Here is a 57,671-nt window from a genome sequence, read left to right as displayed (position 1 = left end):
ACGACCGGCCGGCCAACAGCTTCATCGCAGGCTTCCTCGGCGCGCCGCGCATCAACCTCATCCCCGCCAGAGTTTCGGCCGTCGAAGGCGGCGCCCTGACCCTGGACGGTCCCGGCGGCATCCCGCTGCACGCCATGGCGAGCGATGGCGCGGCGAGCGTCGGAGACATGGTGACGATCGGGCTGCGGCCGGAAAACCTCATGCCGTCGGAAGCCGGCAGCCTGACCGGCACGGTCGACGTGGTGGAGCAACTCGGTTCCCTGCAGCTGGTCTACGCGACCCTTGCGGACGGCACCGCCATCGTCGCGGAACAGCGCGGCGGCAAGGCGCCCGCGATCGGGGCCGCGATCCGCTTTGCCATCGGCTCCGGCATCCGCCATGTGTTCGACGGCCACGGCCGTGCCATCACCGCGGGAACGCCGCTTGCGCGGGAGGGGCGACATGACGACGCCTAGAACGCCGGCACGCCGGAAGGAGGCGCTGACCGCACTCCTCTTTCTGGCTCCGTTCCTCGTGGCCTACGGCATTCTGCTGGTCTATCCCTTTTTCAAGGGCCTCTGGATGAGCCTCCACGACTGGGAACTTGCGGGTAATTTCCGCGAATTCGTGGGCGTCCTCAATTATGAGGATCTCTGGGCAGACCCGATTTTCTGGAAGGCCGTCGGCAACACGCTGCTCTTCGTGGTCATGACGGTCCCCAGCATGACGCTGCTGGCGCTGTTGCTGGCGCTGGCCGTCAATGGGCGCGGTCGTCTCAAGGGGATCCTGCGATCCATCTTCTTCATGTCGAGCGTCTTCTCGGTCTCGGTCGTGACGCTCATCTGGTCCATGGTTCTCAATGCCGATAACGGGCTGCTGGTTCCGCTCTTCCGATGGTTCGGCGCGACGCCGATCAACTTCCTCGGCAACGCGACATTCGCCATGCCCGCCCTCACGGTGACCACCCTCTGGTGGGGCGTCGGACTGCCGATGGCCCTGTTCCTTGCCGCCCTCAGCCAGATCCCGCCGGAGCTTTACGAAGCGGCCGAGCTCGACCATGCCGGCCGCCTGACCACCCTGTTCCGCATCACGCTGCCGTCCATCCGCAACACGCTTCTGCTCGTCCTGGTGCTGCAGATCGTCGGCCAGTTCCAGATCTTCGGGCAGCCGCATCTGATGACGCAAGGGGGCCCGGCCAACCGAACGAAAATGCTGGTGCAATATATCTACGAGACGAGTTTCCGCGACTGGCAGGTGGGATACGCCTCCGCGATGGCCTTTGCACTGTTCCTGCTGATGCTTGGCTTCGCCATGGCGCAGCTGTGGCTCGGGCGACGGGAGGACGCGTGATGGCAGACATGTCAACCGGCCGCCGCCGCCGCACCACCGATCTCGTGATCCTCGGCCTGACGGCGGGTTTCGCCCTCCTCTGGCTCCTTCCCATCCTGTGGGTCGTGGTGATGTCGCTGAAGCCCAATGCGGAGCTGATGCGATCCACGGCCGGGTTTGTCCCGCTGCCGTTTACGCTCGACAACTACATCAACCTCATGAAGATGGAGACGGTGCCGCGCTGGCTGCTGCACAGCCTCGTCGTCGCCGTGGTGATGACGGCGCTGGTGCTGGTCGTGTCGTCCATGGCGGGCTACGCTTTCGCCCGGCTTCGGTTCCCCTTCAAGAAGACCCTGTTCCTGCTGGTCATGGCCGGCCTGATGGTTCCCGAACAGTCGATCTTCATCCCGTTGCACACGATGATCTCCGGCTGGGGACTGCACAACACCCATTTCGCCCTGATCATGCCGCGCGTGGCCGTGCCGATCGGCGTCTTCCTGATGACGCAGTTTTTCCGCTCCATTCCGAAGGAGCTGGAGGAAGCGGCGGAAATCGATCACGCATCCCGGCTGACCGTGTTCCTGAAAATCATGCTGCCGCTCTCGGTCCCGGCGCTGACGACGCTCGGGCTCTTCACGTTCATCTTCGCCTGGAACGACTTCCTGTGGCCGCTGGTCTCCGCCACGCGTGCGGACATGTACACGGTGACCGTCGGGCTCGCCTCGATCCAGAGCAACTTCGCATTTTCAGAGGGTCTCGGCTCGGTGATGGCGTCCGCCGTCTTCGCCAGCCTGCCGATCATGCTGCTGTTCCTGATCTTCCAGCGCTTCATCGTGGCCGGCGTGGCCATGAACGCTGGAAAATAACGTTCATGCGGCGGGAGGCCGCACGGACGACATCTGCATCGACAAGGAGGATATGATGCGCAACCTGAAGACATTCCGAGCCCTCGCGCTCGCCACACTGCTCGCCACGACGGCCTCGGCCGGCTCCGCAGGGGCGGTGGACATCTCGCTTCTTCGCTTCTTTGGCGAGTGCAACACGGAATACGGCACCGTCACCGACATTTCCAAGGCGAACGGCGAGTGCGGGATCATCACGGTGTTGACCAACAAGTTCAACGCGGAAAACAAGCTGGGTGCCAAGGTGGTGACCCAGACGGTCGAATGGGGCGCATATTACGACCAGCTGACCGCGACCTATTCGACGGGCAACATTCCCGACGTGGCGGTCATGCATGCCTCGGTCATGCCCAACTTTTCCGGCCGCGACCTCCTGACCCCCCTGTCGGGCCCGCTGAAGGAGCTCGGCATTCCGTCCGACGATTTCGTTCCCGCGGCATTGAAGAACGCGACCGCGAACGGCGAGATCTACGCCCTGCCGTTCGATCTCCATGCCCTGTTGTTCCACGTCAACATGGATCTCATGAAGCAGGCGAACATGGTCAATCCCGATGGCTCGCCCATGCTGCCCAAGTCGGCGGACGAGCTGATCGCCCAGGGCAAGAAGTTCAAGGAAGCGACCGGCAAGACGTTTATCGCGTCGGAATCCCAGAGCGCCGAAGGCATGATGGTGCGCTTCTTCGACACCCTGATGTGGCAGCAGGGCGTGGACGTCGTCTCGGCCGACGGCAAGGCCGCCAGCATCGACACGCCCGAGGGGCTCAACGCGGCCAAGCTGATCTCCGCGATCTATTCCGAGGGACTGGCCAATCCGGCATTGGACTATCCAGGCTCGGAACAGGCCTTCCTCAACGGCGAGGCCGGCATTCTTCTCAACGGAACCTGGGGCGTCGACAACTACGACAGCCAGGCCAAGAGCGGCAAGGCGGCGCTCAAGTCCTATCGCGTCGCCAATGTGCCGCAGCTTTTTGCCAATCAGAAGGTCTGGGCCGACAGCCATATGTGGGTGATCCCGAAGGACGACAACCGCAGCGCGGAAAAGACCAAGGCCGCGGAAGCCTTCCTGAAGTTCCTCTATGACAACAACTACGAATGGTCGCGCACCGGCCATCTCTCGGTCCGCCAGTCCGTCCTGGACTCCGCGGCGTTCAAGGCATTGCCGCACCGCAATGAATTCGCAGCGACGGCGACCAACGCCACGGCTCTCCCCCAGGTCCAGAACCAGCGGGCGGTCTACAACGCGATGATCACCGACCTCAATGCCATGTGGCTGACCGGCACCGAACCGCAAGCCGCACTGTCGGCCATGCAGGCCGGCGTCGAGCGCGTTCTTCGTCGCAATCGCTGATCGCAGAGCCTCGGGCTTTGCCGCGCGCGCCTCCCCGGAGTGGAGGGGCGTCGCGGAGCCTTGCCCTCCTCTTCATGTTTTCGCCTCTCCGAAGGCCCCATCACCAGGGAACCGTCATGTCCTCTTCGTTCGCCAAGCCCGCTTTGCCGCATGTCCCAACCCGCCGGGCGCTCTCGCTCGACGGCGTCTGGTCCTTCCGCCATGACAGCGACGGCATCTGGCGCGAGGCGCGCGTGCCCGCACCCTGGCAGGCCTGCTTCGAGGATCTGGCGGTGAGCTTCGGCACGGCCACCTACCGCCGATCCTTCTCGATCCCTGCCGACTGGTCCGGATCCGAGATCGCCGTCTGCTTCGGCGCGGTCGGAGAGATCTGCTCGGTGGCCCTGAACGGGACGGAGATCGGCCGTCACGAAGGTGGCTATCTCCCGTTCGAGATCGTCCTGCCGCCCCATCTTGTCCGGGACGAGAACGAGCTGCAGGTCATCGCAACGTTGCCCGACGCCGCCCGGCATGGGGACACGCCCGATTTTGCCGAAATTCCCCATGGCAAGCAGAGCTGGTACGGGCCGCAGGCAGGCATCTGGCAGTCCGTCCACCTCGAGGCACGACCCGCCCTGCACATCAGCAGCCTGCGCCTCGATCCGCACTGGCCGGAGGGCCGGCTGGACATCCGGGCCACTTTGTCGCAGCCGGTCGCCGCCGCATTGACCTTGACGGTCACCGATCCTGCCGGCGCCCTCGTCGCCACGGAAACGGTGCAGGCGACCGCCGGTGTCGCTGCACACACGCTTCAGATCCAGACGCCGGCGGTCTGGTCTCCGGACGCGCCGAACCTCTACCGTGCGCAACTGTCGCTGCAGCCGGAGGGCGCCTCGCCCGATGCTGCCGCCGACGAACGGGTCTCGACCTTCGGCTTTCGAAGCTTCGTCGCGCGCGACGGCTATCTCTGGCTGAACGATCAGCCGCTCTATCTGCGCGGCGCGCTCGATCAGGACTACTACCCCGACGGCTTCGGGACTCCGCCCTCGCTCGAGATGCTCGAAGACCAGCTCCGCAAGTCGAAGGCCATGGGGCTGAACTGCCTGCGATGCCACATCAAGGTGCCGGATCCGCGCTATTACGAGGTCGCAGACCGGCTCGGCATGCTGATCTGGACGGAGATCCCGAACATCGAGACCTTCTCGCCGGCGGCTGCACGGCGCCTGCAGGAGACGATGGTCGGCATTCTCGCGCGGGACCGCAACCACCCGTCGATCGTCATATGGACCCTGATCAACGAGGACTGGGGAACGCGCCTGCGCGAATCCGCCGAACAGCGCCGCTGGATTTCGGAGATGGTCGATTGGCTGCGGGCGGAAGATCCGATGCGGCTCGTCGTCGACAACTCGGCCTGCTTCCCGAACTACCACGTGAAGACCGACATCAACGACTACCACTTCTACCGGACGGCAACCGACAGGCGGGACGAATGGGACCTGCTCTGCAAGGAATTCGCCGGGAACGCGGACTGGACCTTCTCGACCGACGACGAAGCGGTCCGGACCGGCAAGGAACCCCTGATCCTGTCCGAGTTCGGCGTCTGGGGCCTGCCCGACCCGGCACGCCTGCGCGGAGACGACGGGCGCGACCCCTGGTGGGCGAGCTACGGTGCGACATGGGCGGACGGGACAGCCCTGCCCCAGGGCGTCGAGGCCCGCTATCGCGAACTGGGCCTGTCGCAGGTGTTCGGCCCGTTCCCGGCCTTCATCGAGCAGGTGCAGTGGCACCAGTACATGAACCTCAAATACGAGATCGAGGTCATCCGGCGACACCCTGAGATCGGCGGCTACGTGGTCACCGAGCTGACCGACGTGCATTGGGAAGGCAACGGCCTGATGGACATGGCGCGCAATCCGCGCGTGTTCGCCACCGCGCTTCCGGAGGTCAACGGCGACGTCGTGATTGCGCCCGGCACCGTCACCCATGCGGTCGCCTCCGGCGGGACCGCCCGGTTCGAGCTCGCGCTGTCGGCAGGCGGTTCGCTCGTCCCGGCCGGAAGCCGGCTCGAATGGGCGCTCGCAGACCAGAGGGGCGTTGTCGATGTTCCCGAGATCCGGCCGATGCAGGTTTACGAGACCTCGCTCGACATCGCCGTGGGGGCGGTGGCCACGTCATTGCGCGCGCCGGTCGCCTTTCGCCTGCTTGCCCCGAACGGTGCGCCGCTCGCGACCAACACCGAAACCCTGTCGCTCTACGGCGAACGCGAGATCACCGGAAGCCCCGCCTTCGCGACGGATCGTGAGGACGTCGAACAGCGTCTGACGGGTCTCGGCTACGGCGCGCGGGGACCCCAGGAGGCGGAGGTCTTCGTGACCGACCGGCTGACCCCCGAGATGATCGAGAGGATCCATGGCGGCCTCCACGTCCTGCAGATCGTCTCGAAGGCGCCGGGCCGGCTGCGCGACGACACGCCGCCGCGGGACGGACCGACGTCGATCGAAATCGATCCGGGGGCCGGCGGCCTGATTTCCGGTGCCTATTTCACCTTCCCCGGCTATTCGCTGGTGGACCGGCACAAGTCGCTCTGGAGGGGTGACTGGGTCGGCAATTTCTCCTGGCTGAGGCGCGACGGGCCGTTCTCGCACGTGCCGGGCGGTCCGCTTCTCGACCTGTCCTTCAACGACGTCGTGCCGCATCAGGTCATGACCGGATTTCGACCCTGGGAGTTTCACGGCCGCGTTCACGCCGGCGTCGTGATCGGTTGGGTCCACAAGCCGGCAGCCTTTCTCATCGAAAAGCGGCTCGGCCGTGGCAAGCTCGTGGCGACAACGTTCCGGCTTCTGGGCAGCCATCTGACGGATGATCCCGTCAGCACCGCGCTGCTCGACGGCCTGATGCGCCTGACGGAATCTCCCTGATCAAGACCGTTCACGCCACGGCGTGATGGGGCGACGACCCGCGACCCCGCAGCGGCAACGACCGCGCGGGGCGGGCCTTAGACAGCGCGCAGGGTTCGCGCGTGCGCCTGCAGCGTTGGTGGAGAGAGCTGCTTCGACTGGGATCCCTTTGCCGCGCTCCTCGGCGACGACATCGAAATGGTGCGCCAGGACGTGAAGAGCATGCTGGACGCCGTGTTCTCGATCATCGAACAGGGCAAGGCAAAGGAAGCGCTGATCGAGATTCCGCCGATCTTCCGCGAGAACATCGCATTCTAAGCGCGTTGCGGAAAAAAGGATTCACGCAACGCGCTTGAAGGTTTTGTTGTGATGCATGTCGTTTCCCGAAACCGCTGCACACGTTCGGGCGACATGCATGAGCCCGACCTTACCGCCGACACCGTTTCGCGAAACCACGCGCTCTCCGCAACAGGACGTGCCGGGCCGCGCGCACGGCAGAGACGCGCTTTAGGCAAGCGGAATGACGGGGGACGCGGGTGGCGCCTCTCTCATTCTCACGCACCCTGTCTTCGCTGCGGCATCGTCATGGCGATGACGCTCGCCACCACGAACACCAGGCCGAGCAACGCGTTCGGACTCGGCGTTTCCCCCAGGAGGAGGACCCCGATACCGACGCCGATCGGCACGCGAAGATAGGCCTGGGCTGTGGTGCCGACAGAGCCGAGCCTTTGCAGCAGCGTGAAATAGAGGACAAAGGCCAAGGCCGTCGAAAAGACGGACAGGGCGACGAGAGCCGCGATCGACGACGGGGCCGGCGCCAGCGTCCAGGGCTGATCGATGACGAGACTGACGGGCAGAAGGATCGCGCCGCCCCAGATCAGGGATCCCGCGGCCGGCATCATCGGGTCGAGATCGCGGAAAGTCCGCCCGAACGTGACGGCGCCGCCATAGGCGACCGCGGCAAGGACGATGGCAAGCTGCGCGACGACATCCGTGCCGACGCCGGTCAGGGCCGCCGGACCGACCACGAGGCAGATGCCGCCGATCCCAAGGGCGACGCCGAACAGCTTCAGGCCGGTCACGGCTTCATGACGCGTGACGATGGCGTTGATCAGAAAGGCGAAGACCGGCGTCAGGGCGTTGAGGATGACGGCCAGCCCCGCATCCACATGCTGCTCCGCCCAGGCAATGAGCGTGAAGGGCAGGACGGCGTTCAGCGCCGCCTGGATGAGGAAACGGCGGGTGTTGCGCCGGTCCGTCGGCAGGCTCAGCCCGCGCAGGCGCAGAACCACAAACAGCAGACTGCCCGCAAGGATCGTCCGTGCGGCGATCAGCGTGATTGGCGGGATCGTGGTAACGCCGATCTTGATGAAGGTATAGGAGCCGCCCCAGAGTGTTGCGAGCGCCAGAAGCATCAAGAGGCTGACGGCAAGGCGGGGCTGCGGTACGGGCATGTCGTGTCCAGATCGTTGATGGCAATGGACGAACCCTTACAGGTTTTCAGGCCCGGACGCTTCGGTGATCGCCGAAACGTCCGGGCCTGACACGTGGCCGGCAAAGCGGTAATCTTCCGCCATGATCGACCATCCCACCGGCAACATGATCGCGCAATCGGCCCATCTCATGGGTGACCCGGCGCGCGCCAGCATGCTCGCCGCGCTGATCGGCGGAGATGTCTTGACCGCCGGCGAACTGGCCTCCCAGGCCGGCATCACGCCGCAGACGGCGAGCGGGCATCTTGCCAAGCTGCTCGACGGCCGGCTGGTGGTTGCCGAGCGACAGGGGCGCCACCGCTATTTCCGGCTGGCCTCCGCCGCCGTCGCACAGGCCCTGGAAGGGCTCATGGCGCTTTCGCCGCCTCCGCCCGCCTTTCCGGCCCGGCGCCACGGCCCGCGCGACGCCGCCATGCGGCAGGCCAGGACATGTTACGACCACATGGCCGGCCGTCTTGCCGTCGACCTCACCGCCGCCCTTCAGCAGCGCGGTTTTCTGCACCGGTCCGACGGCGTGGGCGTTGTCTCGGACGCGGGCCACCGCTTCTTCTGCGACTTCGGCATCGATCTTGCTCCGACCAGCCGATCGACGCGTCCGCTCTGCCGCCTCTGCCTCGACTGGAGCGAGCGCCGGCCGCATCTCGCGGGCCAGATCGGCGCGGCCCTTCTGGCGCGCACCCTCGCCCTTGGCTGGGTGGTGCGGACGCCGAACAGCCGGACGCTGACGATCACCCCCGCCGGCGCCCGCGGCTTCTCCGACATGATGGGCCGGGCGGTCGACGGACGGAACGGATAACTGCATGAAAGGCCGGGCGCGTCCCCTCGGACCCGCCCGGCCGGACGACACGCCGCATCAGCCGCCCTCGCCCCGGGGTGGCGCACAGGAGGTGCCGAGGACGAGCTTCGGGATGGCGATGTGCGTGCGAGGCGGCAGCCCCGCGCAGCCCCGCAGCTTCATGCGCTCCGTCAGGAAGGTTGCAGCCCTTTGGGCGAGTTCTTCGACCGGCTGAGCCGCTATTGTCAGGCGCGGCCTGACGACGTTTCCCCAAGGCACATCGTCGACGCCGGTCAGCGATACGTCGCCCGGACAGTCGAGACCGAGGTCATGGATAGCCTGCAGTGCACCGAGCGCCATAAGATTGCTCGCGGCAATCAGCGCGGTCGGACGTTGCGGCCGGGACATCAAGCGGACGACATGGTCATACGCCTTTTCACCGCTGAAATCGGCGACGACCTCCAAGGCGGGATCGACCGGCAGGCCCGCCGCTGCCATTGTTTCGCGAAAGCCTTTGAGTCTGAGAGCGGCCGTCCCCTGCACGGGGTCGCCGCCGATGAAGGCGATCCGCCGATGACCGAGGCGCCGAAGATACTCCGTCAGGATCATTGTCGCCAGCGCATTGTCCGAGCTGACGAAATCCCGGTCAGCGCCCTCGACGTTCTGATCGATCAAGACCACTGGAATATCGAGCCGACGCAGGAAAAGGGCGAAGGCCGGATCATTCATCATCGGCGCCATCAGGATGCCGCCGACGCGGTGTCGCCGGAGCTGTTCGATCGTGTTGCGTTCGCGTTCCGGGTGTGCCGCCGTCTCCGCTACGATCACCATGTGATCCGTCTCCGACAGCGCAGTCTCCAGCGCCCGGAGCAACCGGCTGAAGAAGGGATTGCCGATGTCGCCGAGAACAAGGCCGACGAGCTTGCTGTGTCCGCGCTTGAGACTTTGCGCCAGACCATTCGGCGTATAGCCGATAGCCGCGCTTGCATCCTGAACGCGCTTCAACGTTTCGGCGCTGACGGGGCCGGTTCCATTCATCGCGAGCGAGACGGTCGAGATCGCCACGCCGGCCTTCTTTGCCACATCGCGTATGGTTGCCATCATCATCTCCGTCGAACCGTTGCGTCTGCTCTTTATCCCGGGGGATGTCCCGGCGATCGACGATGCGAACGGCCTGGCCCTCTGTTTTATCTGTTTGAGCGATGTTCGATGCTTGCACGCTAATTTAAGACATGCATAATTCCTAATCGAAACGGTTTGATTTACCAAGCGTACCGTTCGCATCGGCCCTGGAGATGGTGATATGACCCCTTTGAAACATGGCCTTCGGCGATACGGTCTTCGTCTGCTTGCCTTGGCGGCGAGCGTCATCGTTCCTGCTCTGATCGGCGCCCTGCCTGCGGCCCAGGCCGAAGAGATCACGCTCAAGATGTGGACACTGGACAACACCGGTTATCCCGCCTTCATTGCCCAGGCGGCCGAAGCCTTCAGGAAAATCCATCCGAACGTCACGATCGACCATCAGACGTTTCCGGGCGACGCCTACAAGACCAGCCTGCCCGTGGCGCTCGTCGGCTCCGACGCGCCGGACGTCTTCTTCAACTGGTCTGGGGATGCCGCCAAACGCCTGGTGCGCGACGGACTGGCGCTGGACGTCACGGAGTCCGCGATGGCCCAGGGCGGTTTTGGCACGGAGCTCGGCGAAGGCCTTCTGGATGCGTTCCGCTACGACGGCAAGCTGTACGGCGCCGCGGCCGACGCCGTCAGCAAATATGTCTTCTACAACAAGGATTACTTTTCGGCGCATGGTCTCGCCGTTCCCAAGACCCTCGGGGAGCTGGCTGGGCTCTGCAAGGCCGTGCGGGCCATCAACCCGGACACCGTGCCGATGCCGCTCGGCAACAAGACGCGCTGGAAGGCGATCCACTGGATGACGACGCTGAACGAACGCGTGATGGGCGTGGACGGCACGGCCGCGGACTACGATCTCTCGCGGCCCGCCGAGGCCCTCTTCACCGATCCCGGCTATGCCAAGGCGTTCGACGAACTGTTGAAATTGCAGGACGCCGGATGCTTCGAGGAAGCGCCGAATGCCACGGAATACACGGTCGCGGACGCGATGTTTGCGACGCAGGCTTCCCCGATGGAGTATTGCGGCACCTGGTGCACGGCAGGGCTCGACGCCGCGGGCTTCACGAACTACGGCTTTTTCCGCCTGCCGCTGGTCGAGGGCGGCAAGGGCGATGCCGGTGCGAATTTCCTCGTGCCAGAAGGCTTTCAGGTGTCGAGCAAGACGCAGCATCCTGCGGAAGCCGTGGCCTGGATCAGCTTTCTTGTCTCGCCCGAGCAGGGCGCGAAATTCGCCGAAATGACGAAGCTCCTGCCGTCGAACCCGACGCTGATTGACAGCGTTCCTGACGCCACGCCCCAGTTCAAGGCGATCGTTGCCGACATGGGCACTTTCACCCGTGGCGTCAACGTCCTGGATGTTCTGCTCGATGCCACCGTGGCCGAAGCCTATCTGAACGCGACGGTCGAGGTTCTGAACCGAACCGCAACGCCGGCCGAGGCCGTCACGCAGATCCGGCAGGCGGCGCTGTCCGCCCAGGCGAAGCTCGCGGCGAAGTAGTCGCGCGCGGATCGGCGGTGACCACCATGACGCAGCCGGTACCGCAACACAGCGACGGGCGGGAACAACCGAGCCTGCCTCCGGAGAAGCCGCACCGCGTTCCGCGCAAGGCGAACATGCACAAGACGGGCACGAGCAGTACGGGTATGGGCAGTACGGGCATGGGCAAGACCGATACGCGTCGCCCAGATTTGCTCGGTGCTGCCATGCTCCTGCCCGCACTCGCCCTTGTCGGCCTGTTCATTCTCGCGCCCGCAGTCTATGCCATCGTCGGATCCTTCTTTGCATTCACCGTCACCGCGCGCGATTGGGCATTTGTCGGTCTCGGCAATTACGTGACGGCTGCAGGCGATCCCGTGTTCTGGACGGCGCTCCGCAACAATGCGTTCCTGATCGTCGGCTCGATCATCACGCAGATCGGCATCGGAACCGCGCTCGCAGCGATCCTCGATCGCGGCATTCGCCGGGGCAACACGGTCTATCGCACCATCATCTTCATGCCGGTGGTGGTATCCTCGATTGCTGTTGCCTTCGTCTGGATCCTGATCCTTGATCCAACGGTCGGCCCGCTGAACGCAATCGTCAAATCGCTCGGCTTTCGGCCACCACGGCTCGGATGGCTCGGCGACCCCGGGATCTCGCTTCCCTTCCTGCTCGTGATCGCCGCCTGGCAGAACGTCGGCTTCCAGATGATCCTGGTCCTTGCGGGCCTGCAGGCGATCCCGCGGGAGCTCTATGAAGCCGCGGCGCTCGACGGCTGCCGAGGTCTGCGTGCGTTCCGCTACATCACGCTTCCGGGCATCCGCAATATCCTGATCGTGGGCACGCTGATCACCATCATCGGCGGCCTGAAAGTGTTCGACCTCGTTTTCGTGACGACGGGCGGCGGGCCTGCCAACGCGACCCAGGTGCTGGGAACCTATACCTATCTTCAGGCTTTTCGGCTCGGCAACATAGGTTATGCGAATGCCATGTCGGTGGTGCTGCTCGCCATCGCTGTCCTCTTCGGCTGGCTGCAGCTGCGCCTGTCGCGCACGACATGAGGACGGCTCGCCCATGAACACGCGGTATCGCCTCGTTTCCGCCGGCCTGCATGTCATCATGACGACCTGGACGCTCTTCGTCCTTGCTCCACTCTGCCTCATGTTCGTTGCCGCCTTCAAGACGCAGGCAGAGATCTTCACAAGACCGCTCGACCTGCCGAAATCGCCGACCTTTGCCGCGTTCGAGCGGGCTTGGGCCATCGGCATCGGAGGCTTCCTCGTCAACTCGCTGATCGTGACTGCGATGTCGGTGACCCTGATCGTCGCGGTGAGCGCCCTTGCGGCCTATGTGCTCGCGCGCACGCCCTCTGTCTGGATGAAGCTTGTCTACGTCATGATCGTTGCCGGCTTTGCCGTGCCTGTGCAGAGCGTGCTCGTCCCGCTCTATCAGCTTCTTTCCACCGCAGGCCTGCTGAACTCGCGGATCGCCATCGTCATTCCCTATGCGGCCTATGGGGTGCCCTTCACCACCATGCTGTTTTATGCGTTCTTCCTCGAATTTCCCCGCGAACTGGAAGAGGCCGCAAGGCTGGACGGTTGCAACCGGTTCCAGGTATTCCGGCGCATCGTCCTGCCCCTCTCGGGCCCCGTCGTCGCGAGTGCCGCCATTTTCCAGGCCGTGTTCACCTGGAACGAATTTATCCTGGCGCTGATGCTGCTCACGGAGACACGGGTGCGCACGCTGCCGGTCGGCATCTACGGCCTTATCGGCCAATACAGTGCAGACTGGCCGGCCCTCATGGCAGGCCTTTCGATCGCAACCCTCCCCCTTCTCGTGGTCTTCGTTCTCGGCCAGCGCCATTTCGTCCGATCGATGTCCGGACTTGGAAAATAGGATCGTCATGCCCCGTCTCCAGATCGATACCGTGATCAAATCCTATGAGAGTTTCACCGCCATCAAGGGCGTCAGCTTTCACGCGGATCCCGGCGACTTCATCGTCCTCGTCGGGCCGTCCGGATGTGGAAAATCGACACTGCTGCGCGCGATCGCCGGATTGGAGACGATAACCTCCGGCGCGATCCGCATCGACGACCGCGACATCACCCATGCAGAGCCATCCAGTCGTGGGGTCGCCATGGTGTTTCAGAACTATGCGCTCTACCCACATATGACGGTTGCAGAGAACATGGGATTTGCCTTGAAGATGGCGGGCCGATCCAAGGCCGACATCCGGGATGCCGTCGCAAAAGCCGCCCGTATTCTTCGAATAGAGGAGCATCTCGGCAAGACACCGAAACAGCTGTCCGGCGGACAGAAGCAGCGCGTCGCCATTGGCCGGGCCATCACCCGCGCGCCCGACATCTTCCTTTTCGACGAACCACTGTCGAACCTCGACGCCGCGCTCCGATCGCAGATGCGCGTCGAACTCGGGCGTTTGCACGCCGATCTCGGAGCGACGATGGTCTACGTGACGCACGACCAGACGGAAGCCATGACCATGGCAACCCGGATCGTGGTGATGAACGAAGGTCGCATCGAGCAGGTTGGCCCGCCGCTGGACCTCTACAATCGCCCGGCAAATCGCTTCGTGGCCGGCTTCCTGGGCTCTCCACGGATGAACTTCCTGGAGGGGTGCGTCACGGCAAGCGCCGAGGGGATCCTTGCCGTGACGGTGGACGGACTGGAAAGGCCCGTCACCCTAAAGACAGAGACCGGGCTTGCCCCTCCGATCATCGGTGATGCGGTCACGCTCGGAGTGCGGGCAGAGGCACTGGGTGCCACCGCCTTCGATGAAGACGCTTTGGGTCCGGACCGCGCGGGCTCGGCCGTGCCAGGCAGGATCACCCTTCAGGCCCACGTTGCCGTGCTGGAGAGCCTCGGCCGAGAGACCCTGATCTATGCCGATGCGGGCACCTTGCAGACCTACGATTCCGAATCACAGGACGGGTACCTCGCGGTGCACCGCTCCAGCCAGTGCCACATGCGGCCCGGCGACCCGCTGACGCTCTCGATCGATCCCGCCGCGATCTACCTCTTCGACCGCAACGGCCAGACGCTGCGGTTTGCGACACACGCGGCCTGACTGACAGGCTACCTGAACCCACATGACCGAGGCTCCATGCGCTTTCGCCAGATTCATCTCGACTTCCACACGTCCGGCCTGATCGACGGCATCGGCTCGCGGTTCGATCCGCAGGCCTTCGCGGATGGCTTCCGCGCGGCGCATGTGGATTCCGTCACGCTGTTTTCCAAATGCCATCATGGGCTGTCCTACCACCCGACGGAAATCGGGCGCATGCATCCGGGCCTCGGCTTCGATCTTCTGCGCGGACAGATCGACGCGCTGCATTCTCGCGGAATCAAGGCGCCCGTGTATCTGTCTGCGGCCTGGGACGAACATGCAGCGGAGATGCATCCGGAATGGCGCATCGTTTCGCCGGGCGGTGTCCTTCCGCAATCGCGCAACGAGCCCACCGGATGGGCCTTTCTCGATTTCTCGACACCCTATCTCGACTATCTCTGCCGACAGGTGGACGAGGTCATGCGCCTGTATGGCGATGCCGACGGCATTTTTCTCGACATCTCCTTCCAGATGCCGACCCTTTCCGTTGCGGCGCGTGCGAAGATGGAGGGGCTCGGGCTCGACTGGACCGATCCCGGCGATCTCGAAACCTTCGTCGGGCACTCGACAGAGGCCTATTACGAAGCGGTGACGGCTGCCGTCCGCCGGCATGATCAGGCCATGCCGCTGTTTTTCAATTCCGGTCACGTCCGGCGCGGCCAGCGGCAGCATTACCACCGATTCTACAGCCATCTCGAGCTTGAATCCCTGCCGACGGCCGGCTGGGGCTATGATCACTTCCCTCTGAGCGCCCGCTATGTCGATCCGATCGGCTTCGACTTCCTCGGCATGACCGGCAAGTTCCATTTCACCTGGGGCGAAGTCGGCGGCTACAAGCGCGCCGAGGCCCTGATCTATGAATGCGGCGCCATGCTGGCCCATGGCGCTCGCTGTTCCATCGGCGATCACCTGCACCCGACAGGCGCGCTCGACCCGGCGACGATGGCGATCATCGCACCGGCCTATCGCTGGGTCGAGGCGCGGGAGCCCTGGTGCCTTGCCTCGGTCAATCGCGCCGATATCGGACTGCTCTCGCTTCAGGCGGTCGAAAAGCCGGGGCCCCAAGCCGATCGCGACAGCGTCGCCGATGATGGTGCATCCCGCGTGCTTCTCGAAGCCGGCCTGACCTTCGACGTGCTTGACCTCGACAGCGACTTTTCGCCCTATCGCCTCCTGATCCTCCCGGATGCGGTCCCGGTCGATGACGCTCTGCGCGTCCGCATCGAGCACTATGCGGCGGCCGGCGGCCGGGTGCTCCTGACCGGGCGTAGCGGCATCGATCCCGAACGCGGATTCGTGTTTGATCTCGGCGCCGTTTGGGAGGGCACCTCGTTGATGACGGGCGGCGACTATTGCCTGCCGATTCCGTCGCTGCAGGCCGACGGGATCGATCAGCCGCTTTTCATGTACCGGCCCTCCGAACGGATAACGGCTAGGGACGGCCAGCCACTCGGTGCCGTGTACGAGCCCTATTTCGACCGCACACCCCGCCATTTCTCAGGTCATATCCACGCCCCGAGCCGGCCCGAGGCCTCGCCTTACTGCTCGGGCGTGCGCAAGGGCAATATCGTCTATCTCGCGCATCCGATCTTCGGCATCTATCATCAGGTCGGCGCCGTCCGGATGCTGGAGATGGCGGAGCGCGCGATCGAATATGCGCTCGGCGGGGAAAAGCTGGTTACGACCAGCCTGCCGAGAGCCGGAAGGGTTACCGTCCGTCGCCAACCCGCGCAGGGTCGTGACGTCGTGCACCTGCTGCATGCGACACCCGCGCTTCGCGGTCACCTTTGGGACGCCAATATCCAGCCGATTCAGGACATCACGCCCCTTTTCGATGTCGCGGTCTCGCTTGGAACGGATGCCCCGGTCAACGCGATCCGCATCGTCCCGGCCGGTCCTGATCTCGCTTTCGTCGAGACAGGAAAGGCCGTCTCCTTCACGCTTCCGCGCCTCGACGGGCACACCATGATCGAGGTGGTCTACAGGACATGACCGGGGGGCCGCGGCCGCGCGTCAGGACGCGTCGCCGCGGCCCCCCGTTGCGCCCTCAGGCTGCGAACTGGTTCATCGTGTTGTGCGAGCCGCCGGCTTTGAGGGCGGCGTCGCCGGCGAAATATTCCTTGTGGTCGTCGCCGAGGTCGGAGCCGGCCATGTTCTGGTGCTTGACGCAGGCGATCCCTTCGCGGATTTCCCGGCGCTGGACGCCCTTGACGTAGCCGAGCATGCCGGCTTCGCCGAAATAGGCCTTTGCCAGAGTGTCCGTCGACAGGGCGGCCGTGTGGTAGGTCGGCAGCGTGATCAGGTGGTGGAAGATGCCGGCGCGTGCGGCGGCATCGCGTTGGAAGGTGCGGATCCGCTCGTCCGCCTCGCGTCCGAGCGGCGTCTCGTCGTAGTCGACGGTCATCAGCCGGGCGCGATCATAGGCGGCCATGTCCCTGCCCTCTCGGCTCCAGGCGTCGAACACCTGCTGGCGGAAGTTCAGCGTCCAGTTGAACGAGGGCGAGTTGTTGTAGACCAGCTTGGCATCGGGAACGACCGCGCGAATACGGTCGACCATGCCGGCGATCTGGTCGATGTCCGGCTTTTCCGTCTCGATCCACAACAGGTCGGCACCGTTCTGGAGCGCGGTGATGCAGTCGAGGACGCAGCGATCCGCACCTGTTCCCTCGCGGAACTGATAGAGATTGGACGGCAGGCGCTTGGGGCGCATCAGCCTTCCGCCGCGGTTGAGGATGACATCGCCGTTCTGAGAGCTGAGGTCGGCGACCTCGTCGCAATCGAGGTAGGAATTGTAGAGGTCGCCGATATCGCCGGCGTGCGTGCTGACGGCGATCTGCTTGGTGAGGCCGGCGCCGAGCGAATCCGTCCGGGCGACGATGATGCCGTCGTCGATGCCCAGTTCGAGGAAGGCGTAGCGGCAGGCGCGGATCTTGGCGATGAAATCCTCGTGCGGAACCGTGACCTTGCCGTCCTGGTGACCGCACTGCTTCTCGTCGGACACCTGGTTTTCGATCTGCAGGGCGCAGGCGCCCGCCTCGATCATCTTCTTGGCCAGCAGATAGGTCGCTTCGGCGTTGCCGAAACCGGCGTCGATGTCGGCAATGACGGGAACGACATGGGTCTGGTAGGTCTCGACCGCGTGCTGCAGCTGGCGCTCCCGGGCGCTGTCGCCTTCCCTGCGGGCCGCATCGAGATCGCGAAACAGCATGCCGAGCTCGCGCGCATCGGCCTGCCGCAGGAATGTGTAGAGTTCGGCGATCAGGGCGGGAACGCTGGTCTTTTCGTGCATGGACTGGTCCGGCAGCGGGCCGAATTCGGAGCGCAGCGCCGCGACCATCCAGCCGGACAGATAGAGATAGCGGCCCTTCGTCGTCCCGAAGTGCTTCTTGATCGAGATCATCTTCTGCTGGGCGATGAAGCCGTGCCAGCAGCCGAGCGACTGGGTGTAGTCGGCGGGATCGGCGTCGTAGGCCGCCATGTCGCGGCGCAGGATGCCGGCGGTGTAGCGCGCGATGTCGAGTCCGGTCCGGAACTGGTTCTGCCGTCGCATCCGGAGGACGGCGTCAGGCGTGATGCCGCTCCAGCGCGGATGGGCGGCGATCAGGGCTTCGATCTCTCTTGCGTCGGGTCTGGTGGTCGTCGGGTTCATCGGGGTCATCGGGATACTCCTCTATCGGATGGAGCCTGTGTACGGCAGCCCTCATGCGGCTGTCCGTCGTTTCCGTGTACACTTGTCAAGCATTACAGAATTTGCTTGTAATGTTGTAAGGATGGAGGGGCACCGTGGCAGACAAGCAGGGGGTGTATGTCGGCGTGCGCCTGCGGCGGCTGCGCCGCAATCTCGGGCTGACGCAGGCGGAGATGGCGGCCGACCTCGAGGTCTCGGCCTCCTATGTCGCCTTGATGGAGCGCAATCATCGGCCTGTCACCGCGGAGGTTCTGCTGCGGCTCGCGCGCGCCTACACGTTCGATCTGGCCGATCTTGCCGGCGATGGCGGTGCCGACCATGCCGCTCGGCTGCAGAGCGTGATGAAGGATCCGATCTTTGCCGACATCGACCTGTCCGCAACCGAGACATCGGAGGTGGCCACCGGGTTTCCGGGTTTCAGCGAGGCCTTGTTGCGGCTCTACACCGCCTATCGCGAGGCGCAGATCGCGCTTGCCGAGCGCCTTCCCGGCCAGGGGGCACAAAGGTCCGAGGCGGTCGATCCGGTGGCCGCGACGCGTCGCTTCCTTGCCGCACGCCGGAACAGCTTCCCGACCCTCGACACGGTGGCGGAAAAGCTCTCGGCAACGGTGACGGAGAGAGGCGGCCTTGCGCCATACTTGCTCGAGCGCCACGGCCTGCGCATCCGCCGCCTCCCCTCCGCCATCATGTCGGACGCGCTGCGGCGGCACGATCTGCACCGCAAGCAGATCCTGCTGGATGAGTCGCTCGACATGGCAAGCCAGCATTTCCAGCTCGCCCAACAGCTGGCCTATCTCGAATTCGGCACGGAGATCGCCGATGCCGTCGCCGAGGGGCATTTCCAGACGGAAACCAGCGCCAATCTGGCCCGCCGGTCGCTGGCAAGCTACGGCGCCGCGGCGCTTCTGATGCCCTACAGCGCCTTTGCCAAGGCGGTAGAGGCGCGGCGCTACGATCTGGCCGCTCTGGCCCGCCAGTTCGTCACCAGCTTCGAGCAGACGGCCCACCGGCTGACCACGCTGCAGAAGCCGGGACAGGAGCGGGTGCCCTTCTTCTTCATCCGGCTCGATGCCGCCGGCAATGTTTCAAAGCGCCTGGACGCCGCCCGCTTTCCCGTCTCGGCCTCGGGCGGGAGCTGTCCGCTGTGGACCGTGCATCAGGTGTTTCGCACGCCGGGCGAAATCGTCACCCAGTGGCTGGAATTTCCCGACGGGCAGCGCTTCTTCTCCATCGCCCGTACGGTCAGCGCCGGTGGCGGCGCCCATGGCGTCACCCGGGTCGATCGCGCCGTGGCCTTGGTCTGCGACGCGCAGCATGCCGATCGCCTCGTCTACGTCCGGCCCGACAGCGACCGCACGCCGACGCTGGTCGGCATCACCTGCCGCCTTTGCCAGCGGGCCACCTGCACGGCACGCGCCGAGCCACCGATCGGCCGCCAGATCCTCATCGACGACTTCCGCCGAACTGCCGCGCCCTTCGGCTTTACCGACACCTGAGGAGATGCGGCACCGGGGAAATGCGGCACGGGGGAGATGCTTCACCGGGGCCGGGCGCTGCCCGCGCGATGGACGATCGGGCGCAAACCTCGGCCCGCCGTGCGGCGCCGCGTGGACATGCCGACGATTGCGCGCAAGCAAGTGGCGGGGGGCAAGTGGCGGGGGCCAAGTCGCGGGGTTGGCGTCTTGCGCCCTAGCCTGCGGACGGGGTAACGAAGGCCGTTCTCCGCAACGCAGGCGAGACGACGCGCCAGGGCGGAGACCCGTCCCGACGCTGCACCTGAAAGGTCCGACATGACCCGATCCGACACGCTCTTCACCAATGCCCGGCTGATGGACGGCACGCTTTGCGACCTCGCCGTTACCGGCGGGCGGATCGTCGCGATCACCCCGGCCGGCATGCCGTCGGACAGCGTGGAAACCGTCGACATCGGCGGCGCACTGCTGGTCCCCGGCTTCGTGGAGGGACATATCCACCTCGACACCAGTTTCTACGGTGATCGCTGGATCCCGCATCGGCCCTGCACCAAGGGTTTCGACGTAAAGGAGCGGGTGGCCTTCCAGGCCGAAAACATGGCCTCGGCCGCCCCCATGGATCGCCGGGCGCGCGACCAGCTCGATCTCTGCATCGCGCAGGGCTCCCTGCAGATGCGCAGCCATGTCATGGTCGATGGCTCCGTCGGGCTGGCGTCGCTGGAAACGATCCTCGCCGTGCGCGAAGACTACAGGGACCTGATCGACATCCAGCTCGTGGCCTTTCCGCAATCCGGCATCCTCAAGAGCCCGGGCACGCCGGACCTGCTCGACGCCGCGCTGGCGCTTGGCGCGGATCTCGTCGGCGGGCTCGATCCCGCCAGCTTCGACCGGGACGTGAAGGGCCATCTCGACGTCGTCTTCGGCCTGGCGCAGAAGCACGGCGTCGATATCGACATCCATCTTCACGAAGCGGGCACGCTCGGTGCCTTCACGATCGAGGAGATCTGTGCGCGCACGGTCGCGCTCGGCATGCAGGGGCATGTCGCGATCAGCCACGCCTATGGGATCGGCGACCTCGCACCCGATGCGGCGCGCCGCCTGGCGGCCCGCATCGCGCAGGCCGGCATCGCGATCATGACCAACGCGCCCGGCAACCACGCCTTCCCGCCGGTGGCGCTGCTGAGAGACGAAGGAGTCGTCGTCTTCGGCGGCAGCGACAACATCCGCGATAGCTGGTGGCCCTATGGCGACGGCGACATGCTGCGCCGCGCCGAAATCATCGGCTACCGTTCCGGCTTCTACACGGATGCCGAGCTTTCCGCCGCCTTCGACGTGGTCACCGCCGCAGGCGCCAGGGCGCTGCGGCTCGAAGATTACGGCATCGCAGTCGGCGCGCGGGCCGACTTCGTCACCCTTCCGACGGACCACGTGCCGCTCGCCGTCGTCTCGGTGCCGAAAGGGCGACGCGTGTTCAAGGGCGGGCGGCTGGTCGCGGCAGAGGGACGCGTGCTTCGCTAACCGCGCCGGCGGCATTTCGGCAGGGCGGCTTCACGGCGCATGCGGGCCGGCGCTGCCACAATGGCAACCATCCTCCACACTATGATCCCGTCGAATCGAGGAAAACATCCATGCGCCTTCTGATCCTGAGCCTGCCCGTCCTGATGACCGCGACCCTTGCCCATGCCTCATCCGACGACGCCTGGGCGGCCTTCAACCTCAAGGTCGCAGAAACCTGTGCGACGGCAAGCGGGCTGAAACATGCCCATGTCTCCGAGATCGTCGCGTTCGACGATACGCTCGGCAAGGTGGTCACGCTGGTCAGTGGCGTCTTTCCGCAAAAGGCACTAAAGGGCGCGCATGGCAAGATGCTCTGCGTCTTCGACAAGGCCACGGGCAAGGCCTGGACGGACGAGGCCAAGGGCTGGAGCGCTCCCGACCTGCGCTGACGACGAGGGCGTCGCCCCCGTTTTGCCGCAACAAGGCGTTGCGGTTCGTCCGCACAAGCCTTAGGCAGAAGACGGGCACCGAGGTGGAAAGCAAACGCTTACCCATCTGACGCCCGATCCCCTGCAGCCCGAAACGACGCCCGGATGACGCCCGACATGCCCGATATCCAAGACGTGCCGACGGTCCCGATCGTCCCGGCGGCCCCGATCGTTCCAATGCCCCCGATCGGCGCAGCGCCCCCGATCGTCGCAGCGCCCTCGACAGTCCCGGCGCCCCGGGTGTCCCCATCCCCATGACCTCCAAGACCCGCGGCTACCTCTACGTCCTCCTCGCCGTCACGATCTTTGCGGGACAGGATGCCTTCTCCAAGCTGCTGGGCGAGAAATATCCGCCCATCATGATCGTCATGGTGCGCTTCTGGGCCTTTGCCGTCTTCGTCATGCTCATGGCGGCGATGTCGCCCGGCGGACTGAAACGCGCCTTCGTCACCCGCCAGCCGCTTCTCCAGGTTCTCCGGGGCGTGCTTCTGGTCGGCGAAGTCGTCGTTGTCGTTTTCGCGCTCATCACCGCCGGCCTTGCCATGAGCCAGGCCATCCTGCAGGCGACGCCGCTGATCGTGACCGTGCTGTCGGTGCCGCTGCTCGGAGAAAAGGTCGGCTGGCGGCGTGGCCTTGCGGTGCTCGCCGGCCTGTTCGGCGTGTTCGTCATTCTCGATCCGCTCTCGGTGCAGTTCGACCTCCGCCTCCTCGTGCCGCTGGCAGCCGCCTTCATGTACGGCTTCTACAGCATCGCCACCCGGGCGGTGAGCCGGCACGATTCCGCCATGACGAGCGTTCTCTATGCCAGCGTGTTCGGCGCGATTGCCGCAACCTTCGTCGGCCCCTTCTACTGGACGCCCATCGCACCGGCCGACTGGCCCGCCATGATCGCGCTCTGCATCTGCGGCGCCAGCAGCCATTACTTCCTGATCAAGGCCTACAGCCTGCTGACGGCCGTCGAGGTACAGCCGCTGACCTATCTGCAGCTCGTGTTCAGCGGCGGTGTGGCCGTGCTCTTCTTCGGCGAGACGATCACGGTAAACATGATCATCGGCGCGATGATCGTGGTCGGCGCCGGGCTCTTCACCGTCTGGCGCGAACACCGGGTGAACCTGCGATCCACCTAAAGCGCGCTGCGTGAAAAAGGATCGACGCAACGCGCTTCAAGGTCTTGTTGTGATGCATGTCGTTTCCCCGAAACCGCTGCACGCGTTCGGGCAGCATGCATGCGCGCTCAGCGCGGGCGCGGCTCGGCGAGCAGCCCCGTCGCCAGCGCCCGGAACGCCTCGGTCGCCTTGGGAAGCCTGCCGGCCGCGTCGTCGCCCGCAGCGACGAAGAGCGCGGCATTGAGCGCGGCGCCGCTGATCAGCCGGGCGGCGGCCTCCGCATCGACCGGTTTGACGGTGCCGGCCTCGATCAGTCGCTCGATCGTGCGTCGCGTCACCTGCAGACAGGTATCCTGGCTCGGCCATTGCGACGGATCGCCCAGCACCGCCGGCCCGTCGAGAAGCACGATGCGCTGGACCTCCGGGTCGAGCGACATCTCGATATAGGCCGTACCCTCGGCCAGCAGACCCGCCCAGCCGTCACCCGTCTCGGTGGCGGCCGCACGCGCCCGCCCCGCCATCTCGCCGTCGATCTGGTCGACGACGGCCGCAAACAGGCCCTTCTTGTCGCCGAAATTGTGATAGAGCGCGCCGCGCGTCAGCCCGACCTCCGCCGTCAGCTCATCCATGGACGCCGCCGCATAGCCCTTCTCGGCAAAGGCGCGTCGTCCGGCGGCGATCAGCTTCGACCGGTTTTCCTCCATGGTTTCCGCCCGTGTTCGCGCCATGCCGTTCCTCTTTCACATACGAGACGTATCTGTAATTGACATACGCTGCGTATGCCATTAGGTATCTGCATACGCAGCGTATCTGAATTTCGTTGCGTCCGGAAGCCGTGTGCTTCGGCCACCACCCCGGCAACCCCACGAGGATCACGCCATGACCACCCGCCAGGCCATCTTTCCCGCCGACCGCCACGCGCTCTACGAACGGCACGGCTATTCCGCCGCCATCCGCTCGGGCGATCTCCTGTTCGTGTCCGGCCAGGTCGGCAGTCGCGCCGACGGCTCGCCGGAGCCGGACTTCGCAGATCAGGTCGAACGGGCGTTCGAAAATCTGAAGGCGACGCTTGCCGCTGCCGGCTGCACCTTCGACGACGTGCTCGACGTCACGAGCTTCCACACCGATCCTGAACGCCAGCTGGCGTCCGTGCTGCCGATCAAGGACCGATATCTGGGCACGAAGCCCTATCCCGCCTGGACCGCCATCGGCGTCACCTGGCTTGCCGGCTTCGACTTCGAGATCAAGGTCATCGCCCGCATCCCCTGAACGGGCCCTTGGCCGACGGGGTCAGACCGCCGTCGGCGATCGTCCGTCCGGCACGTCCTGATGGCGGCGCGCCTTGATGAAATCGATGAAGGCGCGCAGCGGGCTCGGCACGAGGCGGCGGCCGGGATAGTAGAGAAAAGGGCCCGGAAAGCGGGGCCACCAGTCCGCAAGAACCGGCTCCAGTGCCCCCGTATCGAAATACGGCTGCAGCCAGCCCTCAAACAGCGAAACGACGCCGAGACCCTGAACGGCGGCGAGAACGCCAAGATCCGAGCCGCCGCCGGCCTGCACGACAAGCTGCGCTGCCGGATCGACCCGGACCGTTTCGGTGCCGCGCTCGAACTCCCAGGGTGTGACGGACCGCCCGGCAAAGCGGCTGCGGATGCAGGCATGCGACAGCAGATCGCGCGGATGCACCGGTCGCCCCCGCTCCGCCAGGTAGGCAGGCGCGGCGGCCGTCGCAAAACGCTGGATGCGCGGGCCGATCGGCACCGCGATCATGTCCTGCTCCAGCCGCTCGTCATAACGGATCCCTGCATCGCAGCCGGCGGCGTTGATGTCGACGAAGGTCTCGTCGGTCATGATCTCCAGGCGGATCTCGGGATAGGCCTGCAGAAAGGCCGGGACGATCTGCGGCAAAATCAGCCGCGCCGCGCTCATCGGCACATTGAGCTTCAGGCTCCCGGCCGGCCGTTCCCCCAGGCCGACGACGTGGCGGAGCGCCGTATCGATCTCGCGCATGGCCGGGTCGACCCGCTCGATCAGCGCCCGGCCAGCCTCCGTCGCCATCACGCTGCGCGTCGTGCGGTTGAGAAGCCGGGTCCCGAGCTGGGCTTCGAGACGACGAACGGCATCGCTCAGCGCCGACGCGCTGCTGCCGGACGCGCGCGCCGCCTCGCGAAAGCCGCCGGCTGCGGCAACCCGCAGGAACGCCTTCACATCTCCGATCTCGAAGCTTCCGTTTTCGATCACGCCTTCTCCTGCACGCCTGCATATCGCCCGAACGTGTGCAGCGGTTTCGGGAAACGACATGCATCAAAACAAAAACGTAGAAACGCGGTGCGTGAATCCTTTTCACGCATCGTGCTTTCGGGGTCTGCGCCGACATGATTGTCCGCCAGCCCGCACAACCTGTGCGCATTGGCGCGGATTATCAAGCGCTGTTGCCGGCGCTATCTCATGCTCATCGTCACAAGGAGGGTTCCATGACCGATATCCACACGACAGGCACCTATCATCTCGGGGATCTCTCCGTTTCGCGTCTCGGCTACGGCGCCATGCAGCTTGCCGGCAAGGGCGTCTTCGGACCGCCGCGCGACCGCGCGGAAGCCATCGCGGTCCTGCGGGAGGCGGTGGACAGCGGCGTCGATCATATCGACACCAGCGATTTCTACGGCCCGCACATCACCAACCAGATCATTCGCGAAGCGCTCCATCCTTATCCGGATCGTCTCGTCATCGTCACCAAGGTCGGCGCCGTGCGCGGTGCGGACGCCTCCTGGAACCCCGCCTTCTCGCGGGAAGACCTGACCAGGGCGGTGCACGACAACCTCGAGAATCTCGGGCTCGAGACGCTGCCCGTCGTCAACCTGCGTGCCATGTTCGACGTGCACGGGCCGGCCGACGGATCGATCGCAGCGCCGCTCGCCGTGCTGGCGGAGCTCCAGGCAAAGGGCCTCATCCGCCATATCGGCCTCTCCAACGTCACTCCGGCGCAGATCGCAGAGGGACGCGGCATCGCCGAAATCGTCTGCGTGCAGAACCAGTACAATCTCGCCCATCGCGGCGACGACGCGTTGATCGACGACCTCGCAGCGGCCGGCACGGCCTATGTGCCCTTCTTTCCGCTCGGTGGCTTCTCGCCCCTGCAGTCGGCAACGCTCACCGCGGTTGCGGCGGACCTCAGCGCGACCCCGATGCAGGTGGCGCTCGCCTGGCTGCTTGCCCGCGCGCCCAACATCCTCCTCATCCCCGGCACATCCTCCCGCCCCCATTTGCGCGAGAACCTGGCGGCCGCCCACCTCACGCTTTCGGCCGACACGCTCGCCCGTCTGGACGCGATCGCAACGGCGGGGTGACGCGCCGGTCCGCAGAACGTCGATGGCGGGAAAGTCGAACTGGGCAACGTTGATCTGGACAAGTTTGGTCCGGGCAAAATTGATCCGGGAAGAGCCGGCCGTCCGCCAGACGACCGGCTCTCGTTTCCGGCTCAGGAATGCGTCGGCGTCGTCTGCTGGCGGGTCGCCGCGTACAGGCGCCCCTGCCGTTCGGAGAGGTCGTCCCAGAGCGGGCGGGCGGCGAGATCGGGCGGGGTTTCCTCGGCAAGGCGGGTCATGGCATCGGCGGCCTCCCGGAAGCCGCCATACCAGCCGGCGCCGACTGCAGCCGACATGCCGGCGCCAAGCGCCGACGCCTCGTTGGAGAGGCTGCGGATGACGGGCAGGCCCGTCGCATCGGCCACCATCCGGCGCCAGAGCCGGCTTTCCGCGCCGCCCCCGATGACGAAGAGGCGGTCGGCCTTGCCGCCGCTCTCGCGCATCTTGGCCAGCGAGCGCGCAAATTCCAGCGTGATCGCCTCCATCGATGCCCGGTAGAGATGGCCGATGCCGGTATCGGGCCCCATGCCGGAAAAGGTCGCGCGCGCCGTGTCGTCCCAGTGCGGGTCCATGCAGCCGACGAGATAGGAGCAGACGGTGACGCCGTCCGAACCGACCGGAAGCCGGATCGCCTCGGATTCCAGCCGCTCGAAAATGCCGGGATCGCCCCGCCCGCCGGCAAAGGCGTCGAGCAGCCAGTTGAAGAAGTAGGCGCCACCCCGCTGGCAGCTTTCGAGCAGATAGCCCTCGCCGCTCGGGGACACCAGCGTGCGCCAGTAATTGCTGCGTTCGGGCGTTGCCGACCACAGGCCGCCGACGACCGCCGTGCCGAGATTGAGATAGACCGCCCCTTCCTGGATGGCGTTGACGCCGAGGCCGGCACAATTGCCGTCGCCGCCGCCTGCAAAGACCGGCGTGCCCGGCCGAAGGCCCGTCGCCGCCGCCGCGTGTGCAGTGACCTGCCCGATCGCGGACCCCGGCGCATGGAGCGCCGGAAGCTTGCTCGGGGGAATGTCGAGGTGGTCGAGGATCTCGCGCGACCAGGTCTTGCTGGCGATGTCGAGGATGCCGAAGGGATCCGCGCTCGTCCAGCTGGCCGCGGCCGCGCCGGTCAGCTTCAGCGTGAGAAAATCGTGAACGCTGAGGATGCGCGCCGCCGCGTCGAGAAGGGCAGGCTCATGCGCGCGGAAATAGCGCAGACGGTAGACGCAGGGAATGACATCCACCGGCTTGCCGGAGATGGCATGCAGGCGGTCGGCGCCGAGCTCGCCGGCCAGCACCGGCACGATCTCGTGGGCGCGCCGGTCGAGCCAGAGCGTCGCCGGCGCAAGCGGCCGATCGTCGGCATCGACGAGCACCATGGTTTCCCGCTGGTTGGAAATGGCGATGCCGTCGATGCGGTCGCGGTCCACCTGCCGCATCAGCGACTGCAGGGCGGTGCAGGTCGCGGTCCACCAGTCCTCGGCGTTCTGCTCGGCGCGCACGGCGCTCGGCGTGCTGATCGTCAGCGGCGCGCGACCCTCCGCATGGCAGCGGCCATCCGGCGTCCAGGCGATCGCCTTGACCGACTGGGTGGACGAATCGATTCCGATGACGAAACGGTCACGATCAGGCATGCAGTGCTCCTCCCTCTGCCATGAGATGCCTTGCCCGACGGATATCGGCCCGGTCCGCACCCTCCGGGTCTCCTCCCCCGGATCGCGCACATCTCGTCTCAGCGTTTCAAATCGATATGGATCCTCTGTCCGGTTCGGCGCCTGCGGGCCCGTCGCGCGTCAAGCCCGCCTCAGGCTGCGCCGGACGCGCCGATCAGGGCTTCGGCGGTCGCCATGTCCGTGATGAAATGCGTGACGTAGCCCGCCTCGAGCGTGGCGATGATCGCCCTGATCTTCGACGGGCCGCCCGCAACGCAGATCCGGCTCGGTATGTTCTTCAGTTCGTCGAGCGTGATGCCGACAATGCGCTCGTCATGCGGGCCTCCGACCGCGCCGCCATGGGCATCGATGAAGCGGCCGATGATCACGGCCGTGGCGCCCCGCGCCACATAGTCGTCGATCTCCTCGGGCTCGCCGATCCCCGCCTGACGCACCGTGCTTTTCGGCCCGATGTCGCCGACGCCGAAGAGGATCCGGTTGGCCGAATGGACAAGGTCCATCTGCTTCAAGAGCACGGGTTCGGCCAGAAGCAGCGCCTTGAGGGCCTTGGTCGACAGCACGGCCGGCGCCAGCAGGTTGACGCAGCGCGCATGGATACGGTTCGACAGGATCGACGTGCACAGTTCCGGCGAGAAGTCGGCCTCGCCGGTCGAGCTGCCGGACACCTGCACCACCGTGAGATTGCGCACCGGCCGCGTCAGGGCGATCTGGTCGGCCACCGCCAGCACCGTGCGCCCCCAGGCGACGCCGATCGTATCGCCGTCTTCCATCTGGTCCGCCAGAACCCGCGCGCCGGCATCGCCGAGCCGCTGGACGAGCGCCTGCTCGTCCCCGTCCGGAATGACGAAGGCGCCGGCGAGCCCGAACGTGTCCATGAGCGCACGCGCGGCGCTCGTGCGGTTGCCGGCCTTCGGGTTGATGTGAACGGAGACGATCCCGCGCTCGCGCGCCTCCTGGAGATAATTGACGATCGTCGCGCGCGAGACGTTCAGCCGCTTGGCGATCTCGCTCTGCGTCATCTGGTCGGCATAATAGAGCCATGCCGCCCACATGATGGAATCGTCGAATTCCGTGGGCACGAGCGCGCCCTTTTCAACCTCGATGCGATCTGACGTCTTTGCCTTGGCCATACCCTATCTGACGCTGGCGCTGTCATTTGTCAACTTCCACTGTCTTGTGTATTGACATATGACACAAGCCGTTGTCATTTGAACGAAAGGCGAGGAGGCCCTGCAGGTATGGAACACCGAACGATGGATACGGCCCCGCGCCCGGGTGCCCGCTGGACGGCCCTGATCGACGAAATCGTCGCGGGCAGATGGACCAATCCCGAGACGGGCCGGCTCGCCAGCGTTCCCTATGAAACCATCGTGATCGACGAAAGCCTCGACGGTGCGGAAGCCGATCTCGTTGCGGGCCTTGGCCTCGGGGAACGTTTCACCGTCGTGACGGACACCAACAGCTGGGACGCGATGGGCGCGCGCGTCGCGACCGCGCTGCGGCGGCTCGGGCCGGTGGAAACCGTGGTTCTCGACCATCCCCATGCCGACATGGCGCAGGCGCAGGTGCTCGGCGAAAAGCTGCAAGGCGCCGATGCGGTGGTCGCGGTCGGGTCCGGCACGATCAACGATCTCGTCAAGTTCGTTACCGGCAAGGCCGGAAAGCGCTATGCCGTGTTCGGCACGGCAGCCTCGATGAACGGCTACACCTCGACCACCGCCTCCATCACCCTCGACAGCGGCCTGAAGGTGTCGCTGCCCTCGCAGGGACCGGCGGGCTTCTTCGTCGATCTCGGCGTCAGCGCTGCCGCACCGCGCCATCTTTCGGCGGCGGGCTTTGCGGATTGCCTCGTGCGCTCGGTCGCGCAGGTCGACTGGTGGATGTCGCACCGGCTTCTGTCCACGCTCTATTCGAGCGTTCCCTACATCATCCAGGAGACGGACGAAGCGGAGCTGAACGCCCGTGCCGCCGGTATCGCCGAGGGGGACATCGCCGCCAACGGCTATCTCCACCGCGTCCTCACGCTCTGCGGCCTCGGCGTCTCCTTTACCGGCATGTCCAATCACGGCTCCATGGGCGAACACCAGATTTCCCATTACATCGACTGCTTTGCCGGCGCCGACCATCCCGGCACGCTGCATGGCCAGCAGGTCGGCGTCGCCACGCTGACGATGGCCCGCCTGCAGCGGCATTTTCTCGACAGCGAGACACCGCCGGTGATCCGGCCGACCCGCATCGACCCGGTCGACATGGCCCGGCGCATGGGGCCCGACATCGCGGCCCAGTGCTTTGCCGAGCTGAAGGACAAGATCTTCGACGCGCACGGCGCGGCCCGCATCAACGAGCGGTTTGCGGAGCTCTGGCCGACGCTGCGGGCGGAGCTCGACGCGTTCGCCCTGCCGGTGACCGAGATGGAAACGCTTCTGTCGGACGCCGGCGGCCCGATGACCGCCGCGGATCTCGGCCTGCCCGCCGCGCGCTATCGCGAGGCCGTGGTCCACAGCCGCGAGATGCGCAACCGCTATTCCTTCCTCGATGTCGCGGCGGATGCCGGCATTCTCGAGGATTTCGCAGCCGGGGAGGCCTGACCGGATGCGACCGATCCTGGACATGCCGGTCGAGGTTGCGTCGCGGATCCGGGTGATCTTCGCCGACATCGACGATACGCTGACGAATGACGGCCGGTTGCCCGCCTGCGCCTATGACGCGCTGGAGCGGCTGACGGCGGCGGGCATCGCTGTGGTCCCCATCACCGGTCGCCCCGCGGGATGGTGCGACATGATCGCCCGCATGTGGCCGGTCGCCGGCGTCGTCGGCGAAAACGGCGCCTTCTATTTCGCCTATGACGAGACGATGCGCCGGATGCGCCGCGTCTTCGCCGTGGCCGATCAGCAACGGGCAAACGACCGGGAACGACTGCAGCACATCAAGCAGCGCATCCTGCGCGAGGTGCCCGGCGCCGCCCTGTCGGCCGACCAGCTTTACCGCGAGGCGGACCTCGCCATCGATGTGTGCGAGGACATCCCGCCTTTGGCGGTCTCGGACGTGGACCGCATCAAGAGCATCTTCGAAGAGGAGGGCGCCGTCGCCAAGGTTTCCTCTATCCATGTGAACGGGTGGTATGGCGCCTACGACAAGCTGACCATGGCGCGCCGCTTTGCCGCCGACATTCTCGGGATCGACATCGACCGGGAGCAGGACGCGATCGTCTTCGTCGGCGACAGCCCCAACGACGCCCCGATGTTCGGCTTCTTCCCCCATGCCTGCGGCGTCGCCAACGTTCTGCAGTTCGAAGGGCGCATGGAGGCGGATCCGACCTATGTGACCGCGGCGCGCGGCGGCCATGGCTTCGTGGAGGTCGCCGAGCATCTCCTGACCGCCCGCCCGCGGAGGGATGCGGCATGAACGCGCCCGTCCTCGACCTTGCGATCGTCGGCGGCGGCATCAACGGCGCCGGCATCGCGCGGGATGCAGCCGGTCGCGGCCTGAAGGTGCTCCTGGTCGAACGCGGCGATCTCGGTGCGGCCACCTCGTCGGCCTCGACCAAGCTGATCCATGGCGGGCTGCGCTACCTCGAACATTACGATTTCAGGCTGGTGCGCCATGCGCTGGCGGAGCGCGAACGGCTCTGGGCCATCGCGCCGCATATCATCTGGCCGCTGCGCTTCGTGCTGCCGCACCGCAAGGGGCTGCGCCCCGCCTGGCTTCTGCGTCTCGGGCTCTTCCTCTACGACCATCTGGGCGGCCGCAAGCGCCTGCCGGCAACGGTGACCCGCCGCCTGCGCACCGACCCGGTGGGGCTGCCGCTGCGCGACGTCTCCGCCATCGGGTTCGAGTATTCCGACTGCTGGGTGCAGGACAACCGCCTCGTCGTGCTGAATGTTCGCGACGCCGCCGAGAACGGCGCCGATATCCGCGTGCGGACGGCCTGCGTTGCAGCGCGGCGGGAGGCGGACCACTGGCGGCTGACGCTCCAGGACGAGGAAACCGGCGAGCGGAGCGAGGTTCGCGCCCGCGCCCTGGTCAATGCCGCCGGCCCCTGGGTCGACACCTTCCTCTCGGGCGTGGCGGGTGCGAATGTGGCGGGCCGCGCACGGCTGGTCCAGGGGTCCCACATCGTCGTGCGGAAACTCTACGACCACGACCGCTGCTACATCTTCCAGAATCCGGACGGCCGGATCATTTTCGCCATTCCCTATGAGGACGACTTCACGCTGATCGGCACGACCGATCAGGACTATCGCGGCGATCCGTGCGACGTGCACGCCACGCCCGAGGAGATCGCCTATCTGGTCCGCGCCGTCTCGTCCTATTTCAAGCGTGCGATCACCGAGGAGGACGTCGTCTGGACCTATTCCGGCGTACGGTCCCTCTATGACGACGGCGCCGAGACCGCGCAGGAGACCACGCGCGACTACGTTCTGTCCCTCGATCCCGGGTCCGGGTCAGGAAATGGGTCAGGCTCTGGCCCTTTGCCGGATGCCGCAGCGGAGGCCGCGTTCGGTGGTGCGCCGCTCCTGTCCGTGTTCGGCGGCAAGATCACGACCTATCGCTGCCTTGCCGAAGATGCCCTCGACAGGCTTGCCGCGGTGTTTCCCGGCATTTCGGCAAAGCGCGGCTGGACGGCGACGCGGGCTCTGCCGGGCGGCGATTTCGAGGCCGGAACGGCCGGCGACGTGGCGCGCGACCTCTGCCGGGCCTACCGCTTCCTGTCGGAACGCGAGGCGCGCCGCCTCGTGCGCCATTACGGACTGGAAGCGCGCGACATCCTCGGCACCGCGCGCCGCGCGGACGATCTCGGGCGCGCCTTCGGCGGGTCGCTGACGGAACGCGAGGTCGTGTTCCTGATGGACCGGGAGTATGCCCGCGTGGCCGCCGATATCGTCTGGCGTCGCACCAAATCGGGATTGCGCATGACGGCCGAAGAGATCGCCGCGCTCGATGTCTTCATGGCGCAGAGACGCCGCGCCGCGCGGGCATCGGGGGGCGACACCGCAGCGGCGACGGCGGCCGCGGCCGAACCCTAGAGCAAACGCCGATCGGCCGCGCGCCGGTCGCACTGACCGCCTTTCGCATCATCGGGAGAATGGCTGCGGAAGACGGAAATCGGCTTAAGGGCCGGGAAGACGGGACGAGCATGCGGCGCGGCCTGCGCCGGTTTTTCTGGGAGGAAAGAACCGCAATGTCCATTGCACAGGTGAAACGCATCGCGATCTCGGACTCGCCGTGGCCCTGGCTGCTGCCGCTCGTCGCGCTGCTGGTGGTCTTCACCATCTATCCGCTGTTCTACAATATCTGGCTCAGCTTCCACGAATTCGTTCCCCGGCAGAGAACGCTCAAATTCGTCGGCATGGCCAACTGGGTGCAGCTCGTCAATGACGGCCGGTTCTGGGGGGCGCTCGGCGTTACCTTCCTCTATTTCGTCATCGCGCTGACGGTCGAGATCATCCTCGGCATGTCGATCGCGATGCTGCTCGATGCGGAGCTGCCGGGATTTGCCGCCCTGCGCGCCATCCTGTCGATGACGCTGGTCATCCCGCCCGCCATCGCCGGCATGATGTTCCTCCTGATGGAAGACGCCCAGTTCGGCGTCCTCTCCTATTTCCTCGGGCAGCTCGGCCTGCTCGACAAGTCCACGCCGATCCTCGGCACCTCCTCGCTCGCGCTGCTCGGCGTGCTCGTCGCGGAAATCTGGCAGTGGACGCCGTTCATGGTGCTGATCTTCATGGCCGGCCTGCGCTCGCTGCCGGCGGAGCCCTACGAAGCCGCCTCGATCGACGGCGCCTCGGCGTTCCAGATGTTTCGCCGGCTGACCCTGCCGATGATGTCGCGGGTGATCGCGGTCGCGGTCCTGCTGCGCGGCATCGATCTCTTCCGGGTGTTCGACTACGTCTTCGTCATGACCTCGGGCGGACCGGGAACGGCGACCTACACGGTCAGCCTCTACGCCTGGCAGCAGACCTTCTCGTTTCTCAAATGGGGCTATGGCGCAACGCTCAGCCTGACGAGCCTCGTGATCGTCATGGTTCTGGCCAACCTCTTCATCCGTGTCGCGAAGGTCAGGTGGTAACATGCATCAGAGCAAGCTCGTCCGCACCCTTCGCACCATCGCCGGCTGGCTGGTCGTCGGCGCCTTCTTCTTTCCGATCTATTTCTGGACCTCGGTCGCGTTCCGCGATTCCAAGGACATCTTCAACTGGCCGCCGATCATCTTCGACTTCCAGCCGACGATGCGCAATTTCGAGCAGGTCTTCGGCGTGTCCTTCGGCTTTGCCCGGCAGGAGGCCGTGGCTCCGGGCGGCGGCAACTTCTACATGGCGCCGCGGCTGTGGGATTCGATCGTCGTCGCGTCGATGTCGACCGTGCTCGCCATCACGGTTGCGACCTTCGCCGCCTATGCGCTGTCGCGGATGCATTTCCGCGGACGCCACGAATTCGTCAACTGGGTGCTGTCGACGCGCATGATGCCGCCGGTGGCCGTCGCCATCCCGATGTTCTTCATCTTCAAGCAGTTCAACCTGCTCGACACCTATATCGGCGTGATTCTGATCCACGGGCTCATGAACCTGCCGCTGGCGGTGCTGCTCCTGAAGAGCTTCTTCGACGATATCCCGGCCGAGATCGACGAGAGCGCGCTCCTCGACGGGGCATCCCGCTGGACGATCTTCCGGCGCGTCGTGCTGCCGATGGCGAAAGGCGGGATCGCGGCCACGGCCGTGCTCTGCTTCATCTTCTCGTGGACGGAATTTCTGTTCGTCCTCACGCTCACCCAGACGGGCCTGAAGACCGTGCCCGTGGTGTCGTCCACCTTCGTGACTTCGATCGGAACCGCCTGGGGCAACATGGCCGCCCTTGGCGCCGCTGCGATCGTGCCTGCCTTCTTCGTCGTCCTTCTGGTCCAGCGCCATCTGGTGCGGGGCCTGACCATGGGCTCGCTGAAGCAATGACTGCGGCGGGCCGGGAGGGCCTGCCGTTCGATCAACGACTTCCGCCGTCAATTCCGGCAGCGGATACTGGAGGAGAGAACAGTGAAAGAGAGCGATAGAAAATCATATCTGGCGTCGATCACCGACCGCTTCGTGAAAGGCCAGATGGACCGGCGCGCCTTCCTGCGGGCGACCAGCAAGCTCGGCCTGGGTGCAGCCGCCCTCGGCATGGGCATGGGCAGCCGCCCCTTCATGCTCAACAAGGCCGTGGCGCAGGAGGAGATGCAGCCCTCGGCCGAGGTGATGGCCTGGCTCAAGGACGTCGGCAAGCCCTTTGCCGGGACCACGCTGAAATTCGCGACGGAATCGACGCCCCCGTCGAACGCGATCAACTCCCAGCTCAAGAAATATTTCGAGGAGGCGACCGGCATCAAGGTCGAGATCGAGGTCCTGCCGCTCGAGCAGGTTCTCCAGAAGATGACGCTGGATGTGGCGTCCTCGCTCGGCACCTACGACCTCTACTACATCGACCAGAGCTGGGCGGCGTCCTTCAGCCAAGACGTCTTCGATCCGCGCGAGCAGATCAAGGCGAAGGCTGACCTTGCCATGCCCAACTACAATATCGACGACTTCCTGCCGGCCCTGGTCGACGGCATTTCCAAATACGAGGATCGCTGGGTCGGCGTGCCCTACGACATTCCGATCTTCATCATGATCTACCGTCGCGACATCTACGAGAAGCTCGGCCTCAAGGCGCCGACGACCTTCGACGAGCTCTATACGAACTCTGCCGCGATCACGAAGGAGATGGGCCCGACCACCTTCGGCTATGCCGGGCAGATGAAGTCCGGCCACTACGCGCTGGAATGCGAATGGACCGCGATGCTCTGGGGCCACGGCGGATCGATCTTCAATCCGGACAAGGTGTTTTCCGGCAATGACGAGCGCGGTATCGCCGCCCTCGACTACTACACGAAGCTCCGCGACATCATGCCGCCGGGCGTCAACCAGTGGACCTGGGACGGTCAAGGCCAGGCGGTGGCGCAGGGGGTCGCCGCGTCCATGCTGTCCTGGGGCGAGTTCTTCCCCTTCTTCGACGACCCCACGCAGACCAAGGTGTCCGGTCTCTGCGAGGCCGTCATTCCGCCGCAGCCGATCGCGCTGCGCAAGCCCGAGGAATGCGGGTACGGCGAGATCCCCGGCGTCGGCCACCAGGGCGGCTCGTCGCTCGCGGTATCGCGCTACTCCAAGAACCCGGATGCCGCCTGGCTGTTCATGCAGTGGGCGACCTGCGCCGATACGCAGGCGCTGGTGACGACGCTCGGCGGCGGCACCGGCCCCACACGCGCGAGCGTCTACGACGATCCGCGCGTCAAGAGCCATGCCCGCGTCGGTGCCGGCACCACCCGCCACCTGCCTGTCGTGCGCGAGACGATCGCCAAATACATGGGCTCCGAGCCGGACCTGCCGGAATGGGCGCAGATCTCCTCCGACACGATCCCTGTGGCGCTCGGCAAGTATTTCGCGGGCAGCTACGGCTCGTCCAAGGAAGCGCTCGACGATATCGGCACGCAGGTCGCCGCGGTCCTCAAGGGCTGAGCCGCGCGCTGAAACCGGCCAGGGACCCTGGCCACATCATCGGACCCCGAAAGCCCGGAGGTCGCGGTTTCGCCGCGACCTCCGGGACGGGCCGCCGCCGACGAGGACACACTGGAGGAAACGATGGACACCAAACCCTTGATCGCCATTACCGGCGCCAGTTCGGGGATCGGCGAGGCCGTGGCCCGCGCCTTTTCGGACGCCGGCCACCCGCTGCTCCTGATGGCGCGCAGGCTCGACCGGCTGGCGGCGCTCGGCCTTCCCCGCGCCGTGTTGCGCAAGGTGGACGTTCGCGATCGCGCGGCCATCGCGGCTGCCGTCGCCGATGCCGAAGCCGAGCACGGCCCGGTCGATCTGATGTTTGCCAATGCCGGCATCGCCCGGCTCGGCGACATCGCCGCGCAGAACCCCGAAGAATGGGACGAGATGATCGACATCAACACCAAGGGCGTGATGAACAGCGTGCATGCGGTGCTGTCCGGCATGATCGGACGCCGGCACGGCACGCTCGTCATGATGAGTTCGATCGCCGGCCGCAAGGTCTATCCGGATCACACCGTCTACTGCGGCACCAAGTTCTTCGTCCATGCGGTGTCGGAAAGCCTGCGCGGCTATCTCGCGCCCCACAATGTCCGCGTGGTCGTCGTTTCCCCCGGCATCGTCGATACCGAGGTGCTGGACCATGTCAACGATCCCCGGACGCTCGAGGCCTACAGGTCCAACAAAGCGGCCATCGGCGGCGGCATTTCCGCCGACATCGTGGCCGGCCTGATCCTCGACGCCTATGCGCTGCCGCAACGCGCCATCGTCCAGGAAATCGTCATCACGCCGACGCAGCAGGCCTACTGAACCGACGCCGTCCACCCACGGCACGCGATACAATGGAGCATATTCAATGGCGACCGTCGAATACCAGCGCATAGGCAAGTCCTTCGGCGCCTTCACGATCATGCGCGACATCTCCTTCCAGATCGCCGACCAGGATTTCGTGGTCCTGCTCGGTCCGTCGGGTTGCGGCAAGACGACCCTCCTGCGCATGACGGCGGGTCTCGAAAGCGTCAGCGAGGGCGATCTTCTGATCGACGGAAACCGCGTCAACACCCTGCATCCGCGGGACCGCAACATCGCCATGGTGTTCCAGAACTACGCGCTCTATCCCACGATGAAGGTCTACGACAATATCGCCTTCAGCCTCGAGGTGGCCAAGGTGGCGCCGGCCGAGATCAAGCGCCGGGTGGCATGGGCCGCCGAGACGCTGAACCTCACGCCCTATCTCGACCGGTACCCGAAGGAGCTCTCCGGCGGGCAGCGCCAGCGCGTCGCCATGGGGCGGGCGATGGTGCGCGAGGCGGCCGTGTTCCTGTTCGACGAGCCGCTGTCCAACCTTGACGCCAAGCTGCGCGCCCATATGCGCACCGAGATCCGGCAGCTGCACAACCGGTTGAAGACCACGACCATCTACGTGACGCACGACCAGATCGAGGCCATGACCATGGCCGACAAGATCGTCGTGATGCGGGGCGGGAAGATCGAGCAGATCGGCTCGCCTGACGAGGTCTATGACCGCCCGGCCAGCAAATACGTCGCCGACTTCATCGGCGCCTCCGCCATCAATTTCCTCCCCGGAACGGTCGTCGTGGCCGACGGCATGCCAGCCGTCGACACGGCGACCGGACGGGTGGCGCTGGAGACGACGACCGCGAAACCCGGCGACAAGGTCGTCATCGGCCTGCGCCCGACGGATGTCGTGGTCGATGCCCAGGGGCCCCTCGCGGCAAGATCCGTCCTCGTGGAACGGCTCGGCCACGATGCCCAGCTGTTCTGCGACGGGCCTGACGGACGCTTCGTCGTGTCGGTCGACAAGGCCGCCCGCTTTGCCGAGGGCGACGCGGTGCGCCTGTCCATCCCGCCGTCCAAGGTCCACGTGTTCAACGCCGAAACGGAGGCGCGCCTCTAGGACATTCAGCGCCGGCGCCGGAGCGCTCCGGATCGCTCCAGAACCCGACACGGCATCCGATGCTGCCGCTGGTGCGCCTCCCCCCTTCCCTACCCTGCCGGCCTTCCCGAACGTGCCGGCGCAGAAAGGATCGTCATCATGAAATCCCGCTGGTCGGACACCGAATTCAAGAGCGTCGTCGATGCCTATGTCGCCAAGGGCATCAACCGCGACCTCGCCATCCGTACCTACACGACCCGCCTTCTGGGACAGGATCCGGAGCTGGTGCTGCATGGCGGCGGCAACACGTCGGTGAAAACCGTCTTTACCGACATGGACGGTACCGAGGTCGAGGTGCTCTGCGTCAAGGGCAGCGGCTGGGACATGGGCACGATCGAGCCGCAGGGCCTGCCCGCCGTCCGCCTCGCGCCGCTGAAGGCCATGGTCGCCTTCGAGACCCTGTCGGACGACGACATGGTGATGCTCCAGCGCCGCCTGCTGCTCGATCCGTCCGCGCCGAACCCGTCGGTCGAGGCGATCCTGCACGGCCTGCTGCCGTTCAAGCACATCGATCACACCCATGCCAACGCCATCGTTTCGCTGACCAACCAGCCGCAGGGAGAGGCGCTGGTGCGCGAGCTCTTTCCCGATGCGATCATCGTTCCCTATGTCATGCCCGGCTTCGACCTGGCCAAGGCCTGCGACGCGGCCTTCAAGGCCAATCCCGGCGGCGACGGGATGATTCTCCTCAAACACGGCATCTTCACCTGGTCGGAAGATCCGCGGACGAGCTACGAAGACATGATCGCCAAGATCAATGCGGCGGAACAGCGGATCGCCCGGGGACGCTCCAAGCCGTTCCGCGGCGTGACGCTGCCGCCGAAGATCGCCACCGCGGCCGAGATCGCGCCGATCATCCGCGGCGCGATCGCCCTCAAGACGGATGTGGAAGGTGCGCCCCGCCGGTTCGTGCTCGAGCATCGGAGCAACGCGGCCATCCTCGACTTCTGCAATGCCGAAACCGTGTCGTCGCTGGTCCGGCGGGGGAACGCCACGCCCGAACACGTCATCCACATCAAGCGGTTCGGCGTCGCCTTGCCCGCGCCCGAAGCGGGCCGGCTCGACGTCTGGGGCGAGAGGGTGACCGAGGCGGTCAAGGCCTACCAGGCCGACTACACCGCCTATTTCGAGCGCAACAACGCCCGCGTCGGCGGCGGCAAGCGCATGCTCGATCCGATGCCGCGCGTGTTCTACGTCGCGGGCGTTGGCCTCTTTGCCGCGGGAGCCGCCCGCAAGACTGCGCTGGTCGGGGCGGATGTCGCCGAAGCGACCATCGCCGTGATCACGAATGCCGAGGGGATCGACGCCTTCGAGGCGCTGTCGGAAGCCGATCTCTTCGATATCGAGTACTGGTCGCTCGAGCAGGCGAAGCTGGCGAAATCGGTCGAGAAGCCACTGACCCGGCAGATCGCCATCGTCACCGGCGGCGCAAGCGGGCTCGGGCTGGCCGTGGCCGAGGCGCTGAAGGCGGAAGGCGCGGAGATCGCGCTCTTCGACATCGCGCCGGAGGGCCTGGCACGGGAAGCCAAGCGCCTCGGCGCCTTTCCCGTCATGTGCGACGTCACCGATCCGCAAAGCGTGGATGCGGCCGTCGCGTCCGTCGCCGCCCATTTCGGCGGGGTCGACATTCTCATTTCCAATGCCGGCGCCGCCTTCCAGGGCAGCCTCCTCACCGTGTCGGAAGACACGTTCCGCAAGGCCTTCGACCTCAATTTCTGGGGACATCACTATATGGCGCGGGCCGTGGTGCGGGTGATGGAGCAACAGAAGACCGGCGGCGCGCTCGTCTTCAACGTCTCCAAGCAGGCGGTCAATCCCGGCGCGGATTTTGGCCCCTACGGAACGTCGAAGGCCGCGCTGATGGCGCTGATGCGGCAATATGCCGTGGAGCACGGCGCGTCCGGCATCACCTCCAACGCCGTCAATGCAGACCGCATCCGCACGGGCCTGATGACCGACGAGATGGTGGCGGCCCGCAGCAAGGCGCGCGGCGTGACGCCGGAAGCCTATCTCTCGGCAAACCTCGTCCGCCGCGAGGTCACCGCCGCCGACGTGGCCGCTGCCTTCGTGCATCTCGCCAAGGCCCGCACCTCGAGCGGCGCGGTCCTCACCGTCGATGGCGGCAACGTGGCCGCGATGATGCGCTAGACCCTGTCCCGCCGCCAAGGCGAAGCAGGGCAAGGCGCACATCGCGGGATGAAACATCCCCACTCCGGGTCCGGCATCGGGCCCGGCGGAAACAGGCGTCCACCGCCGATCGGCAGAAGGAGACCGGGCATGGCGAACATACTGATCCTCGGCGCAGGCGTCATGGGCACGGCCCTTGCCGTGCCGGCGAGCGACAACGGGCACGCGGTCGTTCTTGCCGGCACGCCGCTCGATGCCGCGACGGTGGCGCAGATGCAGGCAGGATCGGGCCTGCATCCGAAGCTCGATGCGCCGCTGCCTGCATCCGTCCGGGTCCTGGCCGACGAGGCCCTGACGGCGGACGAGGCGGATCGGGCCGACCTCGTCGTCGTCGGCGTCAGCAGCCCCGGCATTGCCTGGGCCGTCGACCGGCTGAACGGGCTGCTGCGCCGCGAGACGACGATCGCCTTCGTGACCAAGGGGCTCGACCGCAGGGACGGCGCCGTCGTCACGTTCGCGGAGAGCGTGCCGGAGCGCATCGGCCGGCTCGGCACCTTCATCGGCATCGGCGGGCCCTGCATCGCGCGCGAGCTTGCGCTTCGCCTGCCGACCTCCAGCATCTATGCGGCGCGGGAGGTGGCGGCGGCCGAACGGGTGGCCGCCCTCTTCCGCACGCCCTATTACCGCCTTGCCGCCACCGACGACCTGACCGGGGTCGAGGCCTGCGCGGCGCTCAAGAACTTCTTTGCGATCGGCGTGTCCGCCATGCAGACCCGCTATCCCGATACGCAGCGAGCCGACGGCCAGTCGAAAAACCCGACCGCTGCGGCCTTCACCCAGGCCGTGCAGGAGATGGCCGCGCTCTGCGAGCGGATCGGCGGACAGCGCCGCACCGCCTTCGACCTTGCCGGCCTCGGCGATCTCCACGTGACCGTCGGGGGCGGGCGCAACAGCCGCCTCGGCCACAGTCTCGGCCGCGACCGCACGGTCCGCCAGGCGGTCACCCAGGAGCTGGCAAACGAAACCGTGGAAGGGATCGACACCGCCCTCGTGGTCGCCTCCCTGCTCCAGACGATCGACCGGGACGCCGCCGCCCTCCCGCTCGCACGGGCGATCGTCGCGGCCGTCGTGGAGGATAGGCCGTTCGATTTCGATTTCGAAGCGATCCCTGCGCCGGATGCGCACCGCTGAGACCCTCCCCCGGGACAACTCGGCCTGCGGCCCGTTGACAGCTGTCAACAGGCGGTTCGCGCGCCCCGAGCGTCGATGGCGGTCCATGGCCCAGAGGCTGTCGGGATCAGGCTGTCGGCCTCAGGGCGTCAGCGTCCGGCCCATGATGATCGACGGGGTGCGCAGACGTTCGACGAAGCCGAACCGGGCGTAGAAGGCGGCGACGCCCGCATTGCGCGGGTCGATGCCGAGATGCACGCCGATCACGCCCGACTGCGCGAGCGCCTGCAGCTGGTGGCGCAGGAGCGCCGAGCCGTGGCCGCCTTTCTGCAGGGCCGGCAGGACGTTGATATGCAGATGGGCAGGATAGGCTTCGGTCACGCTTTCGGGCGTCCGCTCGGGATCGCCGATAGTGCGCAGGACCTTGTCGTCCTCCGCACTCCCGGGTGCAAAACCGGCCAGCTCCTGCTTCAGCGCCGGCCACCACGCCACCGCCAGCCGATCCTCGAAGGCACGCGTGTCCGGCGTGGCGACGCAATAGCCCATCACGATGCCGTCGCAGGTCAGCACGAAGGCATGGTCGGGGCAAAGGCGCACATAGGGAAGGGCCCAGACGAGGCCGGGCAGCCGCGGATTGCCATAGAGCGCCGTGGCGTCGTGACCGCGGTCCGCCGTTCGCAGGCAGATGTCGAGAATGGCCGCCTCGTCGGCGGAATGCGCCTGCCGGATCGCCACCACGGGGGATGCGGCGGGCAAGTCGATGGTGGGCAAGTCGATCGGGGGCAGGACGGTGGAAGACATGGAGACCTCGTGGCAGATATCGGCAAAGTTCGAAAAGACGATCAGGACAGGGGCTCTGCGTCGGCGGGGTCGGCGTCGGCGGGGTCGGCGTCGGCGGGGTCGGCGTCGGTCGGCGCACCGGCGACGCGGTCGAAGCGTCGCTCGAAGTCGAGGGTCCGGCTGCGCCCGCGCATGAAGGACAGCCGGCGGAAATCCGGACTGCCATGGGCGATGACCGGCAGCATCGCAGCGCCGACCGCGGACGCGTCCGGCCCGAGGGCGCCGGCGCAGAGGCGCGGCCTGTCGCGCCCGCTTCGTGCGCTGACGGACGGCAGGAGCGGATAGGCCCGGTCGATCAGAGACGCGATCAGCACGGGCGGGAAATGGCCGCCGACGAGGATGGTCTGGGGATCGAGAATGTTTTCGAGAAGCGAGACCAGCAGGCGCAGGCGCTTCGCGTTGAGGTCGAGCCAGTGCATCAGGATGCTGTCGCGCGCCTCGTAAAGCCCTTCGAGGCAGCCCGGCACCGCAAGCTCCCGGCTTTCCCGGCCGAGCAGGGCCGCGAGCTCGTCGGGGGAAAAGGGCGTCGGCGCGAGCCCATCTGCCCCCGGTGCTATTCCCGATACTGCTCCCGCGGCCTCCGTCGGCCAGGTCAGGAGGCCGATCTCCCCCGCATTGTTCCAGTAGCCCTGGAGCGGCATGCCGTCGTCGATGATCCCGGCCCCCAGACCATGGCCGGCAAAGATGTGCACATAGTGGGTCAGCCCCATCGCCCGCCCGGCGCGAAGTTCGGCAACCGCCGCCGCCGTCGCGTCGTTCTCGATGATCGCGGGCAGCGCGCAGGCCGCCTCGATCGCTTCGGCGACGGGAAACCGGTTCCATGCACCCCAGCCCGGCGGTCCGACGGCATGTTCGAAATCCGCCTCCTGCAGCGTCGGCATGACGACACCCACGCCCCAGGCCGGCGCGGGGGTGGCGCCGCGCAGCCGCGTCGCCATCTCCGCCATGGCGCGGACGGTATCGGCGGGGTCGTCGAGCGAGGCCCGGGCGGTCTCGCGCGCGAGAACCCGGCCGGCAAGATCGCAGACGAGGCCGAGAAGGCCATCCCGGTCGATATGGATGCCGAGGGAGCAGCCCGCGTCCGGGCGGATGCGCAACTCCTTCTGCGGCGCGCCGCGCGCGCCTTCCTGGCGGATCGTTTCCACCACGAGGGAGCGGTCGATCAGATCCTTGCAGATGTTGGACATGGTCTGCGGTTTCAGGCCGGTCCGCTCGACGAGACCGCGCCGGCTGATCCCGCCGCCCGACCGGATCAGGTCGAAGACGAGGCGACGGTTGTATCGACCCGAATAGGGATGATTGCTGCCCATGCGGGTCATGCGACGTGCTCGCTGTTTAGTACGGATCATGGATTTTATCGTCCTCCAGAGCCGACTGTCAAGCAAGGGGTTGGCGGGGATGTCCATAAGCATGTCATGAAACTGCAGCAAAACTCGTGTAGCTGACCGCGAAGCACGGCTTGCTTTATTGTCCGCTTAATGGAATTAATTGTCCGCCGTCCTTCTCGGTGACTTGAAAGGGAACTGTCATGTTGAAATGGACCTTGCAGCATCTGGTCGCAGGCGCACTGGCGTCGGCGTCGCTCCTCAGCATCGCGCATGCCGGCGATCTCGTGGTCTACACCGCCCACGGGGAGGCCACCTCCGCCCCGATCCTCGAGGCCTTCGCCAAGGCGCATCCGGACGTCAAGGTCACCGTCGTGCGCGGCGGCACCGGCGAAATCGTCGAGCGGCTGCGTGCAGAGGCCGGCAACGGCTCCGCCGACATCATGTGGGGCGGCCCGACCCAGACCTTCGAAGAGAACGCCGCTCTCTTCCAGCCTTACGAGAGCGCGTCGGACGCCGACATGGTGACGGTCGATCCCAACCATCTCTGGCATCCCTTCACCGTTCTGCTGCAGCCGATCATCGTCAGCACCAAGCGTGTTGAGCCAGCCGCCCTTCCCAAGACGCAGGCCGACCTGCTGTCACCGGACTTTGCCAAGGATGGCGGGCTGATCATCCCCGACCCGGCCAAATCGGGCACCGGCTATACGATCCTCTCGGCTTTGGCCGGCAATTTCGGTTGGGACTTCATCGGCAAGCTCGCCAAGGACGCCCGCATCGCGCCGGGCTCCGACGACGCGTTCAACGCCGTGCGCGACGGCGAGGCCGCCGTCGGCTGGATCAACGAGGACCTGGGCGCCAAGTGGAAGGCACAGGGTCTGCCGATCGCGATCGTCTACCCGACGGATGCCGTCACCGGGCAGATCGATGCGCAGGCGATCGTCAAGGGCGCGCAGCATCTCGACGATGCGAAAAGCTTCATCGATTTCCTCGGCACGAAAACCGCGCACGAGATCGTCCGCGACGCCACGGTCCGCCGCTCCGCCCGCAAGGACATCACGCCGCCGGCCGCCCTGCCCGACATGGCGACGCTCACGATCGTCTCCGCCGTCGACCCCCGCCCGGTGGTCACCGCGCGGTTCCAGGAGATCCGCGGAAAATGAGGCCGCTGCGCGACACATGGCTGATCTTCTCCATCGTCGCGCTCCTGCTTTGCGGCGTGACCATCGTCATCCCGCAGATCCGCCTGATGGCGGCCTCCCTCTTCGATGAAGGGGGCCGCTTCACCCTGCTGCACAACCGCGACGGCCTGCAGGCCGTGCCGGAAATGACCAGCCGCTACGGCGTGGCGCAGACCCCGGAGGGCCTGGCCATCACGTTGGGGACGGCAGCGGGCCTGACGGTGGCGGTCGCCGACGACCGCACCCTGCTGATCACCGGAACAGAACCGCTCGAAGGCCGCCGAGACGCGGCCGGCGCGCTGGAACTGGCGGCCGGAGGCGCCCTCTTCACCCTCAGCCAGCAGGCGCCCCGCACCCTTTTCGGCACCAACACGCTCGCGCCGCTCGACCTTCAGCCGCAGTCGGACAGCGTGATCCGCCTCTCCCACGCCGCCAATGCCTACATCACCTTCGAGAACACGGCGCTCGCGCTGTCGCCGGTCCACTATCTCGCCTTCTTCACGCGTTCGGAAACCGTGTCGGCCACGATCAACAGCCTCGTCATCGCCCTCACGTCCACCGGCCTTGCGGCTGCGGTCGGCGTGTCGCTTGCCTATCTCGTGGCCCGCTACCAGATCGCCGGCAGCACGGCGATCGTCTTTCTCGTGACGATGGCCTCGGTTTCCCCGCCGTTTCTCGGGGCCTATGCCTGGCGTCTTCTTCTCGGCCGCAACGGCCTCATCACCACCTCGCTCGGGCTCGACGTGTCGATCGTCGGCCTGCACGGGGTCATCTGGGTCATCACCTGGCTCGTCTTTCCCATCATCTTCCTGCTCAGCCACAGCTCGTTCCAGAGTCTCGACGCCGGCCATATCGAGGCGGCGGAAAGCCTCGGCGCCGCCCCGGCGCGCGTCCGCTTCTCGATCGAGATTCCGCTGGCGCTGCCCGGCATCATCACCGGGCTCTATCTCGCCACCATGGCGGCCCTGTCGGATTTCGGCACGCCGCGCATCATCGGCCTCGACGTCAATGCGCTGCCGGTCCTGATCTACACCTCGTTTCTCAGCGAGGCCGGACGCAATCCGGCGCTTGCGGCCACCGGCTCGGTCGTGCTCATCACGCTGTCCAGCCTCTTCCTCATGGCGCAACAGCTTTATCTCGCCCGCCGCGGCTTTTCCGTCGTCGCCGCGCGGGCGCTCCCGCGCAAGCGGCTGTCGCCGGCCGCCCATGCGCTCGTCCTTGCCGCCGTCGGGCTTGCCCTTTTGATGGCCTTCACGCCGCATCTGACCGTGCTGGTCTCGAGCTTCATGGAATGGCGTGTCGGCCTGCCGCGGGCGGACTTCACGCTCGCCAACTATGCGACGATGCTGCGCTCCGGCCTGGGACCGGCCTGGGTGACGCTGTCGCTCGGGCTTGCGGGCACCCTTGCCGCCACCCTGCTCGGCCTCGGTATCGCCTATGTGGTCATCCGCAAGCGCTACCGCCTGATTGCGCCGCTTCTCAGCTTCACGGTGATGATGCCCTATGTCATCCCCGGCACGGTGCTCGGCATCGGGCTCATCATGATGTTCAACCAGGCGCCCGTGCAGCTGACCGGAACCTGGTTCATCCTCGCGCTCGCCTATCTCATCCGCAACCTGCCCTTTACCGTGAAAGCCTCGGAGGCCGCGCTCCGCCGGGTCCATCCGGCGCTGGAGGAGGCCGCGCTGAGCCTCGGCGCGCGACCCCTGCGGGTGTTCGCGACGATCACGACACCGCTCGTGCTGGCCGGGGCCGTGACGGGGGCGACGCTGACCTTCCTGCACATCGTGACGGAGCTGTCCTCCACCATCGTGCTCTACAGGCCGCCGTGGAAGCCGATGACGGCGGTGATCTTCGAAAACACCCTCGTCGATGCCGATTTCGGGGTCTCCGCCGCACAGACCATCCTTCTCATGCTGATCATCTACATCCCGCTCTACTTCATCGTGCGGTACGGACAAATCCAAGGAAAATCCGGTGGCTCATAGCGCAATCCAAGACGCCGAAGCGAAAGGCTGCAATGTCGTCATCGACGGCGTCTCCAAGACGTTCGGGCAGAATGCCGTGCTCCGCGATATCAGCCTCACGATCAAGCCCGGCGAGTTCTTTACCCTGCTTGGCCCGTCGGGCTGCGGGAAGACGACGCTGCTGCGCGCCATTGCCGGCTTCCACCCGATCAATGGCGGCCGGATCCTCTTCAACGGACAGGATGTCAGCGCGCTTCCCGCCTGGGATCGCAACATCGGTTTCGTGTTCCAGAACTATGCGCTGTGGCCCAACAAGACCGTGTTCGACAACGTCGCCTACGGCCTGAAGCTGCGGAAGGTGCCGCGCGACGCGGTTGCCGAACGCGTACGCGCAGCGCTTGCACAGGTCGAGCTGCAGGGGGTCGAAACGCGCTACCCGGCGGAAATGAGCGGCGGCATGCAGCAGCGCATCGCCCTTGCCCGCGCCCTCGTCATCGATCCCCCGCTCTTGCTGATGGACGAGCCCATGTCCAATCTCGATGCGCGCCTGCGCGTTTCGCTGCGCCACGAGATGCGCGCGCTGCAGAAGCGCCTGGGCCTGACCGCGATATATGTGACGCACGACCAGGAAGAGGCGCTGGAGATGTCGGACCGGATCGCCGTGATGCAGCACGGCATCGTCCAGCAGCTGGCCGATCCCGAAACGATCTATGCCAGGCCCGCCAACCGCTTCGTCGCCGAATTCGTCGGCAGCGCCAATTTTCTCGAAGGCACGTTCGAGGCGGACGGCTTGCGTCTGGCCGACGGTCTGCGCCTGCCGATGACGGACAGGCCGCACCGCGGACCCGGAACGCTGGTCGTGCGCCCCGAGCAGGTGCGCATCGTCGCGGCCGGCCAGGGCCTCGTCGATGCGGTCGTCGAGGACCGACGCTATATGGGCAAGGCATGGTCCCACAACCTGCGCGTCTCGCCGTCCTCGCCCCTGATCTCCGTGGAGACCCGCAACGCGCTCGACCTCGGGTCACGCATCGGCGTCGAGATCGAGACCGTGACCTTCCTTCCTGCAGAGGCCTGACCCATGACCGAGCTTTCCCCGGACGCCCTTCTCGATCTTGCGCGCGCGGCAGCCCTTGCCGGCGGCGAGGTGCTCGACGCCCATTTCGGCAAGATGCGCGACGACGCCGTCCGGCAGAAGGCTCTCGGCGACTATGCCTCGCAGGCCGATCTCGCGGCCGAGGAGGCGATCGCCGTGGTTCTGGCCAAGGCCGGCGATGCCTATGGCTTTCTCGGCGAGGAAACGGGAACGCGGCAGGCGAAGGCCGAGCGCCGCTGGGTGGTCGATCCGCTCGACGGCACGAGCAACTTCATCTGGGGCATTCCCTATTTCGCGGTCAGCATCGCGCTTTGCGACGGTGACGGCGAAATCCTGGGCGTCGTCTACGATCCCCTGCGCCGGGAGATGTTCACCGCCATTCGCGGCGGGGGAGCCCGGCTGAACGGCGTACCGCTGCCGCGCCTGCGCGAAAAAAAACCGCAGGATGCCATCCTCTCCTTGTCCCTGCCGGTGCGCGGCCAGTTGAAGGCGATCGGCCGCGAGGCGTTCTTCAAGGGGCTCGACCGGGTGACCGACATGACCGCGGGCGTGCGCCGTCTCGGATCGGCCGCGCTCGACCTCGCCTATATCGGCGCGGGACGGCTCGACGGCTATTTCGAGGACGGCCTCAGCTATTACGATTACGCGGCCGGCAAGCTCGTGGCGGAGGAAGCCGGAGCCCAGGTGACCGACCTCTTCGGCAAAAGGCCCGGAGAGGGCTCGATCGTCGCCGGCTCGGCCGGGATCCACCGCTGGCTTCGCGAAGAGATGTTCGTCCCCGCCGCGACCTGAGAACTTGGGTCGCGCGTCCACCGAGGCCGCGCGACAGGAGACGACCGGCGGTGCGACCTTTCGCTCCCGGCCGACCGGTGCGCGCCAGGCCGGCGCCGCTACCTGCATCGTACCTGCAGCACGCCTGCAGCGTACCTGGATCGCGCCGGCAGCGCGCCTCCATCGCGCCTGCCTTTCCCCTCCTCCAGGCCCTTTGTCTTTCAGGCTCACACCCGGCCCGCGGCATGCCGGCCCCGTCTGCCAGCGCGGCATGCCGGACGGTCGCCGCGTTATTTCAGAATTATCTTTATTTCAGTATCGTGACATATGGCATGCGATTTGCGTAGAATGGCCTGAGGGTACGAACGCTTCAGTGGTACCCCGGAAAGTTGGTGGGCCATGTCTGTTTTTTCGCCAAATATCTCCATTTGCTTATTTTCGCATCATCTGAAAGACGTTCGATGATCAGTGCGTCGCTGTCTCACAGTCACAGCTTCATGGATCGCGTCTTCCGGGATCATCACGGCTGGTTGACGCGCTGGCTCAGCCGCCAGCGCTGGACCGTCCATTCCGCCGAGGATGTCGCATCCGATGTGTTCCTCGTCATGCTGGGGATGCCGCATATCACTGCGGTGCGTGAACCGCGGGCGATGATGACGACGATCGCCCGCCGGCTGATCTACGATGCGCGCCGGCGCAACGATCTGCAGCGCGCCTACGAGGCGGAACTCGCCAACCTTCCCGAGGCGATGGACATTTCGGCCGAGGACAGGCTGATCGTCCTGCAGGCGCTGCAGGCGATCGAAGCCATGCTCGCGACGCTGTCGCCGAAGGCGCGCGCGGCCTTCGTCATGAGCCAGATCGAGGGCGCGCGCCATGCCGACGTGGCCAAGGCGCTGAACGTCTCGGTGAGCATGGTGCGCAAATATCTCGTCCAGGGCATGCGTGCGGCCTATCTCGCCGGCGCGAGCCAGGAATAGCGGGGACAGGCATGTTGCGGCAACTGGACGACCCCCGGGCGGAAATCGCGATCGAATGGATGATCGAAATGTCCTCGGGCGAGATGTCCGAGAGCAGGGCCCGATCCTTCGAGGCGTGGCTCAATGCCGACGAGCGCAACGAGACGGCCTGGATCCGGCTGCAGGAAGGGCTGATGCCCTGCGGCGTGGCCGCCCGCGCCGGCCTCACCGACGGCGCGCTGGGCCAGCGGCTCCTGAAGAAGCAGGCCAGCCGGCGGAAATTCCTGACGGGGATCGTCGGCCTCGCCGGGACGGGGGCGCTCGCCTTGGCCACGGCTGACCACATGCTGCCGGCCGGCGCGCTCAGCGCGGACCATTTCACCCTGACGGCCCAGCAGAAACAGGTGCAGCTGGCCGATGGCAGCCGTCTGACGCTCGCGCCCCGCGCGGCCGTCGCCGTCCGCTTTACCGAGCGCGAGCGTGTGCTGCGCCTGTTCGACGGAGAGATCCTGGTCGATGTCGCCGAGGGGCGGCAACCCTTCCGGGTCGATACCGGCGCGCTCAACCTGCGAAGCGACGGCGGTACCTTCGTGCTGCATCACCAGCCAGCGCGGCTGTCGGTCACCGGCATCAAGGGGCGGGGATCGGTCGATTCCCGGCCCGTCGAGCAGATCGCGCCGGGCCTCGATTTCATCTTTGCCGGCGACCGGATCGAACGGGGGACGGCCGACCCCGATGTCGCGACGGCCTGGACCGACGGCATGCTGCTCGCGAAAGACAAGGCGCTCGGCACCATCATCGACGAGCTCCGGCCCTATTTCCACGGCGTCATCCGGCTCGATCCGGCCATCGCCGACATGCGCGCGACGGCGGTCCTGCGGCTGGCGGATACCAACGGATCCATCGACGTGCTGGCGACCTCCCTTAACCTGAAGGTTCGCCGTTTCTCGCATTACTGGGTCTCGGTCGGCCCTGCCGCCGCCTGAGGCTCTCCCTTCCGGCCCCACCGCCGGGAGGTCCATCGTCACGGGATACCGTCAAGGGGCTCACGCCAAAGGGGTGCCACCAAGTGTGCTTGCCGGCGGGTCATCGCCTGGAGCGGGCCGTCTAACCCGTGCCCTCCCGTTTTACACCCGCGCGACCCGTTGCTGCGGCCTCGGCAGCTTGTGCGTCGGCATCCGCGGCGCCCGATCGTCGCGCGCGCGGCGCCCGGCCGTGATGGCATGCCGTGATGACATGGCGTGACGCCGCGTTGTGGCGCCAAGCCGGGACACCAGGACACCAGGACTCCGGCTGCCCCAACGTCGGGCGGCCACCGGGCCGGCAAAAAAATCCTCCGGGGCGCTGGCGCTTTTGCGTCCTCGAAAGACAGACGTCGTGAAAGCTAAAAAAGGGGAACGCGAAATGACATGGGGTTCGACCGGACGAAGCAGACGATATCGGGCGGCGGTGTCAGCCTTGGCGCTGGGACTGGCGCTGAGCATCGGCGGTGCGGGGGCATCGCAGGCACAGCAGCTGTATGACCTGAACATTCCCGGCGGGGATCTCGCGACCGTGGTCACCCGCATCGCACGCGAGACCGGCACGTCGATCGCCTTTCCGTCAGGGCTGGCCAAGGGCCGCACCACCGGCCCGATCGCCGGCCGCACCTCGGTGCGCGCCGCGCTCGACCGGGCCCTGTCCGGCACCGGGCTCCTGGCCGTGACGGCGGCCGACGGAAACATCACCATCCGGCCGGGCGAGGGCGCCAGCCAGGCGCCGGCCGCCAAGCTCGGAAGCGACGTCGAGGTCATCGACGTTGCCGACGCCGGCAATACCAACACCTTCGGCGACGACGGCTTCAAGGCTGGCGCTGCCGGGGATTCCGTCCGGATCGCCGACGCGCCCGCCAAGGACATTCCGATTGCCGTCACCGGCGTGACGAAGAAGGTCATCGAGTCGCAGGGCCTGACCTCGTCGCTCGATGCGGCGCGCAACGCGGCCGGCGTCTCGCTCGGCACGACGAGCGAAGGCGGCGGCCGTCCGAAGATCAACATTCGCGGCTTCAACAATGCCGGCTATTCCGTCGAGGGCCAGAAGCCCGGCGAGCTGTTCGGCAGCTACGGCTATGACCCGACGATGCCGATCGACGATGTGGAACGCGTGGAGGTTCTCAAGGGCCCGACCTCGATCCTGACGGGGCGCACCGATCCCGGTGGCAGCGTCAACGTCGTGCTCAAGCGGCCGACCGAAGAGACGATCCGCGACCTCACCGTCCGCTACGGTACGTTTCAGGACAAGACGATCGCGCTGGATTTTGGCGGGCTCATTCCCGATACGGAAGGCCTCAGCTACCGCTTCGTGACATCCGGCAGACATGCCAAGGAGTCCTATGGCGGCTATGCCGATCCGCACGAGGTGCTGGTGGCGCCGTCGATCCAGTGGAAGGGCGACGATGCCTCCGTTCTGGTGGGCGGCAGCTATACCGACCAGTTCCAGGCTCAGAAGAGCCATGTCCGGCTGTCGACCATCGCGGGGCTCGGGATGGTCGAAGGGCCGATGGTCGATCTTCGACAAGGCCTGCGACTGGGCGGGCAGGATTTCGGTCTCCGGCAGAAGGTGGAGAACCTGTATTCGGAGCAGTCCTACGACATCGGCGACCTCCTCGACAACACGATCACCTTCAACAACCGCATCGACTATACCCACAACGCCACGAAGGGCGACGTGCTGCGATATGTCATGCGCGGGGATACCGATTTCGATCCCTCGACCCTTGCCTTCCAGGCAAGACGGCTCGAATATTACGAGCATACGCTCTCCGACAAGGCCGACGTCACCGCCAAGTATGACGGCGACGTCGTCAAGAACACGCTGAAGCTCGGCTACGACTATCAGGGCAGCGATCTCGATTACGGCTATGGCGGCACTTTCCCGGTCGATCTCAACGTCACGACCGGCCTGCCCAAAATCGACCTGTATCGCGGGCCGCTGAAGTCGAAGATCAACGTCGATACCACCACGCATGGGATCTATGCCGTCGACAAGATGGACCTGAACGACCAGGTTCATCTCTTCGGCCTTCTGCGGCGCGACTTCATGGCGCAGGACGAACGACGGGCATCGACCGTGCAGAGCTCGGCCGATGCCGACTCTCAGGCCACGACGTCCTGGACCCTGGGGGCAACCTGGGACCTCACGGACTGGGCCTCGCTCTATGTCAACCGCAGCATCGGCTACGTGCCCGGTGGTTTCGGCAAGACGAGCATCGACGCCCCCTCGGCCTTCGTCGCGCCGGAAGGCAGCAACCTCAAGGAAGTCGGCATGCGCTTCGCCTTCTTCGAGGATCGCCTGAAGGTCTCGACCGCTCTCTACGATCTGCTGCGCACCAACGTCACCATCGCCAATCCCGACGATCCCTCCGGTTTCGGCACCTTCCTGATCCCCGCCCAGCATACCAGGGGCGTCGAGCTCGAGGTTCAGGGGGAAATCACGCCCAATCTCAACCTCATCCTGGGGGCGAGCCATCTGAACTCCAGTGCTCCGCAAGACGTTCTCCCGAGCCCGGCCTATGCGGGCATTCCGCAAACGACCGGGAGCCTCTGGGCCGTCTATACCTTCGACGATACGGTTCCGATGCTGGAGAACTGGCAGGTCGGCGCAGGCGTCCGGGGCGTTTCGAAGTCGTTTGCGACATCGACCTTCTATCCGAACGGCTTCAACATCCCGGGCTACGTGATCGCGGACGCCTCGATCGGCTACAAGGCGGCAGACTGGTCGATCGACATGAAGATCAACAACCTGTTCGATACCGACGCGATCGTGCCGCTCGTTTCCGGGCCGAACTATGATCTGGAAGCCCGCCGCGGCTTCCTCCTGCAGATGAAGAAGACGTTCTGATCCTCCTCCCGAGCAAGGCGGCAGGCCGGAAACGCCTGCCGCCCGCAATCCCTTCCTGACCTGCCGAAAGCCCTTTCCGGCTCTGCCAAACGCGCCGGATCTCTGGAGCGCGCCGGATCTTTTGAATTTGCATGAGGGGCGAGGCGTGGCGACCCTGCCCGACTTGTCGGGACCCGAGCCGGCGCGCCCGCGAGACGGGCATCTCGCGTGACCGGTCGGGAGCGTTCCGCGCCCGGGCCGCCGGCGGCCGGACGCCGACCAACCGGGCGCCCGGCTGCGGGACGATCGCCACTCCCCTGCACGCCGGCATCCGCATGGCCGCGCGGGTGCCATGGCGTCCGCCGGCAGGCGGTGGGCGCGAACAAGGACCAACCGCATGATCTGGCTTTCCCTCGCAATGGCGCTCGCCGCCCTTCCGAGCGCCCTCCTCGCCGGACGACCCCTCGATCTGGAATGGGCTCTTCTCACCGCGGCCCTTTGCGGCGGCGCCGTGGCGGCCGTGGCCGCGCGCCGGATCACGCCCTTTCTGCGCACGCTGGTGGTGGTCTACGGCACGGAAGCGTGCCTCCTGACGATCGCCAGTCTCGGCACCGCCTCCGACGCGTGGCGGCTCTTTCCCGGATCGAGCGTGCGCCCGGGCATCGCGACCGCCTTCGCCTTCATCGTCCTCGCGCTGCCCTGGGTCGCCCGCATCCGGGGCGTGCGCCGGGCCTTTTCGATCGGCGACCGCTATTTCGCGCTTGAGGATCCTCTCGTCGTCCCCCTCCCCGTCCGGTTCTCCCTGCGCATGCCGGGTCGGGCGATCGCGGTTTTGACGGTCATCGCCACGATCCTCCTCAGCCAGATGCAGATCCTCGTCGGGTTGAAACTCGTCTTCGTGTCGGGCGCCATCGCCAATGCGATGCAGACCTACGACGCGGACCGGTTCTGGGCGACGCTCGTGCTCGACCTGCCGCTGTGGACCGTCACCAGCCTTCTCCTGACCATTGCCGAGCGGCTGCTCGGCGTCTACCGCACCGCGCGCTGGCGCTTGGTCCTCACCCGCGATTATACACGGCGCTGGCTGGAGACCGGCGCGCAGTATCACCTGACGATCGGGGGACATGCGATCGACAATCCCGACCAGCGCATCCACGAGGACATCCGCAATCTGATCGAGGGAAAGGGCAGTCTCGGTCTCTACGGCTTTGCCTTCTCCATCATCGGGCAGGTCAGCGCCTTCCTCTCCTACGCCGTCATGCTCTGGCAGATCTCCGCGAAGATCGCGCTGTTTGGCCCGTCCTTCCCTCTTCCGGGTGTCCTGTTCTGGATCTCGGTCGCCTATTCGCTCGTCTTCACCGGAACCGTGTTGCTTCTCGCCCGCCCGCTGACGCCCGCCTGGATCAAGCAGGAGCGGTTCGAGGCGAATTTCCGCTACGGCCTTGCGCGCATCCGCGACTATGTCGAGCAGATCGCCGTGATGCGCGGCGGGCCGACGGAGGTCTCGGCCAGCAATGCCCAGCTGCGCCCAATCATCCGCAACGTCTACTATCTCGCCTACCTCCGCGAGCGCCTGAACCTCGTGCGCACGCTGATGGACTATGCCGGCGACAAGATGCACTATTTCCTGCTGGGCGGCGTCTATCTCACGCGCGGCCTGTCGCTCGGCGACATGACGCAGACGGCTCTCGCCTTCGCCCACGTCAATGGCAGCCTCACCTTCCTGGCCACCTGCTTTGATGACCTGATGGCCATGAAGGCCGTGATCGACCGGCTCGAGGCCTTCGACCAAGCCTTGTCCGCGGCCGGCGCATCCTGCCGGACGGACGGCGAGCGCCGGCAGGGCGCGGGCGCCGACATCGTGCTGCAGGACGTCATCCTGCGCCTGCCGAACGACACCGTTCTCTCCGCCCCCCTCAGCCTCGATCTGCACCACGGGCGCAACATCATTCTCATGGGGCCGTCCGGAAGCGGAAAATCCACGCTGCTGCGCGTCATCGCCGGCATCTGGCCCTACTGGTCGGGCCAGCTCACCCTCCCCGCGGATGACGCCCTGCTCGCCCTGCCGCAAAGGCCCTACCTGCCATCGGGAAGCCTTCTCGCGGCGATCTGCTATCCGCAGCCGGAGGGCCATTACCCGCCGGACGCCGTCCGTGCCGCGATGTGCGCGGTGGAGCTCACGGATCTCGTCGACGACCTTGCCTGCGAGGACGCCTGGAGTGTGCGGCTTTCGGGCGGCGAACAGCAGCGGCTCGCCATCGCCCGGGCGCTTCTCGCCCGCCCGCTCTGGCTGCTGCTCGACGAGGCCACGTCGGCGATGGACGGCGCGCTGGAGCGCCGCATCTACGAGACGCTCGCGCGCGCCCTGCCGGGCACGACGCTGCTGTCGATCGGCCACCGGGACGCGCTTCTCGACCATCACGCACGCTGCCTGGACGTCGTGCCGAATGCCGACGGCCTCGTCGCGCTCGTCGAGCGGGACCGGACGGCCACGGACCCGGTGGCGAAGCGGGCCGCCTCCTGACGGTACGCAGACTGCTAACGGCACGCAGACCCCTGACAGGACGCAGGCGCTGCGCCGTCTTGAAAATTCTTTGCCGCGCGCACGGGTGTTTTCGCCGTCTCGTTCGACAAGGACAGTGACGGGCAGGAAAGCCCGCGGAACCAGAAAGGAAGCGAACATGTCCGAGACAGCCCCGACCATCGAGGCGACCTTGCCAGTCTATCACGAGGGAACGCAGGCCCAGGCGGCGATTGCGGCGGCCGAAAAGCCGGTCCTGCTGCAGTTTTCGGCCGACTGGTGCGGCCCCTGCAAGCGCATGTCGCCCGTGGTGGACAAGGTCATCGCGTCCTTCGAGGAGAAGCTCGATTTCTTCCGCCTGAACGTCGACGAAAACCAGGCCTTGTCGCAATCGCTGGCGGTCAAGGGCATCCCCCACTTCATTCTGATGAAGGACGGCGCGGTGTTCGACCGCTGGGCCGGCGCCCAGCCGGAAAGCGAATTCGTCGCGCGTGTCGCGCGCAACGTTTAACCCGCCCGACCGGGCCGACGGATGACGGCGACCGGATCCCCCGGCAGCTGACGCATGGAGCGAAGTAGAATGGCACAGACAACGTCCAAGCCGGTCTGGTCGAACGACCAGATTGCCCGACAGCTGACGTACGGCACGCAGACCGGCGGCACCACCCACCAGTTCGCCCTGTCGGCGTCCCGCACGATCACCGTCGATTTCAGCCGGATCAGCGCCGGCGACGCCTTTTTTGCCCGGGCGGCGCTGAAGGCCTGGTCGGACGCCACCGGCATCGCCTTCGTCGAGGCGGACAAGGCCCAGATCATCTTCACCTCCGTGGCCGACAACAATCCCGCCACAAACGTGATCATGGATGCCACCGGCCATATCAGCCGCGCCATCGTCAACATTCCCTCCGCCAACCTCGCGCCGAAGCCGGAGAATCTCGCGACCTGGGACTACGACAGCTACGTGCACGAGATCGGCCATGCGCTCGGGCTCCAGCACCCCGGCTACTACAATGGCAGCGCCTTCTACGACCGGGATGCGCTGTTTGCCAACGACTCCGAACAGGCGACGGTCATGTCCTATTTCAGCCCGTCGGATAATCCGTATATCCATGGCACATTCGCCTATGCGATCACGCCGCAGGTCGCCGACGTCGTCGCCATCCGCAGCCTCTACGGCACCAGCAACACGACGCGCACGGGCGATACGGTCTATGGCTTTGGAAGCACAGCCGGAAGCCAGTTCGATCCCCTGACGGTGTCGCGCAACGCGATGTTTACGATCGTCGACGACGGGGGGATCGACACGCTGAACTACAGCCGGACGTCGGCGGATCAACGGATCGACCTCCGCCCCGAAAGCATCTCCGACGTGCTCGGCTATCACGGAACCCTGCAGATCTCGCGCGGAACGATCATCGAGAATGCCATGGGCGGCAGCGGCCGCGACGTCTTCATCGCCAATGCCGTGGCCAATGCGCTGAACGGCGGCGCCGGCGAAGACACGGTCAGCTATGAGGGTGCGACGGTCGGCGTCGTCGCCGACCTGACGAAACCGTCCAACAACAAGGGCTTTGCCGCTGGCGACACCTATACCAGCATCGAAGACCTGATCGGATCCGCCTTCAACGAC

The 57,671-nt window shown here is 66.1% G+C and carries 46 protein-coding genes (1 of these 46 only partly in view); 37 read left to right on the top strand and 9 right to left on the bottom strand.

The annotated features are described in order from the left end of the window. From ASG03_RS14660 to ASG03_RS14640, 5 genes are all read left to right on the top strand, one after another. Positions 1–455, top strand: the 3' portion of a protein-coding gene (locus ASG03_RS14660; RefSeq protein WP_062694151.1) for an ABC transporter ATP-binding protein. 664 nt of this gene lie to the left of the window's left edge; 455 of the gene's 1,119 nt are visible here — the last part of the coding sequence; the start codon falls outside the window, past its left edge; the stop codon is at positions 453–455. After that, positions 442–1,329 carry a carbohydrate ABC transporter permease gene (locus tag ASG03_RS14655; RefSeq protein WP_062694150.1) on the top strand — a complete coding sequence of 296 codons (888 nt, stop codon included), beginning with the start codon at positions 442–444 and terminating at the stop codon, positions 1,327–1,329. Before ASG03_RS14660 ends, ASG03_RS14655 begins: the two co-directional genes overlap by 14 nt. Beyond that, positions 1,329–2,174: a carbohydrate ABC transporter permease gene (locus ASG03_RS14650; protein WP_062694148.1), complete on the top strand. Its 846-nt coding sequence runs from the start codon at positions 1,329–1,331 to the stop codon at positions 2,172–2,174. Before ASG03_RS14655 ends, ASG03_RS14650 begins: the two co-directional genes overlap by 1 nt. Before the next feature lie 52 nt (positions 2,175–2,226). Beyond that, positions 2,227–3,558, top strand: coding sequence for an extracellular solute-binding protein (locus ASG03_RS14645; RefSeq protein WP_244475273.1), 1,332 nt, complete (start codon positions 2,227–2,229; stop codon positions 3,556–3,558). Positions 3,559–3,674: 116 nt separating this feature from the next. Then, positions 3,675–6,455 carry a glycoside hydrolase family 2 protein gene (locus ASG03_RS14640; protein WP_062694144.1) on the top strand — a complete coding sequence of 927 codons (2,781 nt, stop codon included), beginning with the start codon at positions 3,675–3,677 and terminating at the stop codon, positions 6,453–6,455. A gap of 533 nt (positions 6,456–6,988) precedes the next feature. On the opposite strand, the gene ASG03_RS14635 is transcribed toward ASG03_RS14640, so the two are convergent. Next, positions 6,989–7,888, bottom strand: a complete 900-nt coding sequence (locus ASG03_RS14635; protein ID WP_062694142.1) for a DMT family transporter — start codon at positions 7,886–7,888, stop codon at positions 6,989–6,991. Positions 7,889–8,009: 121 nt separating this feature from the next. Between ASG03_RS14635 and ASG03_RS14630 the strand changes: the two genes are divergently transcribed. Continuing rightward, entirely contained in the window at positions 8,010–8,723 is a 714-nt protein-coding gene (locus tag ASG03_RS14630; protein ID WP_082475783.1) for an ArsR/SmtB family transcription factor, read from the top strand. A 57-nt stretch (positions 8,724–8,780) separates the two neighbouring features. On the opposite strand, the gene ASG03_RS14625 is transcribed toward ASG03_RS14630, so the two are convergent. Then, complete coding sequence (locus tag ASG03_RS14625) at positions 8,781–9,803, bottom strand: LacI family DNA-binding transcriptional regulator (RefSeq protein WP_062694139.1); 1,023 nt, start codon at positions 9,801–9,803, stop codon at positions 8,781–8,783. A gap of 202 nt (positions 9,804–10,005) precedes the next feature. Between ASG03_RS14625 and ASG03_RS14620 the strand changes: the two genes are divergently transcribed. Genes ASG03_RS14620 through ASG03_RS14600 form a run of 5 tightly spaced genes read left to right on the top strand, consistent with a single transcriptional unit; the run spans position 10,006 to position 16,429 of the window. Further along, positions 10,006–11,331, top strand: coding sequence for an ABC transporter substrate-binding protein (locus ASG03_RS14620; protein WP_062694137.1), 1,326 nt, complete (start codon positions 10,006–10,008; stop codon positions 11,329–11,331). Between the two features lie 26 nt (positions 11,332–11,357). Beyond that, a complete protein-coding gene (locus tag ASG03_RS14615) occupies positions 11,358–12,374 on the top strand; it encodes a carbohydrate ABC transporter permease (RefSeq protein WP_210168550.1) in 1,017 nt (338 codons plus the stop codon). 13 nt (positions 12,375–12,387) lie between these two features. Beyond that, positions 12,388–13,209 (top strand): carbohydrate ABC transporter permease, encoded by an 822-nt coding sequence (locus ASG03_RS14610; RefSeq protein WP_062694133.1) that lies wholly within the window; start codon positions 12,388–12,390, stop codon positions 13,207–13,209. Positions 13,210–13,216: 7 nt separating this feature from the next. Continuing rightward, a complete protein-coding gene (locus tag ASG03_RS14605) occupies positions 13,217–14,398 on the top strand; it encodes an ABC transporter ATP-binding protein (RefSeq protein ID WP_062694132.1) in 1,182 nt (393 codons plus the stop codon). 36 nt (positions 14,399–14,434) lie between these two features. Continuing rightward, positions 14,435–16,429: an alpha-amylase family protein gene (locus ASG03_RS14600; protein WP_062694130.1), complete on the top strand. Its 1,995-nt coding sequence runs from the start codon at positions 14,435–14,437 to the stop codon at positions 16,427–16,429. Positions 16,430–16,484: 55 nt separating this feature from the next. On the opposite strand, the gene ASG03_RS14595 is transcribed toward ASG03_RS14600, so the two are convergent. Then, positions 16,485–18,086: an isocitrate lyase gene (locus ASG03_RS14595; protein WP_082475789.1), complete on the bottom strand. Its 1,602-nt coding sequence runs from the start codon at positions 18,084–18,086 to the stop codon at positions 16,485–16,487. A 134-nt stretch (positions 18,087–18,220) separates the two neighbouring features. Between ASG03_RS14595 and ASG03_RS14590 the strand changes: the two genes are divergently transcribed. The 4 genes from ASG03_RS14590 (at position 18,221) to ASG03_RS14575 (ending at position 22,709) form a co-directional block, all read left to right on the top strand. Next, a complete protein-coding gene (locus tag ASG03_RS14590) occupies positions 18,221–19,621 on the top strand; it encodes a helix-turn-helix domain-containing protein (protein WP_062694128.1) in 1,401 nt (466 codons plus the stop codon). A gap of 294 nt (positions 19,622–19,915) precedes the next feature. Next, entirely contained in the window at positions 19,916–21,115 is a 1,200-nt protein-coding gene (locus tag ASG03_RS14585) for an amidohydrolase family protein (protein ID WP_062694126.1), read from the top strand. A 110-nt stretch (positions 21,116–21,225) separates the two neighbouring features. Then, positions 21,226–21,543, top strand: a complete 318-nt coding sequence (locus ASG03_RS14580) for a hypothetical protein (protein ID WP_062694124.1) — start codon at positions 21,226–21,228, stop codon at positions 21,541–21,543. Between the two features lie 293 nt (positions 21,544–21,836). Next, positions 21,837–22,709 carry a DMT family transporter gene (locus tag ASG03_RS14575; RefSeq protein ID WP_062694122.1) on the top strand — a complete coding sequence of 291 codons (873 nt, stop codon included), beginning with the start codon at positions 21,837–21,839 and terminating at the stop codon, positions 22,707–22,709. A 107-nt stretch (positions 22,710–22,816) separates the two neighbouring features. Here ASG03_RS14575 and ASG03_RS14570 read toward each other — a convergent pair whose 3' ends face one another. Beyond that, positions 22,817–23,416 carry a TetR/AcrR family transcriptional regulator gene (locus ASG03_RS14570; protein ID WP_062694121.1) on the bottom strand — a complete coding sequence of 200 codons (600 nt, stop codon included), beginning with the start codon at positions 23,414–23,416 and terminating at the stop codon, positions 22,817–22,819. Between the two features lie 151 nt (positions 23,417–23,567). Here ASG03_RS14570 and ASG03_RS14565 point away from each other — a divergent pair, with 151 nt between their 5' ends. Beyond that, positions 23,568–23,957 (top strand): RidA family protein, encoded by a 390-nt coding sequence (locus ASG03_RS14565; RefSeq protein ID WP_062694120.1) that lies wholly within the window; start codon positions 23,568–23,570, stop codon positions 23,955–23,957. Positions 23,958–23,978: 21 nt separating this feature from the next. Here the strand turns inward: ASG03_RS14565 and ASG03_RS14560 are convergent, their stop codons facing one another. Next, positions 23,979–24,926, bottom strand: coding sequence for a LysR substrate-binding domain-containing protein (locus ASG03_RS14560; RefSeq protein ID WP_244475278.1), 948 nt, complete (start codon positions 24,924–24,926; stop codon positions 23,979–23,981). 236 nt (positions 24,927–25,162) lie between these two features. Here ASG03_RS14560 and ASG03_RS14555 point away from each other — a divergent pair, with 236 nt between their 5' ends. Beyond that, positions 25,163–26,035, top strand: coding sequence for an aldo/keto reductase family oxidoreductase (locus ASG03_RS14555; RefSeq protein ID WP_062694119.1), 873 nt, complete (start codon positions 25,163–25,165; stop codon positions 26,033–26,035). Positions 26,036–26,166: 131 nt separating this feature from the next. Here the strand turns inward: ASG03_RS14555 and ASG03_RS14550 are convergent, their stop codons facing one another. Continuing rightward, positions 26,167–27,669 (bottom strand): xylulokinase, encoded by a 1,503-nt coding sequence (locus ASG03_RS14550; protein ID WP_062694118.1) that lies wholly within the window; start codon positions 27,667–27,669, stop codon positions 26,167–26,169. Between the two features lie 170 nt (positions 27,670–27,839). After that, complete coding sequence (locus ASG03_RS14545) at positions 27,840–28,838, bottom strand: sugar-binding transcriptional regulator (protein ID WP_062694117.1); 999 nt, start codon at positions 28,836–28,838, stop codon at positions 27,840–27,842. 108 nt (positions 28,839–28,946) lie between these two features. Between ASG03_RS14545 and ASG03_RS14540 the strand changes: the two genes are divergently transcribed. From ASG03_RS14540 to ASG03_RS14495, 10 genes are all read left to right on the top strand, one after another. Beyond that, positions 28,947–30,296: a sn-glycerol-1-phosphate dehydrogenase gene (locus ASG03_RS14540; RefSeq protein ID WP_156381843.1), complete on the top strand. Its 1,350-nt coding sequence runs from the start codon at positions 28,947–28,949 to the stop codon at positions 30,294–30,296. A gap of 4 nt (positions 30,297–30,300) precedes the next feature. Continuing rightward, positions 30,301–31,113, top strand: a complete 813-nt coding sequence (locus tag ASG03_RS14535) for an HAD family hydrolase (RefSeq protein WP_062472982.1) — start codon at positions 30,301–30,303, stop codon at positions 31,111–31,113. Then, positions 31,110–32,735, top strand: a complete 1,626-nt coding sequence (gene glpD, locus ASG03_RS14530; protein WP_062694116.1) for a glycerol-3-phosphate dehydrogenase — start codon at positions 31,110–31,112, stop codon at positions 32,733–32,735. The genes ASG03_RS14535 and glpD overlap by 4 nt, the downstream gene beginning before the upstream one ends. Positions 32,736–32,890: 155 nt before the next feature. Continuing rightward, positions 32,891–33,778 (top strand): carbohydrate ABC transporter permease, encoded by an 888-nt coding sequence (locus tag ASG03_RS14525; RefSeq protein ID WP_062474442.1) that lies wholly within the window; start codon positions 32,891–32,893, stop codon positions 33,776–33,778. Position 33,779: 1 nt separating this feature from the next. After that, positions 33,780–34,655 carry a carbohydrate ABC transporter permease gene (locus ASG03_RS14520; protein WP_062472988.1) on the top strand — a complete coding sequence of 292 codons (876 nt, stop codon included), beginning with the start codon at positions 33,780–33,782 and terminating at the stop codon, positions 34,653–34,655. Between the two features lie 81 nt (positions 34,656–34,736). Beyond that, the gene (locus ASG03_RS14515) at positions 34,737–36,233 is read left to right on the top strand and encodes an ABC transporter substrate-binding protein (RefSeq protein WP_062694115.1); all 1,497 of its coding nucleotides are present in this window, start codon (positions 34,737–34,739) and stop codon (positions 36,231–36,233) included. Positions 36,234–36,356: 123 nt separating this feature from the next. Next, positions 36,357–37,082, top strand: a complete 726-nt coding sequence (locus ASG03_RS14510) for an SDR family oxidoreductase (RefSeq protein WP_062694114.1) — start codon at positions 36,357–36,359, stop codon at positions 37,080–37,082. A gap of 46 nt (positions 37,083–37,128) precedes the next feature. After that, positions 37,129–38,190: an ABC transporter ATP-binding protein gene (locus ASG03_RS14505; protein WP_062694113.1), complete on the top strand. Its 1,062-nt coding sequence runs from the start codon at positions 37,129–37,131 to the stop codon at positions 38,188–38,190. 138 nt (positions 38,191–38,328) lie between these two features. Next, on the top strand, positions 38,329–40,377 hold the full coding sequence (locus tag ASG03_RS14500; protein WP_062694112.1) for a bifunctional aldolase/short-chain dehydrogenase: 2,049 nt from the start codon (positions 38,329–38,331) through the stop codon (positions 40,375–40,377). Positions 40,378–40,506: 129 nt separating this feature from the next. Further along, a complete protein-coding gene (locus tag ASG03_RS14495) occupies positions 40,507–41,547 on the top strand; it encodes a glycerol-3-phosphate dehydrogenase (protein ID WP_062694111.1) in 1,041 nt (346 codons plus the stop codon). A 120-nt stretch (positions 41,548–41,667) separates the two neighbouring features. On the opposite strand, the gene ASG03_RS14490 is transcribed toward ASG03_RS14495, so the two are convergent. Together ASG03_RS14490 and ASG03_RS14485 are read right to left on the bottom strand one after the other, a co-directional pair. Beyond that, complete coding sequence (locus ASG03_RS14490; RefSeq protein WP_156381842.1) at positions 41,668–42,327, bottom strand: GNAT family N-acetyltransferase; 660 nt, start codon at positions 42,325–42,327, stop codon at positions 41,668–41,670. A 41-nt stretch (positions 42,328–42,368) separates the two neighbouring features. Beyond that, positions 42,369–43,715 carry an ROK family protein gene (locus ASG03_RS14485; RefSeq protein WP_244475272.1) on the bottom strand — a complete coding sequence of 449 codons (1,347 nt, stop codon included), beginning with the start codon at positions 43,713–43,715 and terminating at the stop codon, positions 42,369–42,371. A gap of 179 nt (positions 43,716–43,894) precedes the next feature. Here ASG03_RS14485 and ASG03_RS14480 point away from each other — a divergent pair, with 179 nt between their 5' ends. From ASG03_RS14480 to ASG03_RS14435, 10 genes are all read left to right on the top strand, one after another. Then, positions 43,895–44,854, top strand: coding sequence for an extracellular solute-binding protein (locus ASG03_RS14480; RefSeq protein WP_062694109.1), 960 nt, complete (start codon positions 43,895–43,897; stop codon positions 44,852–44,854). Further along, the gene (locus ASG03_RS14475; protein WP_062694108.1) at positions 44,851–46,860 is read left to right on the top strand and encodes an ABC transporter permease; all 2,010 of its coding nucleotides are present in this window, start codon (positions 44,851–44,853) and stop codon (positions 46,858–46,860) included. The genes ASG03_RS14480 and ASG03_RS14475 overlap by 4 nt, the downstream gene beginning before the upstream one ends. After that, positions 46,850–47,914 carry an ABC transporter ATP-binding protein gene (locus tag ASG03_RS14470; RefSeq protein WP_062694107.1) on the top strand — a complete coding sequence of 355 codons (1,065 nt, stop codon included), beginning with the start codon at positions 46,850–46,852 and terminating at the stop codon, positions 47,912–47,914. Before ASG03_RS14475 ends, ASG03_RS14470 begins: the two co-directional genes overlap by 11 nt. A gap of 3 nt (positions 47,915–47,917) precedes the next feature. Next, entirely contained in the window at positions 47,918–48,724 is an 807-nt protein-coding gene (locus ASG03_RS14465; RefSeq protein WP_062694106.1) for an inositol monophosphatase family protein, read from the top strand. 440 nt (positions 48,725–49,164) lie between these two features. Continuing rightward, positions 49,165–49,683, top strand: a complete 519-nt coding sequence (locus tag ASG03_RS14460; protein WP_062694105.1) for a sigma-70 family RNA polymerase sigma factor — start codon at positions 49,165–49,167, stop codon at positions 49,681–49,683. An 11-nt stretch (positions 49,684–49,694) separates the two neighbouring features. Next, positions 49,695–50,648 carry a FecR family protein gene (locus ASG03_RS14455; protein ID WP_062694104.1) on the top strand — a complete coding sequence of 318 codons (954 nt, stop codon included), beginning with the start codon at positions 49,695–49,697 and terminating at the stop codon, positions 50,646–50,648. Positions 50,649–51,066: 418 nt separating this feature from the next. After that, positions 51,067–53,541: a TonB-dependent siderophore receptor gene (locus ASG03_RS14450; protein WP_082475781.1), complete on the top strand. Its 2,475-nt coding sequence runs from the start codon at positions 51,067–51,069 to the stop codon at positions 53,539–53,541. Between the two features lie 376 nt (positions 53,542–53,917). Beyond that, entirely contained in the window at positions 53,918–56,044 is a 2,127-nt protein-coding gene (locus tag ASG03_RS14445; protein ID WP_062694102.1) for an ABC transporter ATP-binding protein/permease, read from the top strand. A 157-nt stretch (positions 56,045–56,201) separates the two neighbouring features. Beyond that, the gene (locus ASG03_RS21515; protein WP_062694101.1) at positions 56,202–56,552 is read left to right on the top strand and encodes a thioredoxin family protein; all 351 of its coding nucleotides are present in this window, start codon (positions 56,202–56,204) and stop codon (positions 56,550–56,552) included. A gap of 69 nt (positions 56,553–56,621) precedes the next feature. Then, the coding region (locus ASG03_RS14435) for a M10 family metallopeptidase C-terminal domain-containing protein (protein WP_200934709.1) at positions 56,622–57,671 on the top strand (1,050 nt) is incomplete at its 3' end.

This window comes from Rhizobium sp. Leaf341 (assembly GCF_001424325.1).
In the GTDB taxonomy this organism is placed as follows: domain Bacteria; phylum Pseudomonadota; class Alphaproteobacteria; order Rhizobiales; family Rhizobiaceae; genus Ferranicluibacter.
Note: the sequence above shows the minus strand (reverse complement) of the source record. Positions and strands in the feature narration are given on the sequence as shown.

Bases quoted from the DNA above. Each gene is read 5' to 3' on its own strand.
- ASG03_RS14655 (WP_062694150.1), top strand. From the start codon at position 442: ATGACGACGCCTAGAACGCCGGCACGCCGGAAGGAGGCGCTGACCGCA.
- ASG03_RS14650 (WP_062694148.1), top strand. From the start codon at position 1,329: ATGGCAGACATGTCAACCGGCCGCCGCCGCCGCACCACCGATCTCGTG.
- ASG03_RS14645 (WP_244475273.1), top strand. From the start codon at position 2,227: ATGATGCGCAACCTGAAGACATTCCGAGCCCTCGCGCTCGCCACACTG.
- ASG03_RS14640 (WP_062694144.1), top strand. From the start codon at position 3,675: ATGTCCTCTTCGTTCGCCAAGCCCGCTTTGCCGCATGTCCCAACCCGC.
- ASG03_RS14635 (WP_062694142.1), bottom strand. From the start codon at position 7,888: ATGCCCGTACCGCAGCCCCGCCTTGCCGTCAGCCTCTTGATGCTTCTG.
- ASG03_RS14630 (WP_082475783.1), top strand. From the start codon at position 8,010: ATGATCGACCATCCCACCGGCAACATGATCGCGCAATCGGCCCATCTC.
- ASG03_RS14625 (WP_062694139.1), bottom strand. From the start codon at position 9,803: ATGGCAACCATACGCGATGTGGCAAAGAAGGCCGGCGTGGCGATCTCG.
- ASG03_RS14620 (WP_062694137.1), top strand. From the start codon at position 10,006: ATGACCCCTTTGAAACATGGCCTTCGGCGATACGGTCTTCGTCTGCTT.
- ASG03_RS14615 (WP_210168550.1), top strand. From the start codon at position 11,358: ATGACGCAGCCGGTACCGCAACACAGCGACGGGCGGGAACAACCGAGC.
- ASG03_RS14610 (WP_062694133.1), top strand. From the start codon at position 12,388: ATGAACACGCGGTATCGCCTCGTTTCCGCCGGCCTGCATGTCATCATG.
- ASG03_RS14605 (WP_062694132.1), top strand. From the start codon at position 13,217: ATGCCCCGTCTCCAGATCGATACCGTGATCAAATCCTATGAGAGTTTC.
- ASG03_RS14600 (WP_062694130.1), top strand. From the start codon at position 14,435: ATGCGCTTTCGCCAGATTCATCTCGACTTCCACACGTCCGGCCTGATC.
- ASG03_RS14595 (WP_082475789.1), bottom strand. From the start codon at position 18,086: ATGAACCCGACGACCACCAGACCCGACGCAAGAGAGATCGAAGCCCTG.
- ASG03_RS14585 (WP_062694126.1), top strand. From the start codon at position 19,916: ATGACCCGATCCGACACGCTCTTCACCAATGCCCGGCTGATGGACGGC.
- ASG03_RS14580 (WP_062694124.1), top strand. From the start codon at position 21,226: ATGCGCCTTCTGATCCTGAGCCTGCCCGTCCTGATGACCGCGACCCTT.
- ASG03_RS14575 (WP_062694122.1), top strand. From the start codon at position 21,837: ATGACCTCCAAGACCCGCGGCTACCTCTACGTCCTCCTCGCCGTCACG.
- ASG03_RS14570 (WP_062694121.1), bottom strand. From the start codon at position 23,416: ATGGCGCGAACACGGGCGGAAACCATGGAGGAAAACCGGTCGAAGCTG.
- ASG03_RS14565 (WP_062694120.1), top strand. From the start codon at position 23,568: ATGACCACCCGCCAGGCCATCTTTCCCGCCGACCGCCACGCGCTCTAC.
- ASG03_RS14555 (WP_062694119.1), top strand. From the start codon at position 25,163: ATGACCGATATCCACACGACAGGCACCTATCATCTCGGGGATCTCTCC.
- ASG03_RS14550 (WP_062694118.1), bottom strand. From the start codon at position 27,669: ATGCCTGATCGTGACCGTTTCGTCATCGGAATCGATTCGTCCACCCAG.
- ASG03_RS14545 (WP_062694117.1), bottom strand. From the start codon at position 28,838: ATGGCCAAGGCAAAGACGTCAGATCGCATCGAGGTTGAAAAGGGCGCG.
- ASG03_RS14540 (WP_156381843.1), top strand. From the start codon at position 28,947: ATGGAACACCGAACGATGGATACGGCCCCGCGCCCGGGTGCCCGCTGG.
- ASG03_RS14535 (WP_062472982.1), top strand. From the start codon at position 30,301: ATGCGACCGATCCTGGACATGCCGGTCGAGGTTGCGTCGCGGATCCGG.
- glpD (WP_062694116.1), top strand. From the start codon at position 31,110: ATGAACGCGCCCGTCCTCGACCTTGCGATCGTCGGCGGCGGCATCAAC.
- ASG03_RS14525 (WP_062474442.1), top strand. From the start codon at position 32,891: ATGTCCATTGCACAGGTGAAACGCATCGCGATCTCGGACTCGCCGTGG.
- ASG03_RS14520 (WP_062472988.1), top strand. From the start codon at position 33,780: ATGCATCAGAGCAAGCTCGTCCGCACCCTTCGCACCATCGCCGGCTGG.
- ASG03_RS14510 (WP_062694114.1), top strand. From the start codon at position 36,357: ATGGACACCAAACCCTTGATCGCCATTACCGGCGCCAGTTCGGGGATC.
- ASG03_RS14505 (WP_062694113.1), top strand. From the start codon at position 37,129: ATGGCGACCGTCGAATACCAGCGCATAGGCAAGTCCTTCGGCGCCTTC.
- ASG03_RS14500 (WP_062694112.1), top strand. From the start codon at position 38,329: ATGAAATCCCGCTGGTCGGACACCGAATTCAAGAGCGTCGTCGATGCC.
- ASG03_RS14495 (WP_062694111.1), top strand. From the start codon at position 40,507: ATGGCGAACATACTGATCCTCGGCGCAGGCGTCATGGGCACGGCCCTT.
- ASG03_RS14490 (WP_156381842.1), bottom strand. From the start codon at position 42,327: ATGTCTTCCACCGTCCTGCCCCCGATCGACTTGCCCACCATCGACTTG.
- ASG03_RS14485 (WP_244475272.1), bottom strand. From the start codon at position 43,715: ATGATCCGTACTAAACAGCGAGCACGTCGCATGACCCGCATGGGCAGC.
- ASG03_RS14480 (WP_062694109.1), top strand. From the start codon at position 43,895: ATGTTGAAATGGACCTTGCAGCATCTGGTCGCAGGCGCACTGGCGTCG.
- ASG03_RS14475 (WP_062694108.1), top strand. From the start codon at position 44,851: ATGAGGCCGCTGCGCGACACATGGCTGATCTTCTCCATCGTCGCGCTC.
- ASG03_RS14465 (WP_062694106.1), top strand. From the start codon at position 47,918: ATGACCGAGCTTTCCCCGGACGCCCTTCTCGATCTTGCGCGCGCGGCA.
- ASG03_RS14460 (WP_062694105.1), top strand. From the start codon at position 49,165: ATGATCAGTGCGTCGCTGTCTCACAGTCACAGCTTCATGGATCGCGTC.
- ASG03_RS14455 (WP_062694104.1), top strand. From the start codon at position 49,695: ATGTTGCGGCAACTGGACGACCCCCGGGCGGAAATCGCGATCGAATGG.
- ASG03_RS14450 (WP_082475781.1), top strand. From the start codon at position 51,067: ATGACATGGGGTTCGACCGGACGAAGCAGACGATATCGGGCGGCGGTG.
- ASG03_RS14445 (WP_062694102.1), top strand. From the start codon at position 53,918: ATGATCTGGCTTTCCCTCGCAATGGCGCTCGCCGCCCTTCCGAGCGCC.
- ASG03_RS21515 (WP_062694101.1), top strand. From the start codon at position 56,202: ATGTCCGAGACAGCCCCGACCATCGAGGCGACCTTGCCAGTCTATCAC.